At 67.5% G+C, this 55160-nt stretch carries 57 protein-coding genes and 1 pseudogene (1 of these 58 only partly in view); 36 read left to right on the forward strand and 22 right to left on the reverse strand.

From position 1 onward, the window contains the following. Positions 1-76: 76 nt before the first annotated feature. Positions 77-469 (reverse strand): ATPase, encoded by a 393-nt coding sequence (locus tag RCO38_RS02290; RefSeq protein ID WP_296337311.1) that lies wholly within the window; start codon positions 467-469, stop codon positions 77-79. A gap of 459 nt (positions 470-928) precedes the next feature. Here RCO38_RS02290 and RCO38_RS02295 point away from each other — a divergent pair, with 459 nt between their 5' ends. From RCO38_RS02295 to RCO38_RS02325, 7 genes are all read left to right on the forward strand, one after another. After that, positions 929-1132 (forward strand): excisionase, encoded by a 204-nt coding sequence (locus RCO38_RS02295; protein WP_291555203.1) that lies wholly within the window; start codon positions 929-931, stop codon positions 1130-1132. A 127-nt stretch (positions 1133-1259) separates the two neighbouring features. Next, entirely contained in the window at positions 1260-1490 is a 231-nt protein-coding gene (locus RCO38_RS02300; RefSeq protein ID WP_291555214.1) for an XRE family transcriptional regulator, read from the forward strand. Between the two features lie 3 nt (positions 1491-1493). Beyond that, on the forward strand, positions 1494-2759 hold the full coding sequence (locus RCO38_RS02305; RefSeq protein ID WP_291555201.1) for a tyrosine-type recombinase/integrase: 1266 nt from the start codon (positions 1494-1496) through the stop codon (positions 2757-2759). A gap of 38 nt (positions 2760-2797) precedes the next feature. Continuing rightward, positions 2798-5398, forward strand: a complete 2601-nt coding sequence (gene mutS / locus RCO38_RS02310; protein ID WP_308326678.1) for a DNA mismatch repair protein MutS — start codon at positions 2798-2800, stop codon at positions 5396-5398. Further along, positions 5395-6222 carry a proteasome-type protease gene (locus RCO38_RS02315; protein ID WP_308326679.1) on the forward strand — a complete coding sequence of 276 codons (828 nt, stop codon included), beginning with the start codon at positions 5395-5397 and terminating at the stop codon, positions 6220-6222. Before mutS ends, RCO38_RS02315 begins: the two co-directional genes overlap by 4 nt. Positions 6223-6330: 108 nt before the next feature. Further along, positions 6331-7185, forward strand: coding sequence for an alpha/beta hydrolase (locus tag RCO38_RS02320; protein ID WP_308326680.1), 855 nt, complete (start codon positions 6331-6333; stop codon positions 7183-7185). Positions 7186-7219: 34 nt separating this feature from the next. After that, positions 7220-9130, forward strand: a complete 1911-nt coding sequence (locus RCO38_RS02325) for a PAS domain S-box protein (protein ID WP_308326681.1) — start codon at positions 7220-7222, stop codon at positions 9128-9130. A gap of 21 nt (positions 9131-9151) precedes the next feature. On the opposite strand, the gene RCO38_RS02330 is transcribed toward RCO38_RS02325, so the two are convergent. After that, positions 9152-9976: an undecaprenyl-diphosphate phosphatase gene (locus tag RCO38_RS02330; RefSeq protein ID WP_308326682.1), complete on the reverse strand. Its 825-nt coding sequence runs from the start codon at positions 9974-9976 to the stop codon at positions 9152-9154. Between the two features lie 10 nt (positions 9977-9986). After that, positions 9987-10562, reverse strand: coding sequence for a hypothetical protein (locus RCO38_RS02335; RefSeq protein WP_308326683.1), 576 nt, complete (start codon positions 10560-10562; stop codon positions 9987-9989). Between the two features lie 183 nt (positions 10563-10745). On the opposite strand from RCO38_RS02335, the gene RCO38_RS02340 reads away from it, so the two are divergent. Genes RCO38_RS02340 through RCO38_RS02355 form a run of 4 tightly spaced genes read left to right on the forward strand, consistent with a single transcriptional unit; the run spans position 10746 to position 13267 of the window. Further along, on the forward strand, positions 10746-11000 hold the full coding sequence (locus tag RCO38_RS02340) for a DUF6622 family protein (protein ID WP_308326684.1): 255 nt from the start codon (positions 10746-10748) through the stop codon (positions 10998-11000). Between the two features lie 44 nt (positions 11001-11044). After that, positions 11045-11347: a 2TM domain-containing protein gene (locus tag RCO38_RS02345; RefSeq protein ID WP_308326685.1), complete on the forward strand. Its 303-nt coding sequence runs from the start codon at positions 11045-11047 to the stop codon at positions 11345-11347. Between the two features lie 37 nt (positions 11348-11384). After that, positions 11385-12482, forward strand: a complete 1098-nt coding sequence (locus tag RCO38_RS02350) for a sensor histidine kinase (RefSeq protein ID WP_308326686.1) — start codon at positions 11385-11387, stop codon at positions 12480-12482. Continuing rightward, positions 12479-13267 (forward strand): LytR/AlgR family response regulator transcription factor, encoded by a 789-nt coding sequence (locus RCO38_RS02355; protein WP_308326687.1) that lies wholly within the window; start codon positions 12479-12481, stop codon positions 13265-13267. Before RCO38_RS02350 ends, RCO38_RS02355 begins: the two co-directional genes overlap by 4 nt. Before the next feature lie 414 nt (positions 13268-13681). Here RCO38_RS02355 and hutC read toward each other — a convergent pair whose 3' ends face one another. Further along, complete coding sequence (hutC, locus tag RCO38_RS02360; protein WP_308326688.1) at positions 13682-14383, reverse strand: histidine utilization repressor; 702 nt, start codon at positions 14381-14383, stop codon at positions 13682-13684. Positions 14384-14510: 127 nt separating this feature from the next. Here hutC and RCO38_RS02365 point away from each other — a divergent pair, with 127 nt between their 5' ends. From RCO38_RS02365 to hutG, 6 genes are read left to right on the forward strand one after another with little or no spacing between them, the layout of a single operon-like run. Beyond that, complete coding sequence (locus tag RCO38_RS02365) at positions 14511-15836, forward strand: YjiH family protein (RefSeq protein WP_308326689.1); 1326 nt, start codon at positions 14511-14513, stop codon at positions 15834-15836. 25 nt (positions 15837-15861) lie between these two features. After that, on the forward strand, positions 15862-17559 hold the full coding sequence (gene hutU, locus RCO38_RS02370; protein ID WP_308326690.1) for a urocanate hydratase: 1698 nt from the start codon (positions 15862-15864) through the stop codon (positions 17557-17559). An 11-nt stretch (positions 17560-17570) separates the two neighbouring features. Further along, positions 17571-19112 (forward strand): histidine ammonia-lyase, encoded by a 1542-nt coding sequence (gene hutH, locus RCO38_RS02375; RefSeq protein WP_308326691.1) that lies wholly within the window; start codon positions 17571-17573, stop codon positions 19110-19112. A 5-nt stretch (positions 19113-19117) separates the two neighbouring features. Then, positions 19118-19690 (forward strand): HutD/Ves family protein, encoded by a 573-nt coding sequence (locus RCO38_RS02380; RefSeq protein ID WP_308326692.1) that lies wholly within the window; start codon positions 19118-19120, stop codon positions 19688-19690. After that, complete coding sequence (hutI, locus tag RCO38_RS02385; protein WP_308326693.1) at positions 19690-20895, forward strand: imidazolonepropionase; 1206 nt, start codon at positions 19690-19692, stop codon at positions 20893-20895. The genes RCO38_RS02380 and hutI overlap by 1 nt, the downstream gene beginning before the upstream one ends. After that, the gene (gene hutG, locus RCO38_RS02390) at positions 20892-21842 is read left to right on the forward strand and encodes a formimidoylglutamase (protein ID WP_308326694.1); all 951 of its coding nucleotides are present in this window, start codon (positions 20892-20894) and stop codon (positions 21840-21842) included. The genes hutI and hutG overlap by 4 nt, the downstream gene beginning before the upstream one ends. A 31-nt stretch (positions 21843-21873) precedes the next feature. Here the strand turns inward: hutG and RCO38_RS02395 are convergent, their stop codons facing one another. Further along, a complete protein-coding gene (locus RCO38_RS02395) occupies positions 21874-22335 on the reverse strand; it encodes a hypothetical protein (protein ID WP_308326695.1) in 462 nt (153 codons plus the stop codon). A gap of 132 nt (positions 22336-22467) precedes the next feature. On the opposite strand from RCO38_RS02395, the gene RCO38_RS02400 reads away from it, so the two are divergent. The 3 genes from RCO38_RS02400 to RCO38_RS02410 are packed head-to-tail and all read left to right on the forward strand — an operon-like array spanning position 22468 to position 25449. Next, a complete protein-coding gene (locus RCO38_RS02400) occupies positions 22468-23073 on the forward strand; it encodes a DUF924 family protein (protein WP_308326696.1) in 606 nt (201 codons plus the stop codon). Between the two features lie 16 nt (positions 23074-23089). Then, positions 23090-23644, forward strand: a complete 555-nt coding sequence (gene kefF, locus RCO38_RS02405) for a glutathione-regulated potassium-efflux system oxidoreductase KefF (protein WP_308326697.1) — start codon at positions 23090-23092, stop codon at positions 23642-23644. Continuing rightward, the gene (locus tag RCO38_RS02410; protein ID WP_308326698.1) at positions 23641-25449 is read left to right on the forward strand and encodes a monovalent cation:proton antiporter-2 (CPA2) family protein; all 1809 of its coding nucleotides are present in this window, start codon (positions 23641-23643) and stop codon (positions 25447-25449) included. The genes kefF and RCO38_RS02410 overlap by 4 nt, the downstream gene beginning before the upstream one ends. Positions 25450-25483: 34 nt before the next feature. On the opposite strand, the gene RCO38_RS02415 is transcribed toward RCO38_RS02410, so the two are convergent. Then, positions 25484-25870 (reverse strand): hypothetical protein, encoded by a 387-nt coding sequence (locus RCO38_RS02415; protein WP_308326699.1) that lies wholly within the window; start codon positions 25868-25870, stop codon positions 25484-25486. 141 nt (positions 25871-26011) lie between these two features. Here RCO38_RS02415 and RCO38_RS02420 point away from each other — a divergent pair, with 141 nt between their 5' ends. Both RCO38_RS02420 and yjjJ read left to right on the forward strand, forming a co-directional pair. Then, on the forward strand, positions 26012-26956 hold the full coding sequence (locus tag RCO38_RS02420; RefSeq protein ID WP_308326700.1) for a glutaminase: 945 nt from the start codon (positions 26012-26014) through the stop codon (positions 26954-26956). Positions 26957-27062: 106 nt separating this feature from the next. Next, entirely contained in the window at positions 27063-28412 is a 1350-nt protein-coding gene (yjjJ, locus tag RCO38_RS02425) for a type II toxin-antitoxin system HipA family toxin YjjJ (RefSeq protein WP_308326701.1), read from the forward strand. A gap of 9 nt (positions 28413-28421) precedes the next feature. Here the strand turns inward: yjjJ and RCO38_RS02430 are convergent, their stop codons facing one another. The 6 genes from RCO38_RS02430 to RCO38_RS02455 all read right to left on the reverse strand — a co-directional run bounded on the left by RCO38_RS02430 (position 28422) and on the right by RCO38_RS02455 (position 31328). Beyond that, the gene (locus tag RCO38_RS02430) at positions 28422-28901 is read right to left on the reverse strand and encodes a DUF2269 family protein (RefSeq protein ID WP_308326702.1); all 480 of its coding nucleotides are present in this window, start codon (positions 28899-28901) and stop codon (positions 28422-28424) included. Further along, entirely contained in the window at positions 28898-29266 is a 369-nt protein-coding gene (locus tag RCO38_RS02435) for a DoxX-like family protein (RefSeq protein WP_308326703.1), read from the reverse strand. The genes RCO38_RS02430 and RCO38_RS02435 overlap by 4 nt, the downstream gene beginning before the upstream one ends. After that, complete coding sequence (locus RCO38_RS02440; protein ID WP_308326704.1) at positions 29263-30132, reverse strand: NAD-dependent epimerase/dehydratase family protein; 870 nt, start codon at positions 30130-30132, stop codon at positions 29263-29265. Before RCO38_RS02440 ends, RCO38_RS02435 begins: the two co-directional genes overlap by 4 nt. Before the next feature lie 72 nt (positions 30133-30204). Further along, a complete protein-coding gene (locus RCO38_RS02445; RefSeq protein WP_308326705.1) occupies positions 30205-30732 on the reverse strand; it encodes a GbsR/MarR family transcriptional regulator in 528 nt (175 codons plus the stop codon). A gap of 45 nt (positions 30733-30777) precedes the next feature. Continuing rightward, positions 30778-31041 (reverse strand): hypothetical protein, encoded by a 264-nt coding sequence (locus RCO38_RS02450; RefSeq protein ID WP_308326706.1) that lies wholly within the window; start codon positions 31039-31041, stop codon positions 30778-30780. After that, positions 31038-31328 (reverse strand): nucleotidyltransferase family protein, encoded by a 291-nt coding sequence (locus tag RCO38_RS02455; protein WP_308326707.1) that lies wholly within the window; start codon positions 31326-31328, stop codon positions 31038-31040. Before RCO38_RS02455 ends, RCO38_RS02450 begins: the two co-directional genes overlap by 4 nt. Positions 31329-31394: 66 nt before the next feature. On the opposite strand from RCO38_RS02455, the gene RCO38_RS02460 reads away from it, so the two are divergent. Further along, on the forward strand, positions 31395-33263 hold the full coding sequence (locus RCO38_RS02460; protein ID WP_308326708.1) for a glutamine--tRNA ligase/YqeY domain fusion protein: 1869 nt from the start codon (positions 31395-31397) through the stop codon (positions 33261-33263). Positions 33264-33312: 49 nt separating this feature from the next. After that, entirely contained in the window at positions 33313-34914 is a 1602-nt protein-coding gene (locus tag RCO38_RS02465; RefSeq protein WP_308326709.1) for a P-loop ATPase, Sll1717 family, read from the forward strand. An 85-nt stretch (positions 34915-34999) separates the two neighbouring features. Here the strand turns inward: RCO38_RS02465 and RCO38_RS02470 are convergent. Further along, positions 35000-35245 (reverse strand): annotated as a pseudogene (locus tag RCO38_RS02470) (3'-5' exonuclease); the annotation flags it as partial. A gap of 59 nt (positions 35246-35304) precedes the next feature. Between RCO38_RS02470 and RCO38_RS02475 the strand changes: the two are divergent. Both RCO38_RS02475 and RCO38_RS24310 read left to right on the forward strand, forming a co-directional pair. Continuing rightward, positions 35305-35787, forward strand: coding sequence for a helix-turn-helix transcriptional regulator (locus RCO38_RS02475; RefSeq protein ID WP_308326710.1), 483 nt, complete (start codon positions 35305-35307; stop codon positions 35785-35787). A 183-nt stretch (positions 35788-35970) separates the two neighbouring features. Beyond that, entirely contained in the window at positions 35971-36606 is a 636-nt protein-coding gene (locus RCO38_RS24310; protein ID WP_445297926.1) for a nucleotidyl transferase AbiEii/AbiGii toxin family protein, read from the forward strand. Here the strand turns inward: RCO38_RS24310 and RCO38_RS02490 are convergent. Both RCO38_RS02490 and RCO38_RS02495 read right to left on the reverse strand, forming a co-directional pair. After that, the gene (locus tag RCO38_RS02490; protein ID WP_308326711.1) at positions 36504-36746 is read right to left on the reverse strand and encodes a cold-shock protein; all 243 of its coding nucleotides are present in this window, start codon (positions 36744-36746) and stop codon (positions 36504-36506) included. The genes RCO38_RS24310 and RCO38_RS02490 overlap by 103 nt on opposite strands. Continuing rightward, positions 36736-37656 (reverse strand): hypothetical protein, encoded by a 921-nt coding sequence (locus tag RCO38_RS02495; protein WP_308326712.1) that lies wholly within the window; start codon positions 37654-37656, stop codon positions 36736-36738. Before RCO38_RS02495 ends, RCO38_RS02490 begins: the two co-directional genes overlap by 11 nt. Positions 37657-37737: 81 nt before the next feature. On the opposite strand from RCO38_RS02495, the gene RCO38_RS02500 reads away from it, so the two are divergent. Together RCO38_RS02500 and RCO38_RS02505 are read left to right on the forward strand one after the other, a co-directional pair. Continuing rightward, positions 37738-37941, forward strand: a complete 204-nt coding sequence (locus RCO38_RS02500) for a hypothetical protein (RefSeq protein ID WP_308326713.1) — start codon at positions 37738-37740, stop codon at positions 37939-37941. A gap of 44 nt (positions 37942-37985) precedes the next feature. Next, positions 37986-38939: a hypothetical protein gene (locus RCO38_RS02505; RefSeq protein WP_308326714.1), complete on the forward strand. Its 954-nt coding sequence runs from the start codon at positions 37986-37988 to the stop codon at positions 38937-38939. A gap of 22 nt (positions 38940-38961) precedes the next feature. Here RCO38_RS02505 and RCO38_RS02510 read toward each other — a convergent pair whose 3' ends face one another. The 3 genes from RCO38_RS02510 to RCO38_RS02520 form a co-directional block, all read right to left on the reverse strand. Continuing rightward, the gene (locus RCO38_RS02510) at positions 38962-40338 is read right to left on the reverse strand and encodes an esterase-like activity of phytase family protein (RefSeq protein ID WP_308326715.1); all 1377 of its coding nucleotides are present in this window, start codon (positions 40336-40338) and stop codon (positions 38962-38964) included. A 145-nt stretch (positions 40339-40483) separates the two neighbouring features. Then, positions 40484-41392: a DUF3014 domain-containing protein gene (locus tag RCO38_RS02515; RefSeq protein WP_308326716.1), complete on the reverse strand. Its 909-nt coding sequence runs from the start codon at positions 41390-41392 to the stop codon at positions 40484-40486. 38 nt (positions 41393-41430) lie between these two features. Continuing rightward, entirely contained in the window at positions 41431-43197 is a 1767-nt protein-coding gene (locus RCO38_RS02520) for a T6SS phospholipase effector Tle1-like catalytic domain-containing protein (RefSeq protein ID WP_308326717.1), read from the reverse strand. A 286-nt stretch (positions 43198-43483) separates the two neighbouring features. Between RCO38_RS02520 and RCO38_RS02525 the strand changes: the two genes are divergently transcribed. Continuing rightward, entirely contained in the window at positions 43484-43888 is a 405-nt protein-coding gene (locus tag RCO38_RS02525; RefSeq protein ID WP_308326718.1) for a hypothetical protein, read from the forward strand. 27 nt (positions 43889-43915) lie between these two features. Here the strand turns inward: RCO38_RS02525 and yghU are convergent, their stop codons facing one another. Further along, positions 43916-44740, reverse strand: coding sequence for a glutathione-dependent disulfide-bond oxidoreductase (yghU, locus tag RCO38_RS02530; RefSeq protein WP_308326719.1), 825 nt, complete (start codon positions 44738-44740; stop codon positions 43916-43918). Between the two features lie 128 nt (positions 44741-44868). Between yghU and RCO38_RS02535 the strand changes: the two genes are divergently transcribed. Further along, entirely contained in the window at positions 44869-46416 is a 1548-nt protein-coding gene (locus RCO38_RS02535; protein ID WP_308326720.1) for a sensor histidine kinase, read from the forward strand. Between the two features lie 18 nt (positions 46417-46434). On the opposite strand, the gene RCO38_RS02540 is transcribed toward RCO38_RS02535, so the two are convergent. Then, positions 46435-47400 (reverse strand): chemotaxis protein, encoded by a 966-nt coding sequence (locus RCO38_RS02540; RefSeq protein ID WP_308326721.1) that lies wholly within the window; start codon positions 47398-47400, stop codon positions 46435-46437. A gap of 186 nt (positions 47401-47586) precedes the next feature. Here RCO38_RS02540 and RCO38_RS02545 point away from each other — a divergent pair, with 186 nt between their 5' ends. Continuing rightward, on the forward strand, positions 47587-48066 hold the full coding sequence (locus tag RCO38_RS02545) for a hypothetical protein (RefSeq protein ID WP_308326722.1): 480 nt from the start codon (positions 47587-47589) through the stop codon (positions 48064-48066). 253 nt (positions 48067-48319) lie between these two features. Here RCO38_RS02545 and RCO38_RS02550 read toward each other — a convergent pair whose 3' ends face one another. Continuing rightward, positions 48320-48607, reverse strand: coding sequence for a hypothetical protein (locus tag RCO38_RS02550; protein WP_308326723.1), 288 nt, complete (start codon positions 48605-48607; stop codon positions 48320-48322). Between the two features lie 115 nt (positions 48608-48722). On the opposite strand from RCO38_RS02550, the gene RCO38_RS02555 reads away from it, so the two are divergent. Further along, positions 48723-49352: a hypothetical protein gene (locus tag RCO38_RS02555; protein ID WP_308326724.1), complete on the forward strand. Its 630-nt coding sequence runs from the start codon at positions 48723-48725 to the stop codon at positions 49350-49352. Positions 49353-49389: 37 nt separating this feature from the next. Here the strand turns inward: RCO38_RS02555 and RCO38_RS02560 are convergent, their stop codons facing one another. Then, the gene (locus RCO38_RS02560) at positions 49390-50322 is read right to left on the reverse strand and encodes a M14 family metallopeptidase (protein ID WP_308326725.1); all 933 of its coding nucleotides are present in this window, start codon (positions 50320-50322) and stop codon (positions 49390-49392) included. Between the two features lie 44 nt (positions 50323-50366). On the opposite strand from RCO38_RS02560, the gene RCO38_RS02565 reads away from it, so the two are divergent. The 4 genes from RCO38_RS02565 to truA all read left to right on the forward strand — a co-directional run. Then, on the forward strand, positions 50367-50684 hold the full coding sequence (locus RCO38_RS02565; RefSeq protein WP_308326726.1) for a DUF2322 family protein: 318 nt from the start codon (positions 50367-50369) through the stop codon (positions 50682-50684). Between the two features lie 243 nt (positions 50685-50927). Beyond that, positions 50928-52058 (forward strand): aspartate-semialdehyde dehydrogenase, encoded by a 1131-nt coding sequence (gene asd, locus RCO38_RS02570; RefSeq protein WP_308326727.1) that lies wholly within the window; start codon positions 50928-50930, stop codon positions 52056-52058. Positions 52059-52340: 282 nt separating this feature from the next. Beyond that, entirely contained in the window at positions 52341-54995 is a 2655-nt protein-coding gene (locus tag RCO38_RS02575; protein ID WP_308326728.1) for a FimV/HubP family polar landmark protein, read from the forward strand. Between the two features lie 71 nt (positions 54996-55066). Beyond that, positions 55067-55160 carry the start of a tRNA pseudouridine(38-40) synthase TruA gene (gene truA, locus RCO38_RS02580; RefSeq protein WP_308326729.1) on the forward strand. Its footprint extends 680 nt past the window's final position, so only the first 94 of its 774 coding nucleotides appear in the window; its start codon is at positions 55067-55069; the stop codon falls past the right edge of the window.

The following is a 55160-nucleotide window of genomic DNA, read 5'->3' on the forward strand; positions in this document are numbered from 1 at the left end:
ACAGATACCGGGGCGCAGCAAAAAGAAAGGTGCGCCGCTCCCGAAGGAACGACGCACCGAAGGAAGCGCGGCGCGATCAGTTCGCCGCCGGCGCTGTCATCGACTGCAACTGCTCGATCACGCCAGGCTCAACGAAGACGCAAGCCTGCTCGTCCGCGATCGGCACGTTGAACACCTGCGCGAACACCGTGCGCCGCAGATGGGCCAGCCGGCCCGTCCGGTATGCCTGTTCGGGCTTCATGCGCCCGCCGGCCTGCGAGCCGCTGCGCTGCGGATCGCATTCGACCAGCGCGACAAAGCCATCGTCGGACAGCTTCTGATGCTCGGGGCACAGGCCCCAGCCGGTCGCCGTATGGCGCTCCATGCTCGCGCGCAGGCGCTTGTCCAGCAGAATGGCGCCGGTATCGAACGCCGTGCCGCAGACCAGGCAAACGTGCTGTTCGAGGGAAACGTGTGATTTGTCGTTCATGACGGTTCTCCGGTTGCAAGGGCGGAATTGCCCGGAACCGTCGCCCTCACGGCGCAGCGCAGCAGTCAGGGGTCGCAGACGGCCGCTAGGACGCAAGCGCGCATTGCGCGCGCAGCCCTTGCACGGCGAGAACGCCGTGATACGGTGAAGGGACACAGCAAGACCGCCCCCTCACACCACCCCACACACGCGGGGTTTTCGGCAAGCGGAGCGCAGGCCCGTCAGGGCCGAAGGCGTCAGGGATCAAAGCCGAATGGCCGCGATTCGGCACGAAGCGCGGGGCGCAGCCCGCGAGCCCGACGGCGGCACGCCGGGACGCCATGTCGATGCCTGCTGACGCCCGTCTACGCTCAGGTACGCCCACGCGGGTTTTCTGTTTGGCGTCCAACTCGCACACTTAGCCAGACACCCGGCCATGGAGCTTTCGCACGAATGGTCGCGTCGTGAGCGGAGGTCAACATGGGCAATCCGAGCCAGTGGGTACTCATCAAGCGCTTCGCCGAAATCACCGGCTATAGCGAGAACGCCGTGCGGCACAAGATCAAGGGCGGCATCTGGATCGAGGGCCGCATCTGGCGGAAGGCCCCTGACGGACGAATTTTCGTGAACCTGGGCGAGTTCGAGCGCTGGGTCGAGAGCGATGCACTTGCCCACTCCTTCTAGCCCCTTCGGCAAGACGACGGCCATGATGGCGATCCAAGAAAATGGTTATGCACTCATTGAGCGTATAATCTGCCCGCGTAGTTCCCTCCCGGCCGCACCTGCGGATCGGGCTTTCGCTACCGGCGCCATGAACGCCCCAAAACCTCACGACCCTACACCCGACGCCATCCGCAAAGCCCGCCTCGCCGTGGGGCTCACGCAGACAGAAGCCGCGCACACCGTGCGCGCTTCCCTGCGTGGGTGGCAGCAATGGGAGGCCGGCGATCGAGCCATGCCACCCGGCCTGTTTGAGCTGTTCATGCTCAAGACCGGCCAGTGGCCCCTCGATGGCATCACGGAAGGGCAACCTGTGAGGTAAACCATGGCAAAGGCAGCAGCAACCAGCACGGGGTTTCCCGGCGTCGAAGTGCGCGGCAACTCGATCCGCGTCTTTTTCATGTACAAGCGTGATAGGCATGCCCATACGCTTCCCCTAGAGCCGACCCGCAACAACATCAAGCATGCCGACCAGTTGCGCAGCGCGGCACTGTTCGCGTTGAGGAACGGCACCTACAACGAGGCCGACTTCTTCCCGCATTCACGCTCTGCCGCGAGCTTGCCCCTTGGCGGCAAGCGTGTGGGCGAACTGTGCGACCGCTACAAGCCGCTGAAGGCGGTGGACATCACACCGGAAACACAATCGCGCTACGAAGTCGCTCTCGACATCTGCGTGGACACGCTCGGCCGCACGCGCATGGTCGATGCCCTGCTCCCCGAGGACATCCAGAAGCTGCGCGTGGACCTGATCGCCACGCGGGCCGTGTCCACGGTAAACCACTATCTGGCGACGTTCTCCGGCTTCCTCTACTGGTGCGAGAACAACCACTACTGCGGCGAACTCGGCAAGCATTGCGTGCGCTTCACCAAGAGCATCAAAGATCCTGACCCGCTGACTTACGAAGAGTACCTGGCGCTCATCGAGAAGGGATGCTTGCATCCCATCGACAAGGCCGCCGTGACGGTGGCGGTCTATACCGGGCTTCGGCCGGGCGAGCTGTGCGCCTTGGCCGTGGAGGACGTGGCACCGGATTTCAGTCATATCAAGGTGCGCCGTTCGGTAACGCAGTCGGTGACGTTCAAAGTGCCCAAGACGAAGAAGGAGCGCACCGTGCTGCTGCAGCCGCCGGCGCGCGAGGCACTGAAGGTGCTGGTCGCCGATGCGGAGCAGCGCGAGACGGCCGACCTGACCGTATGGCTCAATCGGCATGAATCGCGCATCGACCACGTGCGTGTGCTCCTGTCGCCGAAGACGCAGGCACGCAAGGCGGTCGTGAACGACTACTTCGTGCCAAGCGCCTGGAACACTAAGTGGGGCAACCTCATCCGGCGCGCGGAGATTCGTGCACGGCCGGCCTATCAGACTCGCCACACCTTCGCCTGCTGGAACCTGACGGCCCGGGGCAACCTGGCCTTCATCGCCAACCAGATGGGGCACAAGGACTACTCGATGCTGGTGACGGTCTACGGACGATGGATAGACACGGAGTCCTCCAGGGAACTTGAGCGCATCTGGGAGGGCATGCAAAACATGGCTCGGATTACACCAAAATTACACCAAGAAGCGATTGAGGAGTCCGTAAGTTGTTGATTTCAAATGATAAATTAGACTTCTCTACGCACACGCCCATGATGCAGCAGTACCTGGCCCTCAAGGCCGGGCACCCGGACACGCTGCTGTTCTACCGCATGGGCGACTTCTACGAGATGTTCTACGCCGATGCGGAAAAGGCCGCGCGGCTGCTGGACATCACGCTCACGCAGCGCGGCCAGTCGGCCGGCGAGCCGGTGATCATGGCCGGCGTGCCCTTCCATTCGGTGGAGAGCTACCTGGCGCGCCTGATCAAGCTGGGCGAGTCGGTCGCCATCTGTGAGCAGGTGGGCGACGTCGCCACGGCCAAGGGGCCGGTCGAACGCAAGGTGGTGCGGGTGGTCACGCCGGGCACGCTGACCGATTCGGAACTGCTGTCGGACAAGACCGAGGCGCTCGTGATGGCGGTGCACCCCGGTGCGCGCACCGGCCTGGGTCTGGCCTGGCTGTCGGTGACCCAAGGCATTGTGTTTCTCGCCCAGTGCGCCAGCGACGAGCTGGCCGACTGGATCGCGCGCGTCGGGCCTGGCGAGGTCCTGTACAGCGCCGAGGTGACACCCACGTTCGAGAAGTCGCTGCAGCAGATCGGCGCCCAACCCCTGCCCAGCGGACAACGCTGCGTGGCGGTGGTGCGGCCGGCCTGGGCGTTTGACGCCGGCCTGGGCGAGCGCAAGCTGCTGGAGCAACTGCAGGCCGCCAGCCTGGGCGCCTGGGATGCGCAGGACCTCAAGGACGCGCACGCCGCGGCGGCGGCGCTGCTGTCCTACGCCGAACACACCCAGGGCCGCGCGCTCACCCACATCAGGAGCCTGCAGGTCGCCCGCAGCGGCGAGCTGATCGACCTGCCGGTCAATACGCGGCGCAACCTTGAACTCACCCACACCCTGCGCGGCGAGACCAGCCCGACGCTGTTCTCGCTGCTGGACACCTGCCACACCGGCATGGGCAGCCGCGCGCTGCGCCACTGGCTGCTGGAGCCGCGCCGCGAGCGCACCCAGGCCCGCGAACGGCTGGCCGCCATCGGCCTGCTGCGTGGTGGTCTGTGGCAGACGCTGCGCAGTGAACTCAAGGGATCGAGCGATGTCGAGCGCATAACCGCCCGCACCGCGCTGCGCCAGGTGCGTCCGCGCGAGCTGGTGGGTCTGACGGCCACACTGGCCCGCGCGCAGCAACTCGCGCGCGCACTGGCCGCAGGCCTGGGTGCCACGCCGCCCGCTCTGTTGCAGCGCATCGCCGCCGATCTGACGCCCCCCCCTGGCTGCGCCGAGCGGCTGGCCCAGGCCATCGCGTCCGAACCCGCCGCGCTGGTGCGCGACGGTGGCGTGATCGCCGACGGCTTCGACCCCGAACTCGACGAGTTGCGCGCCATACAGACCAACTGCGACGGTTTCCTGATCGACCTGGAAACCCGCGAGCGCGCGCGCACCGGCATCGCCAACCTGCGCGTGCAGTTCAACAAGGTGCACGGCTTCTACATCGAGGTGACCGCCAGTGGCCTCGACCGTGTGCCCGACGACTACCGCCGGCGCCAGACGCTCAAGAACGCCGAGCGCTTCATCACCCCCGAGCTCAAGGCCTTCGAGGACAAGGCGCTGTCGGCGCAGGACCGTGCGCTGGCGCGCGAGAAGTACCTGTACGAGTTGCTGCTCGACGACATGCAGGCCTGGGTCGACCCGCTCACCAGACTGGCCCGCGCCATGGCCGCGCTGGACGCGCTGTGCGCGCTGGCCGAACGCTCGCTCACGCTGAACTGGAACGAGCCGACGTTCGCGCCCGAGCCGTGCATCGAGATCCGTGGCGGCCGCCACCCGGTCGTTGAAGCACGACTGAACGAAACCACCGGTGGCGGTTTCATCGCCAACGACACCGTGCTGGGCAGCAAGCAGCGCATGCAGGTCATCACCGGCCCCAACATGGGCGGCAAGAGCACCTACATGCGCCAGGTCGCCGTCATCGTGCTGCTGGCGTCAATGGGCAGCTACGTACCCGCCGCGAGCTGCCGCCTGGGCCCGATCGACGCCATCCACACCCGCATCGGCGCCGCCGACGACCTGGCCAACGCACAGTCGACTTTCATGGTGGAGATGACCGAGGCGGCCCAGATCCTGCATGCCGCAACCCCGGAAAGCCTGGTGCTGATGGACGAGATCGGCCGCGGCACCTCGACCTTCGATGGCCTCGCACTGGCCGGGGGCATCGCCGCCCATTTGCATGACAAGGCACGCTGTTTTACCCTGTTCGCCACCCACTACTTCGAGCTGACCGAGTTCCCGGCCAGCCACCACGGTGCCATGAATGTGCATGTGAGCGCGGTCGAAGGCGGTGGCAAGGGCGGCATCGTGTTCCTGCACCAGATCGAACCCGGTCCGGCCAGCCGCAGCTACGGCATCCAGGTCGCACGTCTGGCCGGCGTGCCTGGTGCGGTGGTGCAGCACGCGAAACACGCGCTGGCCGCGCTGGAAGCCCACAGCGAGAGCAGCCGCGTGCAGGTCGACCTGTTCGCGCCACCGCCCGCGCCGCCCGAACCCGAAACACCTCCGGTGCTGGCCGCCCTGGCCGCCATCGACCCCGATGCGCTGAGTCCGCGCGAAGCGCTCGACCAGCTCTACGCCCTCAAGAAACTCGCCACGAAACCATGACTTACTGCGTCGCCGTCAAACTCAAGGCCGGCCTGGTCTTCCTCTCCGATTCGCGCACCAACGCGGGCCTGGACCAGATCAGCACCTTCCGGAAAATGATCGTCTACGAGAAGCCGGGCGACCGCTTCATGTGCCTGCTCTCGGCCGGCAACCTGAGCATCTCGCAGTCGGTGCGCGAGATCCTGCAGATCGAGCAGATCGGCGACCACCACGGCGGCGAACCGATCACGATCTGGAACGCCAGGAGCATGTTCGACGCGGCGCGCGTGCTGGGCTCGGCCGTGCGCCATGTGTTCCACCGCGACGGCGAGGCGCTCAAGCGCGCCGGCGTGGATTTCAACGTCTCCATGATCTTCGGTGGCCAGATCGGCGGCGAAGGCATGCGCCTGTTCCAGGTCTATTCGGCCGGCAACTTCATCGAGGCCACGCCCGAGACGCCGTTCTTCCAGATCGGCGAATCCAAATACGGCAAACCAGTGCTCGACCGGGTGATCACCCCCGACACCCCGCTGGACGAGGCCGCCAAGTGCGCGCTCGTATCCATGGACAGCACGCTCAAGTCCAACCTCTCGGTCGGGCTGCCGCTGGACATGGTGGTCTACGAGGCCGACACGCTGCAGACCGACAAGATCACCTGCATCGACGAGAACAACCCCTACTTCCGCATGGTGCGCAGCACCTGGGGCCAGAAGCTGCGGGAAGTGTTCGACGCCATCGAGCACCCGACGTGGGATGGTGCTCCGACCAGCGTGCCGCTGATGGGCTGCACCACGCGCAGCCAGCCACTCAAGAAGATCACGAACCCCGGGGAGAAACTCATCTAACCCTCGCGCCGCCTGCGGCGTCACCCCCTTTCAGGGGGCGGCACTGGTCGTCCGGCAAAGCCGGCCCGACGGTGCCCCTGGTCGGACCATCCCTTTTCTCATCCTCCCGTGTCTTTGATCGTCTTCTCCCACGCCAACAGCTTCCCGGCCAGCACCTACGGTGTCCTGTTCAAATCGCTGAGGGCCCGTGGGCATGCGGTGCGCGCGGTGGAGAAGTTCGGGCACGACCCGACATACCCGGTCACCAGCAACTGGCCGCACCTGGTGCAGCAGCTGGCCGATTTCGCCGGGCCGGAGATCGAAAAACACGGCCGGCCGGCCTGGCTGGTCGGGCACTCGCTGGGCGGCTTCCTGAGCATCATGTGCGCCGCGCGCCACCCCAGGCTGGGCGGCCACGGTGTGCAGGGTGTGCTGCTGATCGACTCCCCGGTGCTCGGCGGCTGGCGGGCGCGGGCGCTGGAACTGGCCAAGCGCACCCAGCTGGTGGGGTCGATCTCGCCCGGCAAGATCAGCCGCATCCGCCGCCACAGCTGGCCCGACGCGGCGGCCGCCTTTGACCACTTCGCTCGCAAAAAGGCCTTCGCCGCCTGGGAACCCCAGGTGCTGCGCGACTACATCGAGCACGGCACGCTGGACGCCTCGACGCCCCAGGGGCCGCGCCGGGTGCTGGCGTTCGACCGCGACATTGAAACCGCGATCTACAACACCCTGCCGCACAACCTCGACCGCCTGCTGCGGCGCCACCCGCTCAGCTGCCCCGTGGGCTTCCTCGGAGGACACGACTCGCAGGAGATGAAGCAGGTCGGCATGGCGATGACGCGCAAGCTGTTGGGGCCCCACCCCGACCGCCTGCGCATGCTGCCGGGCAGCCACCTCTTCCCCATGGAGCGCCCGCACGAAACCGCAGCGGCGATCGACGCCTGTCTGCAAGCACTGAAAAATCCGGGTATTTCCAGCGCTTGACCGCAGACGCCGGGGGTATGCTGCGGCCAGCACCATGAGCGCTGCGCACATCCCCCGCACGGCTGCCGCCGGCCGTGCCTCCCCCGACTGGACCGAGCGCCCGGCGTGGCGGCGCTATGGGGTGGCGGTTCTCCTGACCCTGCTCGCGGTCTGGGCGCGCATGGCGCTGGCGCCGGCCGACTCCGGCGGGCGCTTCATCACCCCCGCGCTGGCGGTGGCGTTCTCGGCCCTGTACGGCGGGCTGGGCCCGGGACTGCTCAGCACCGCGCTGGGCATGGTGCTGGTCAATTTCTTCATGGTCCGGCCCTATGGGTCCTTCGCCTTCGAGAACCCGACCGAAGCCTTCTGGCTCAACACCTGGCACCTGATCACCCAGCTGGTGGTGGTGGGCGCCATCGCGATGATGCAGTCGCGCAACCGGCAGCTTCAGGAGGCGGGCCGGCAGATCCGCGACGGCCAGCAGCGCCTGCTGGACACCTTCGAGCAGGCCGCCTCGGGCATCAGCCACGTGGACCCCGGGGGCCGGCTGCTGCGGGCCAACCAGACCTTCTGCCGCATGGTCGGCTACAGCCCGGAGGAACTGGCCCAACTGAGCTTCCAGGACATCACGGTCCCGGAAGACATCGGCCCCGACATGCGCCTGCTCGAAGAGGCGCTGGCCGGCAAACGGTCGAGCTACTCGCTGGAAAAGCGCTACCGGCACAAGGACGGCCACACCGTGTGGGTCCAGCTCACCGTGGCGCTGGTGCGCACCCCTGAGGGCGCGCCGGACTACTTCATCTCGGTGGTGCAGGACCTCAGCCCGCAGAAGGCGGCGGAGGAGGCCTTGCGAACCAGCCAGAATCTGATGAACCAGGCCCAGAAGCTGGCCAACATCGGCGCCTGGCAGGCCGACCTTTCGACCGGCCGGATCGGCAGCATCACGCGAAGCGAGTCGTTCCTCTCGTTTCCGTCCAACGAATACGGGATCCATGACATGCTGGCCATGATCCACCCGGACGACCGCCTGAGCGTGCAGACCCTGTGGCCACGGGCCATCAAGGGCGAAGCGTCCTACGAGATCGAATACCGCGTGGTGCTGGACGGCCGCGAGTACTGGCACTCGGTGAAAGCGGAGTTCGAGCGCGACGGGCAGGGCCGTGCCGTGCGCGCGCTGGGCGTGACGCAGGACATCACCGAACGCAAGCGCATCGAGCTTGAGTTCCAGCACCTGAACGCGACGCTGGAGCAGCGCATCCGCGACCGCACGCGTGCGCTGCGGGACGCCTACGACGAGCTGGAAAGCTACTCGTACGCGGTGGCGCACGATCTGCGCTCGCCGCTGCGCATCATCAACGGCTTCGCCCAGGCCCTGCGCGAGAACAACCCGGCCCTGGACGCCCCCAGCCAGGACCACCTGGGCCGCATCATGGGTGCGAGCAAGAAAATGGGCGAGCTGATCGACGGCCTGCTCAAGCTGTCGCAGTACGCCCGCGGCGAGGTGTTGCGCCAGAGCGTGAACCTGAGCGCCATCGCCACGCGCATCGTCGAGGAACTGTCGGTGGCCGAGCCGCAGCGCGTGGTCGCTTGGGAGATCGAGCCGGACCTGCTGGTCGAGGCCGATCCGGCGCTGATCGAGGCCCTGATGCAGAACCTGCTGAACAACGCCTGGAAGTACACCGCCGGCGTGGCGCAGGCCCGCATCCGTGTGTTCTCGCGCCAGCTGGACGGGGTGCGCGAGTACTGCGTGAGCGACAACGGTGCGGGCTTCGACATGGCGCGCGCCGGCAAGCTGTTCCAGCCCTTCCAGCGGCTGCACCAGCCGCACGAGTTCGCCGGACTGGGCATCGGCCTGGCCACGGCGCGCCGCATCGTGCAGCGCCACGGCGGTGTGCTGCGCGCCCAGAGCACTCCCGGGGAGGGCGCCGAGTTCAGCTTCACCCTGGCCTGCACGGGCAAGGACTGAGCGACCTGTCGCGGGGGCCTCTCAGGCGCTCCAGTCCACCCAGCCGAAGTGCGCGGTCAGCAGGATCAGCACGCCGAAGGCGATCCGGTACCAGGCGAAGGGCACGAAGCTGTGGCTGGCCACATAGCGCAGCAGCCAGCGGATGCAGACCCAGGCGCTCAGAAACGCGAACAGCAGCCCGACCGCAAACATCGGCACGTCGGCCACTGACAGCAGCGCGCGCTCCTTGTAGAGGCTGTAGGCACCGGCCCCCACCAGGATCGGGATGCCCAGGAAGAAGCTGAAGTCGGTGGCCACCTGGCGCGAGAGGCCGAACAGCATGCCGCCGATGATGGTCGAACCCGAGCGGCTGGTGCCCGGCACCAGGCCGAAGCACTGGGCCAGACCCACCTTGAGCGCGTCCAGCGGCGTCAGTTCGTCCAGCGACTGCACGCGCGCGGCCGAGGGCGGTCGGCGCTCGGCCCAGAGGATCACGAAGGCCCCGACGATGAAAGCCACCGCCACCACCGTGGGCGTGAACAGATGCTCCTTGATCGCCTTGCCCAGCAGCAGCCCCAGCACCACGGCGGGCATGCAGCCGATCACCACGTTGAGCGCGAAGCGCTGCGCCACCCGCTCCGACGGCAGGCCGACGATGGTGGCGCGGATGCGCTTCCAGAACACGATGATCACCGCGAAGATGGCACCGGTCTGGATCGCGATCTCGAACACCTTGGCGCGTTCGTCGTGAAAGTCCAGCAGGGTGCCGGCCAGGATCAGGTGGCCGGTGGATGAGATCGGAAGGAATTCGGTCAGCCCTTCCACCACGCCCATGAGGGCGGCCTTGATCAGCAGCATGAGGTCCATGGTGCGGCCCTCAGCGCGGCAAAGGGTCAAGGGTGAGCTGCAGGCCGCCGGGCACGACGCGCAGCGCGCCGGGCCGGTAGCCGCGGCCGGCCAGGGACTCCAGGTCTTCCTTCTTGAAGCGGTGCACCACCGCTTCGTTGAGCAGGTCCTCGGCCAGCAGGCCGCCCACCTTCTTCACCTGGGCGGCCTGAGCGGCGTTCAGGCCGTCCACGTCCAGCCGCTCGACCCGCGCCTGCGTCAGCCGCAGCGTGGTGTCCGAGGGTTCGAAGCGCAGGCCGTAGCTCAATTCCAGCTGGCCCTTGATGTCCGACTGGCCCGGCAGGGGCAGCGCGATCAGGTAGTTCACCAGGGTGCCGACCCGGTTCTCCTCTGGCCGCATGCGCAGCCGCGGCTGGTCCAGCGTGGTCTCCAGCAGGCCCAGGTAGCGCTGCTTGACCGGAAAACGGGTGGCGATGCGCTCGAGCAACTGGGCCTCGCTGATGTTCACCTGGCGCGGGCCGGTGGGCAGGGCGTTGCAGCCGGCCAGGGCCAGCAGCGTGAGCGAAGCGGCGGCCAGCCGGCGCCGGGAGATCTCGGGCAAAGACATGAAATCGGGATCCTCGAAGGCCGCCTCCCAGGGCGGAGGGCGATCGGGCGATTGTAGGAAGCCTGCATTTCGCTCCACCCCGGCGGCACTTCGCGAAGGTTTCCAGATGTTCCGTCCCGTGGCGGTGGCGGGCCACACGGGCGGCCGGCACAGTGTGTCCATTGCCACCCGACGGAGACCTCCATGCTGATCCAGTTGCTGATGAACCACCCCGAAGCAGGCGCCGAGATCCTGCGACCCCTGCTGACCATCACAGCCATCTTCCTGCTCAAGTACGGCGTGGGTGTCGAGCTGGCCATGCAGCCCGGCCTGCGCCTGGACCCGCTCTTTGCCCTCTCGATGGCCGCCGGCTACAGCGCCCTCACCGGCCTGTTCTCGGTACGGCCCGTGGCGCTCTGGCTCATGGCCGGTCGCCCGGACCGCGCGTTGAACGGCTGAGCCACCTTTCCCCAGCCCACTCTTTCATTCCACAGGAGCCTTTCATGAACACCACGCCGCACGCCCCCCTGACCGACGCCAACGACATCGATCGCCTCGCCCGCCGCCGCGTCGGCGCCCGCCTGGGCTGGTTCACCCACGCCACGGTCTACCTGCTGGTCATGGGCGGCCTGACCACACTGGCTCTTTGGCAGGGCCGCCAGCCGCCGGTGGCGGCTGCGCTGGGCTGGGGCCTGGGTCTGGCGATCCACGGGCTGCGGGTGTTCGTTGCTGGCAAAGGTTCTGCCTTGCGCGAACGTCTGGTGGACGCTGAACGCCAGCGCCTGACCGCCGGCCGCCGCGCATGACAGAATCGGCCCCGCTCTGCCAGCCACCGAATCAGCCATGAAATCCGCCGTCGCCCACCGCCTGTTCGGCTGGCTGCCTGCCGACGTGCGCGAACGCACGCTGCGGCGCTTGCTGGTGATCTGGGGATTCGCATTCGCCATCGGCCTCATCCTCTGGGGCATCGGGGCACGCAGCCACCCGCTGGACATCTCGCTGGTCTACAGCTACGCGATCAGCACCTCGATCTGGTTCTTCAGCGACCCGCTGCGCGTCGCGCTGCATGGCTGGCTGCGAACACCACCGCCGCACTACTGGGCGTCCAACCTGCGTGTGTTCGCCTACATGCTGGTCGCCGCGACACTGGGCTATGCCCTGGGCACCGCCATCGGCGACGCCTATGCCGGCCGCTCGACCTGGGACATGGTCAGCCAGTCGCCCAAACGGCTGTTCGGCATCTGGTTCTCGGGCATGGTGATCTCGGGCTTCTTCGTGATGGGCTTCTACCAGCGTGCCAAGGCCGAAGACTTGCGCCGCCAGGCCACCGAGGCGCGGCTGAAGCTGCTGGAAACCCAGCTCGAACCGCACATGCTGTTCAACACCCTGGCCAACCTGCGGGTGCTGATCCAGACCGACCCGCCGCGTGCCGTGGCCATGCTCGACCGCCTGGGCGACTACCTGCGCGCCACGCTGCGCGGCTCGCGCACCGACGCCGCCGCGGGCATCCACACCCTGGCCGACGAGTTCGCGCGGCTGGGCGACTACCTCGAACTGATGGCGGTGCGCATGGGACCGCGGCTGGCCTTCGGCTTCGATCTGCCGGCCGGGCTGCAGTCGCACCCGGTGCCGCCGCTGCTGCTGCAGCCGCTGGTGGAAAACGCCATCCGCCACGGGCTGGAGCCGCGCGTCGAAGGGGGCCGCATCGACGTGAGCGCCCGCCAGGAGGGCCAGACGCTGCGGCTGGAGATCACCGACACCGGCGTCGGCAAGCGGCCCTCCGCCGAACGCCCCGACACCGACGGTGGCTTCGGCCTGGCCCAGGTGCGCGAGCGCATGGCCAGCCTGCCCGGCGGCGCCGGTTCGGTGCAGGTGTCCAGCGAGCCGGGCCAGGGCACCACAGTCCGGCTCACCCTGCCACTGATTCGCAAAACCCCGTGACAACCGCCCTGATCGCCGAAGACGAACCGCTGCTGGCCGCGGCACTGCAGGCCGAGCTGGCGCGCGCCTGGCCGTCGCTGCGCATCGTGGCCCAGGTCGGCGATGGCGCGAGCGCGGTGCGCGAGGCACTCGCGCTGCGGCCGCAGGTGCTGTTTTTGGACATCCGCATGCCGGGCATGACCGGGCTGGAGGCCGCGGCCGAACTGGCCGAAGAGTGGCCGGACGACAGCCCCTTCCCCGCGCTGGTGTTCGTGACGGCCTACGACCAGTACGCGGTGCAGGCCTTCGAGGCGCAGGCGCTGGACTACGTGCTCAAGCCGGTGGTGCCCGAGCGGCTGGCCCGCACGGTGCAGCGGCTGCAGCAGCGGCTCGGTGAACCGGCCTCCGCGGCGCCGGTGGCGGCCGCGGACGACGCGGCGTTCGAGCGCCTGCGTGCCCTGCTTGCGGCGCCCGCCGCGCCCGCGCTGAAGGTGATCCAGGCCAGCGTCGGCACCACGATCCGCCTGGTGCCGGTGGACGAGGTGCTGGTGTTCGAGGCGGCCGACAAGTACGTGCGGGTGCTGACCGGCGAGGCCGAGCTGCTGATCCGCACGCCGCTGAAGGACCTGGTGCCGCAACTGGACCCCGAGGTGTTCTGGCAGGTGCACCGGGGCACCGTGGTGCGCGCCACCGCGATCCGCGCCGCGCACCGCGACGAGGCGGGCAAGCTGAGCCTGGAGGTGGCTGGCTTGAAGGAACGGGTGCCTGTCAGCCGGCTTTACGCGGGGCGTTTTCGGGCGATGTGACGTTTTCGCTCATCGACCTCGCGTCATGCGGGTGGTGAGGCCGGCGTTCTCCGGCTCACGCTCGCGGGCGACAGCCCTTGGTCCGCTCGCATGCTGTCGTCAACCAGATCGTTGGCACGCTTGCTCTGTGGTAACCGCGAATGGAGCCTGCGCCCGCCGACCTCACCGCCCGCATGCAAGGCGACCTGGACACTCGAAGAGAGAAATGGCCTTGTTTCTTCGCACGCCCACCCGTCAGCGGGGCTGGGACGTGGGGAGTCTGGGCGCAGGCTCCATTCGCGGTTGCCCACACGGCCGAGCACAGGCCCCGTGTCGACGAAGTAGAAGCGGCAAACAGGAACCGACGCCCGCGAGGTGAGCCGGAGAACGGGCACCCCACGTCCCAGCCCACCCAAAAACGCAGGCAAAAAAGATTCAGAAACTCCCAGTGAACTGGTACCGCGAAGCCGGATGCCACATGGCAGCCACAGATGCGACTTTGCCCATGGACCGCGTCTGCCGCCGCAGCACCAGGCACGGTTCACCGGGAGGCATCGCCAGCATGTCGGCCACAGCCTGCGGCGGATGCAGGGCCTCGATCACGAACGACACGCCCTGCAGCGGCGCCACCCGCATCAGATAGGCGTTGGGCGTCTGCGAGGTGAAGTCCTGCGTCAGGTAATCCGGCGCCACCTCCGGGTTCACATGCCGGTCCTCCACCTGGATCGGCTGGTCGTTCTCGAAGTGCACCACCACCGAATGGAACAGCGTGTGGCCGGGCGACACGCCGAACGCGCGCCCCAGCGCCTCGCCCGCCTTCACCCGCTCCAGCCGGTGCAGCTCGCTGCGGTGCCGGTGGCCACGCGCCGCGATCTCCTCGGCGATGTTGCGGATCTCCACCAGCGTGGCCTGGTACTTCTGCTGCGCCACATAGGTGCCCGAGCCCTGCACCCGCTCGACGATCTGCTCTTCGCTCAGCTCGCGGATGGCGCGGTTCACTGTCATGCGCGAGACGCCGAACTCGCGCGCCAGCGCCTCCTCGCCCGGGATCGCGTCGCCCTCTTTCCAGGTCCCGTCGTGGATGCGCGCCAGCACGTGGCGCTTGATGGTTTCGTAGGCGGGCAGCTTGTCGGACATAGGGTTATCCCGGGTTCGCCAGGCGATCAATGGTCTTGACAGGCCGGATTCTGGCCCATAAAGTTGTATATACATTTCAACCGGACAGACTTGAAAGTTGTCTGCCAGACCAGCCAGGAGACACCGCATGAACACCAGCGTCGCCGCCGCCAACGCCCCCAACCCCACCGCCGCCCTGCGCATGCTGGCCTACAGCAGCCTCGGGCTGGTGATGTTCTTCCTGCCAGTGGAGATCGCCGGCAAGTCCACCATCCTGTTCGACCACGCCGCCACCTGGCTGGCCACGCAGCAGCGGCCGCTGGCCATTGCCTTCGTGCTGGCGCTCATGGCCTGGGGCGCGGCCGCGCCCTTCGTCAAGGGCGGCTGGCGCTCCAGCACCACCGTCGCCGTGTTCAGCGTGCTCAAGGTGCTGGGCCTGGTGCTGGCGCTGATGTACCTCAGCGGCACCGGTCCGGCCGTGCTGTTCCAGAAGGACATGCTGCCCTTCCTGTTCGACAAGCTCGCGCTCACCGTGGGCCTGATCGTGCCGCTGGGCGCGGTCGCCCTGGCCTTTCTGGTCGGCTTCGGCCTGCTGGAGCTGGTGGGCGTGCTGATGCAGCCCGTCATGCGCCCCATCTGGCGCACGCCCGGCCACTCGGCCATCGACGCCGTGGCGTCTTTCGTAGGCAGCTACTCGGTGGGCCTGCTGATCACCAACCGCGTCTACCTCGAAGGCAAGTACACGGCCCGCGAGGCGGCCATCATCGCCACCGGCTTCTCCACCGTCTCGGCCGCCTTCATGATCATCGTGGCCAAGACGCTGAACCTGATGGACGCGTGGAACTTCTACTTCTGGTCCACCTTCGTCATCGCCTTCGCGGTCACCGCCGTCACCGCCTGGATTCCGCCGATCTCGCGCATGGACCACAGCGGCGGCATGAGCGATGCCCTGCCCGCCGGCCGCGGCCGCTGGCAGGCCGCCTGGGACGCCGGCATGCACCAGGCCCGCAGCGCACCGTCGATCGGGCGCGTGCTCGCCGAGAACCTGCGCGACGGCATCGCCATGGCCAGCGCCGTGGTGCCCACCATCCTGGCCGTGGGCCTGATCGGCCTGCTGCTGGCGCGCTACACGCCGGTGTTCGACCTGCTGGGCCTGCTGCTCGTGCCCTTCGTCTGGATCGCCGGTCTGGCCGAACCCATGCTGACCGCCAAGGCGCTGGCCTCGGGCCTGGCCGAGATGTTCCTGCCCGCCATCCAGCTCAAGGGCGCCGACCCGGTGGTGCGCTACGTCGCCGCCGTGGTTTCGGTCAGCTCGGTGCTGTTCTTCTCCGGCTCGATCCCCTGCGTGCTGGCCACGCGCATCCCGCTGTCGCTGCGCCAGATGGTCGCCATCTGGTTTGTGCGCACCGTGCTCAGCCTGCTGATGGCCGCCGCCATCGGCCACATTGCCCTCGCCCAAGGCTGGATCGCCTGATCCCGCCACCTTTCAGGAGTCCAACATGTCCACCAACACCGATCCCCGCCTCGACCCCACCCGCGTCATCCGCGCCCCCCGCGGCAACACGCTGACCTGCAAGAACTGGATCGCCGAAGCGGCCTACCGCATGATCCAGAACAACCTCGACCCCGAGGTGGCCGAGAACCCTCAGCACCTGGTGGTGTACGGCGGCATCGGCCGCGCGGCGCGCGACTGGGCCTGCTTCGACCAGATCCTCGCTTCGCTGAAAGACCTGAACGAGGACGAGACCCTGCTGGTGCAGTCGGGCAAGCCGGTCGGCGTGTTCAAGACCCACGCCAACGCCCCGCGCGTGCTGCTGGCCAACAGCAACCTGGTGCCCAAGTGGGCGAACTGGGAACACTTCAATGAACTCGACCGCAAGGGCCTGTTCATGTACGGCCAGATGACCGCCGGCAGCTGGATCTACATCGGCAGCCAGGGCATCGTGCAAGGCACGTTTGAAACCTTCGTCGAGGCCGGCAAGCAGCACTATGGCAACGACCTCTCGGGCAGGTGGATCCTCACCGCCGGCCTGGGCGGCATGGGCGGCGCACAGCCGCTGGCCGCCACGCTGGCCGGTGCCTGCTCGCTCAACATCGAGTGCCAGCAGAGCAGCATCGACTTCCGCCTGCGCACGCGTTATGTGGACAAACAGGCGCGCGACATCGACCACGCGCTTGAACTCATCAAGGAACACACCGCGAAGAAAGAAGCCGTGTCCATCGCCCTGCTGGGCAACGCGGCCGAGGTGCTGCCCGAACTGGTGAAACGCGCGAAGGCCGGTGGCATCAAGCCCGACCTGGTGACCGACCAGACCTCGGCGCACGACCTCATCAACGGCTACCTGCCTGCGGGCTGGTCGGTGGAGCAGTGGAAGGCCGCGCAGCGCGACCCTTCTCAACACCAGCGGCTCACCGCTGAGGCCGCCCAGGGCTGCGCGGTGCACGTGCAGGCCATGCTGGACTTCCAGGCCATGGGCATCCCCACGGTGGACTATGGCAACAACATCCGCCAGGTGGCGTTCGACCAGGGCGTGAAGAACGCCTTCGACTTCCCCGGCTTCGTGCCGGCCTACATCCGCCCCATGTTCTGCGAGGGCAAGGGCCCGTTCCGCTGGGTGGCGCTGTCCGGCGACCCGGAGGACATCTACAAGACCGACGCCAAGATCAAGGAACTGTTCCCGGACAACAAGCACACGCACCGTTGGCTCGACATGGCGCGCGAGCGCATCGCCTTCCAGGGCCTGCCCGCGCGCATCTGCTGGCTGGGCCTGGGCGAGCGCCACCTGGCCGGTCTGGCCTTCAACGAGATGGTTCGCAACGGTGAACTCAAGGCGCCCATCGTCATCGGCCGCGACCACCTGGACACCGGCTCGGTCGCCAGCCCCAACCGCGAAACCGAGGCCATGAAGGACGGCACCGACGCCGTGAGCGACTGGCCGTTGCTCAACGCCTTGCTCAACACCGCGGGCGGCGCCAGCTGGGTGTCGCTGCACCACGGTGGCGGCGTCGGCATGGGCTACTCGCAGCACTCGGGCATGGTGATCGTGGCCGACGGTACCAACGCCGCCGCCGAGCGCCTGGCGCGCGTGCTGGTGAACGACTGCGGCTCGGGCGTGATGCGCCATGCGGATGCGGGCTACGAGCTGGCGATTGCGACCGCCAAAAAGCAAGGCTTGAAACTCCCCATGATCGGATGACACTTCCTGCCATGACACACACCCTCACCCTGAACCCCGGCCAGATGACCCTGGCCGACCTGCGCGCCGTCTGGCAGCAGCCCGTCACCGTCGCGCTGAACGGAGACGCCCGAGCCGCCATCGACGCCTCGGCCGCCGCCATCCACGCCATCGTCGCCAAGGGCGATGCGGCCTACGGCATCAACACCGGCTTTGGCAAGCTGGCCAAGACCCGCATCCCCGACGAGCAGCTGGAGCAGTTGCAGCGCAACCTGATCCTGTCGCACTCGGTCGGCACTGGCGAGCCCATGAGCGACGCCACCGTGCGTCTGGTGATGCTGATGAAGGCGGCCAGCCTGGCGCGCGGTTATTCGGGCGTGCGCCCGGTGGTCATCGACACCCTGCTGGCATTGCTGAATGCGGGCGTGGTGCCGGTGATCCCGGTCAAGGGCTCGGTGGGTGCCTCGGGCGACCTCGCGCCGCTGTCGCACATGACGCTGGCGCTGATGGGCGAAGGCCCGGTGCGCGTGAACGGCGAGATCCGCCCCGCCGCCGAGGCGCTGAAAGCCGCCGGCATCGCGCCGCTGACGCTGGCCGCCAAGGAGGGCCTGGCGCTCATCAACGGCACCCAGGTCTCGACCGCGCTCGCGCTGCACGGCCTGTTCATGGCGGAGCGCCTGCTCGAAGCCGGCACCGCCATCGGCGCGCTCTGCGTCGACGCCGCCAAGGGCAGCGACGCGCCGTTCGACCCGCGCATCCACGCCGCGCGCGGCCAGCCCGGCCAGATCGCGCAGGCCGCCGTCACGCGCGCGCTGCTGCAGGGCAGCGCCATCCGCCGCTCGCACCGCGACAACGACGAGCGCGTTCAGGACCCCTACAGCCTGCGCTGCCAGCCCCAGGTCATGGGCGCCTGCCGCGACCTGATCACCAACGCCGCGCGCACCCTGCTGACCGAAGCCAATGCCGTGACCGACAACCCGCTGGTGTTCACCGACACGAACGAGGTGCTGTCCGGTGGCAACTTCCACGCCGAGCCGGTCGCCTTCGCGGCCGACACGCTGGCGCTGGCCATCAGCGAGATCGGCGCCATCTCCGAACGCCGCATCGCGCTGCTGATCGACAGCACGCTCTCGGGCCTGCCGCCCTTCCTGGTGGACAACCCGGGCCTCAACAGCGGCTTCATGATCGCCCACGTCACGGCCGCCGCGCTCGCTTCGGAGAACAAGTCGCACGCCCACCCCGCCAGCGTCGACAGCCTGCCCACCAGCGCCAACCAGGAAGACCACGTGAGCATGGCCACCTACGCCGGCCGCCGCCTGGCCGAGATGGCCGACAACACCGCCACCATCCTCGGCATCGAGTGGCTGGCCGCTGCGCAGGGTGTGGACTTCCACCGCCCACTGGCCACCTCGCCGCGCCTGCAGGCCACGCAGGCCACGCTGCGCGCCCGCGTGCCGTTCTACGACCAGGACCGCCTGTTCGCGCCCGACATCGAGGCCGCGCGCAGCCTGGTGCTGCAAGGCCATGCCACCGACGGCAATGCCGACGCGCTGGCCGGCCTCTGGACGCATTGAGTGCCATGCAGCAGCTCAGCACCTGCGACGTCGCCCCCGTGCCCTGGCGCAACGGCGGCGGCCTCACGCGCGAGCTGCTGGCCTGGCCCTCGCCGCAGGCCTGGTGCTGCCGCCTCAGCGTGGCGGACATTGGCAGCGACGGTCCGTTTTCGGCCTTCCCCGGCGTGGTCCGCCACTTCGTGGTGCTCGACGGCGATGGTGTGGTGCTGGACTTCGCCGGCCGCAAGGTCGAGCAACGCCCCGGTGACGCGCCACTGGTGTTCGACGGCGCCACCGCCCCCGGCTGCCGCCTGCTGGGTGGCCCGGTGCGCGACCTCAACCTGATGTGCCGCGGCGGGCACGGCGCGCTGCGGCCCGTCGAGGGCGCCTGGCGGCCACCGCATCGGGGGCTCGCCGGCCTGTTCACCCGCGTGAGTGGTACCTGGCGCGCCGGCGCCGATGTGCTTGCGTTGCCCGCGCAGACCCTGCTCACCGCCGACCCCGTCGACGGCACGCCCTGGACCTTCGAACCCGATGCCCCCACCGCCCTGTCCGGCTGGTGGTTCAGCCACGCGCTCAGCCCCGAGGACACCCACTGATGAACACCCCCCAACTCTGGCGCAACGCCCGCCTCGCCACGCTGACCGGTGATGGCTGGGGCCTGGTCGACGACGGTGCCCTGCTCACCGAAGGCGAGCGCATCGCCTGGGCCGGCCCCCTGTCCGAACTGCCCGCCGCGGTCCGTGCGGCGCAGGACCACGACCTCGGCGGCCTGCTCGTTACGCCCGGCCTGGTCGACTGCCACACCCACCTGGTCTACGGCGGCCACCGCGCGGCCGAGGCGGAGATGCGGCTGAACGGTGCGAGCTATGAAGCCATCGCCCGCGCAGGCGGCGGCATCCGGTCCACCGTCGCCGCCACGCGCGCCGCCAGCGACGACGAGTTGTTCGCCAGCGCCGCCCGGCGCCTGCGGGCGCTGATGGCCGAAGGCGTGACCACGCTGGAAATCAAGTCGGGTTACGGCCTGTCGCTGGAGGCCGAGGCGCGCTGCCTGCGCGTGGCGCGCCAGCTCGGCAGCGACCGCCGCGTCGACGTGCGCACCACCTTCCTCGGCGCCCACGCCCTGCCGCCGGAGTTCGAGGGCCGAGCGGACGACTACATCACGGCCGTCTGCGAGTGGCTGCCGGCGCTGCACGCCCAGGGCCTGGTCGACGCGGTCGACGCCTTCTGCGAGCACATCGGCTTCACCCCGGCCCAGACCCGGCGCGTGTTCGAGGCCGCACGGGCGCTGGGCCTACCGGTGAAGCTGCACGCCGAACAGCTCTCCGACCAGGGCGGCGCCGCGCTCGCCGCCTCGTTCGGCGCACTCTCCTGCGACCACCTGGAACACCTGAGCAACGAGGGCATCGCGGCCATGAAGGCCGCCGGCAGCGTCGCCGTGCTGCTGCCGGGCGCCTTCTACATGCTGCGCGAAACCAGGCTGCCACCGATTGCCGCGCTGCGCGAGGCCGGCGTGCCGATGGCGGTGTCCACCGACCACAACCCCGGCACCTCGCCCGGCCTCTCGCTGCTGCTGGCGGCCCACATGGCCTGCACGTTCTTCCGGCTCACGCCACTCGAAGCCGTGCGCGGCATCACCGTGCAGGCCGCGCGGGCGCTCGGCCTGCACGACCGCGGCGTGCTCGCCGCCGGACTGCGCGCCGACTTCGTGGCCTGGGACCTCGACCACCCGAACGAACTGGCCTACTGGTTCGGCCACAACCCCTGCCGCCGCGCCGTGGTGGCGGGCACGGAGCGCATATGAACACACCTGACCAACCACCCTTCGTCTGGCAAGGCCGGACCGACACCGAAGAAGTGGGCGACAGCCGCCGCTGGCACCACGTGGTGCGACCCTTCGATGGTTCCTCGCAGGACGGCGTGGCCCTGATCGGCTTTGCGGTCGACGAGGGTGTGCGCCGCAACGGCGGCCGGCCCGGCGCCGCCGAAGGACCACGGGCCCTGCGCGGTGCGCTGGCCAACCTGCCGCTGCTGGGCGAACCCTCGCTGTGGGACGCGGGCGACGTGGACGGCCACAGCCAGTCCCTCGAAGACGCGCAGCAGGCGCTGGCCGCCCGCATCGCCGACGTCGTGGGCCAGGGCTGCCGCCCGCTGGTGCTGGGCGGTGGGCATGAGGTGGCCTGGGGCACGTTCCAGGGCATCGCGCGCGCGCACCCGGATCGGCAACGCGTGCTGATCGTCAACCTCGACGCGCATTTCGACCTGCGCATGGCAGCGCAGGGCAACTCGGGCACGCCCTTCCGCCAGATCGCCGACTGGTGCCAGGCCCAGGGCCGTCCGTTCGACTACCACGTGCTGGGCATCAGCCGCTTCGCCAACACGCAGGCGCTGTTCGACCGCGCCGCCGCGCTGGGCGTGCGCCACCGGCTGGATGAGCAGCTGCAGTCGGCCGAACAGCTGGCGCAGGCGCAGGCCGCGCTCGCCGACGACCTCGCGCGCTGCGACGGGGTGTATCTGACGGTCTGTCTGGATGTGTTACCGGCACCGTGGGCGCCCGGCGTGTCGGCCCCGGCCCCGCTGGGCCTGCCGCTGGCCCATGTGGAAGCGCTGGTGGACCAGGTGCTGGCCAGTGGCCGCGTGCTGGCGGCCGATCTGGCGGAACTCAACCCCTCGCTCGACGAGGGAGGGCGCACCGCACGCGTGGCCGCCCGGCTGGCGGCGCGCATCGCGCGCGGCTTCGCGGCCCGCTAGCGCCTCAGGAGGCTGCGGGCCGCGGCGAAGCTCAGTCGCGGTCCTTGTAATGACCACGGCCGTGGCCGCGACCATGGTCGTGCCAGTGCCCATGACCACGACCGCGGTCGTCCCAGCGGCCCGGACGGTCGCGCCAGTGGCCGTAGCCGCCGATCACCACCGGGCGGGGAGGCGCGTAGACCACCGGCGGGCCGTACACCACGGCCGGCGGGCGCTGGTAGTACACGGGGGCCGGCTGCACCACCACCGGCGGCGGCGCGTAGTAATAGGCGGGTGGCTGGTAGTAGGCGGGCGGCTGGTGCACCACGACCGGCGCGTTCGAGGCACCGATGCTGACGCCAGGGCTGTTCACGCCCACCGACCAGTACACGTCGCGCGCGTGCGCCTGGCTGGCGACGGTGGACAGCGCCCAGGCGCCGGCCACCAGGCTCACGGCGGCCAGGCCACGGGCCCAGGCCGAAGTGCGCTGCAGGCTGGGTGAAAGGGTGTTCATCGTGAGGTTCTCCATGTGGCGGGGCCTGGATTCGGACCCGGAGCCTGAATTACAGGCGGAATCCCGGTAACCTGCACCTCACGGTCGGTCAATCTCGTAGCCATTCGTAACAGCACCCTTGATTTTTCCCTCATGACTGCACGCCCTGAAGACATTCTCGATTTCTGGTTCGGCGACGGTCTTTCCGCGGGCTGGCCCGGCGACGACCGCAGCGCGCTGTGGTTCGGTGGCGGTCCCGCGCTGGACCAGCAGATCAGCGAGCGCTTCGGCAGCCTCGTCGAGCAGGCGCTGGACGGCCAGCTCCTGGAGTGGGAGAGCCGCCTCCTGGACCGGCTGGCGCTGGTCATCCTGCTGGACCAGTTCACCCGCAATGTGCACCGGGGCCAGGCACGCGCCTTCGCCGGCGACGGCCGGGCCCAGCGGCTGGTGCTGCAGAGCCTGGCGCTGGACCAGGACGCCGATCTGCCGCCCATCGGCCGGGTGTTCCTCTACATGCCGCTGATGCACGCGGAAAGCCCGGCGCTGCAGGACGAGTGCGTGCTCAAGTTCGAGGCCCTGGTGCGCCAGAGCCCGCCCGCGCTGCAGCAGAAGCTGCAGGGCAATCTCAAAGCCGCACGCGAACACGCCGACATCGTCCTGCGGTTCGGCCGCTTCCCCCACCGCAATGCGGTGCTGGGACGCAGCAGCACCCCCGAAGAAACCGAATTCCTCACCCACGGTCCACGCTTCGGCCAGTGACCCCACCCGCACCGCCATGCCACGGACCCTGGTCATCCATGCCCATCCGCGCGCGAGCGCTTCGCTCGTCACCGAGGCCCTGCGCCGCACGCTCGCATCCCAGCCGGACACGGCCGAGCGCCCGCTCTACCACCTCTACCCGGACTTCGACATCGACGTCGCGGCCGAGCGCGCCGCACTGAGTGAGGCCGATCTGGTGGTCTGGCTCTCGCCGGTCTACTGGTACAGCGTGCCGGCGCTGCTCAAGCACTGGTTCGACCAGGTGCTGGCCTACGGCTGGGCCTACGGGCCGGGCGGCGACGCGCTGCGTGGCAAGACCGCCTGGTGGGTCGCCAGCGCGGGCGGGCAGCTGGGTGACTACACCCCCGGCGGCGCACACGGCCGGCCGTTCGCCGACTACGTGCCCCCGGTCGAACACACCGCGCGCTTCTGCGGCATGCACTGGCTGCCGCCGCACGTGGTGCACGGCGGCCACAGCAACTCGCAGGCAGCCGTCAGCGCCGACTGCGGCGGCCTGCTGCAGCAGCTGGCCCAGCACCTGGCCGCCATCGAACACAGGGGAACCCCATGACCCAGGCCATCCTGTTCCTGCTGGCCGCGCTCATCTTCGTGCCGCTGGCGGTGCGCGCCGGGCTGGGCTCGGTGCTGGGCTACCTGGTGGCCGGCATGGCCATCGGCCCGGTCGGCCTGGCCCTGGTCAGCGACCCGACCGCCATCCTGCATGTCTCCGAACTCGGCGTGGTGCTGATGCTGTTCGTGATCGGGCTCGAGCTGGAGCCGCAGCGCCTCTGGGCCATGCGGCGCATCGTCTTTGGCGGCGGCGCGCTGCAGATGGCGGTGTGCGCCGCGCTGCTCATGCCGGTCGGCCTGCTGCTGGGCTGGACCTGGCAGGCCGCGCTGGTGGCCGCGCTGGCGATGGCGCTGTCGTCCACGGCGATCGCGGTGGCCATCCTGCAGGAGCGCAACCTGATGCCGCGCCCCGTGGGCCAGACCGGCTTTGCGATGCTGCTGTTCCAGGACATCGCGGCCATTCCGCTGCTGGCGCTGGCCGCCGTGCTGGGCAGCGCAGCCCCTGACGCCGGCGCGGGCCATGGCGCTGCGCACGGTGGGCCGCTGCTGCAGGTCGCCGCGGTGGTCGGCGTGGTGGTGCTCGGCCGTTATGTGGCCTACCCCGCCATGCGCTTCATCGCGCGGCTGCAGGTGCGCGAGCTGTTCACCGGCTTCGCGCTGCTGCTGGTGCTCGGCGTGGCCGCGCTGATGGAATACGTCGGACTCTCGATGGGCCTGGGCGCCTTCCTGGCCGGCGTGCTGCTGGCCAGTTCGGAATACCGCCATGCGCTGGAGAACGACATCCTGCCGTTCAAGGGCCTGCTGCTGGGCCTGTTCTTCATCGCGGTGGGCATGAGCATGCAGCTGGGCCTGCTGGTGAGCGCGCCGCTGCAGGTCATCGTGGGCCTGCTGCTGGTGGTGGCGCTCAAGGCGCTGGGACTGTGGCTGCTCGGTCCGGTGGTCAAGCTCACCGGTTCGCAGCGCTCCCTGCTGGCCATCGTGCTTTCGCAGGTGGGCGAGTTCGCCTTCGTGGTGCTGGCTGCGGCCAAGGCCTCGGCCGTACTGCCGCCCGACACCGCCGACCTGCTGACCCTGATCGCCGCGCTGTCGATGGTGACCACGCCGCTGCTGCTGATCGCCTTCGACCGGCTCGCGCGCCACGAGACCAGCGAGCGCCCGGCGGACACCATCGAAGACGCCGAGTCGCCGGTGCTGCTGGCGGGCTTCGGCCGCTATGGACAGATCGTCGCGCGCACGCTGCTGAGCGCCGGCATCAAGCCCACCGTGATCGACCACGACGCGGACACCGTCGACTCCGCGCGCCGCTTCGGCTTCAAGGTGCACTTCGGCGACGCCAGCCAGCCCGACCTGCTGCACGCGGCCGGCGTGGGCAAGGCCCGCGCCTTCGTGATCGCCATCGACGACGCCACGCAGGCCACGCGACTGGCGCACGAGCTGCACGCGTCGCACCCGGACCTGCCCATCATCGCCCGCGCCTACGACGCGGTGCACGAGATGGATCTGGAGGACGCCCACGTGCACCACGCGCAGCGCGAGATGCTGGAGAGTTCGCTGCGCAGCGCCCGTGTGACGCTGGAGCTGCTGGGCTTCGACCGCTTCCACGCGCGCCAGCTGGCCGACGATTTCCGCCGCCACACCGAGGGCGCGATCCGGCAGGCCCGGCTGGCACGTCAGCAGGACAACCGCGACGACCTCATCAAGCGCATGCGCGAGGCGCGCGAAGAGTTCGAACGGCAGATGCAGGACGACCTGGCGCGCCAGCGCCGGCACGCCCCCGCGCAGGGCTGGCACGCGCCGTCCGACTGATGGAAGAGGTGCGGAAGAGAAAAAGAAGAACCGCTCAGCGGCCCAGCACGAACATCAGCGCCGCCCCGGCCACTGCGCCGATCAGCAGCATCACCACCTGCTTCATCCCGCCGGCCGGGGGCGGTGGGGGCAGTTCGTCGGGCAGATCGTCCGCCACGGTGTCTTCCACCGGGGGCGTCTTGTAGGCCTGGTCCACCGACACACCGATGCGCCGCAGCGGGCTGCCCGGCGCCGCCCAGGCGGCCCACAGGCCGTGGGCCTCGGAAGGCACCACCGCACCCCGCTCCACCGCCGCTTCCACATCGCTCCAGCGGATCAGCACCTGGACCGAAGGCAGGAACACGTCGTCCATCTGAGTGGATTCCCACTCGGACTGCTCATCCATCACGAAGGTGTCCGGGTTGTCCAGGTCCTTGTTCATCGTCGGGTCCCTCGGCCGGCGCGGCGCGTCGGCCTGTTTTGAAAGTGGCACCAACGATATCGGAAACCGCCTGCCGCTGGCACCCTGCAGCCATCCCCTTGTCGGCTTGAAGGCCGAACCCTCCTAGAATCCGCGCCCACCATGACAAAGCGCACCGACCTGCCCGCCCTGCTGGCCGAGATCCACCGCGACGCCCAGGTCCTGTACGGCCAGGGCCGGGTGGCCGACTACATCCCGGCCCTGGCCGAGGTGTCGCCCCGGCACTTCGGCATGGCCATTGCCACCGTCGACGGCCAGACCCACCGTGTGGGCGACGCCGACACGCCCTTCTCGCTGCAGAGCATCACCAAGCTGTTCACCTTCGTGCTGGCGCTCAAGCTCGAAGGCGACGCGGTGTGGCAGCGCGTGGGACGCGAGCCCTCGGGCGCGGCCTTCAACTCCATCGTCCAGCTGGAAACCGAGAACGGCATCCCGCGCAACCCCTTCATCAACGCGGGCGCGCTGGTCATCACCGACATCCTCACCACCCGCTATGCCCACCTCGACTACGCGCTGCTGGGTGCGCTGCGCCGTCTGGCCGACGAGCCCAACCTGCACTGGAATCCGCGCGTGGCGCGCAGCGAGCGCGAGACCGCGCATCGCAACATGGCCATGGCGTATTTCATGAAGAGTCACGGCAACTTCCGCAACGAACCCGAGACGGTGCTCGACAACTACTGCCGCCAGTGCGCCACGGAGATGAGCTGCGCCCAGCTGGCCCAGGCCACGCTGTTCCTGGCCAACGGCGGGCGCGACCTGGGCCGCCAGGGCGAACCGGACGAACAGTTCCTCAGCGCCGACGACACGCGCCGCGTCAATGCCCTGCTGCTGACCTGCGGCGCCTACGACGCGGCGGGCGATTTCGCCTACCGCATCGGTCTGCCGGTGAAGACCGGCGTGGGCGGCGGCATCGTCGCCGTCGTGCCCGGCGTGGCCACCGTTGCGGTCTGGGCGCCCGAGCTGGACGCCAAGGGCAACTCGGTGCTGGGCGCCTTCGCGCTGGAACGGCTGGTGCAGGCCACCGGCTGGGGCCACACCAGCCTCTGAATCCATTCAGACCCGACCCTGAAAGATACTCAGGACCCAGAAGTTCTTTGATTTGCAATGGAATTGTGGGAATATCTGACTGGGATATTCATTCACAAAACCATTCATGTCCACACCTCATCCCGCCGAAACCCAGCTGCTGCAAGCCCTGCGCAGCCTGGGTGGCCACGCCGGTGGCGCCCAGTTGCAGCAGCGGCTGGGCATGAGCCAGCCCACGCTCTCGCGCCTGCTTGCGCCGCTGGTGGCCAGCGGCCAGGTGGTGGCGGTGGGCGCGGCGCGGGCGCGGCGCTACCTGCTGCCGCGCGAGGTGGACGGCGTGGGGCGCCAGGTGCCCATTCACGCCGTGGGGGCGGACGGCGCGCTGCAGCCCTTCGGCACCCTGCACCCGCTGGCCGGGGGCGGCTTCTGGATGGACGAGGCCGACAAGGTGCACGGCGCCAGTGCTTTCCACGACAGCCTGCCCTGGTTCCTCTACGACATGCGGCCGCAGGGCTTTCTCGGCCGGGGCTTTGTCGATGCCCACCCTGCCCTGCGCCTGCCCGCCAACCTGCAGCACTGGAACGACGATCACATATTGAAAGCGCTCGTGAACGCGGGCGAAGACCTGCCGGGCAACCTCGTGGTGGGTGCCGCGGCCTTCGACCGCTTCCTGGATCTGCCCACCCCGTTGCACAGCCGCGCGCCCGTGGTGGACGACCCCGCCACCCAGTACCCCGCCCTCGCCGCCCAGGCGCTGGGCCAGACCCTGGCCGGTTCCAGCGCGGGCGGCGAGCAGCCCAAATTCAGCGCCGTGCGCGACGGCCACCCGGTGCTGGTGAAGTTCTCGCCCGCCGACGACAGCGCCGCCGCTCAGCGCTGGCGCGACCTGCTGACCTGCGAGGCGCTGGCGCTGCAAACCCTGGCCGACGCCGGCATCGGCGCCGCCCCCACCGAACTGGTCGAGGCCGGCGGCCGCGTCTTCCTGCAAAGCCGCCGCTTCGACCGCACGCCGCAGGGCGGCCGGGTGGGCATGGTCTCGCTGGAGGTCTACGACCGCCAGTACATCGGCCAGGGCACCAACTGGGTCGACACCGCGCGCCGCGCCGACCAGGCCGGTCCCGAACGCCTGAGCGCCACCGACGTGACCACCCTCTGCCTGCTCGACGCCTTCGGCGCGCTGATCGCCAACACCGACCGCCACCACGGCAACATCTCGCTGCTGCTGCACGAGCACCGCTGGCAGCTCGCCCCCGCCTACGACATGCTGCCCATGCTGTACGCGCCGGTGGCGGGCGAGGTGGTGCCGCGCGACTTCGCGGCCCAGCCGCCGCGCCCCACAGTGCACACCCTGCCCGTGTGGCCCCGCGCCCGAGAACTGGCCACCCGCTTCTGGAAGCGCGTGGCGGACGAAGGGCGCATCAGCGCCGGGTTCCGGGCGATGGCGATGGCCAACGCGCGGTTCGTGCCCGGGCTCTGAGCGGCTGGCTCAGCCCCATAGCGGCGGCTTGGTCACCATCAGCGCGAACACCACCAGCATGGCCCCGAACGCCGGGTAGCCCAGCCCCTCCCACCAGCGTGCCATGCGCCAATAGGCCGCAGGCAGCACCGCATCGCCCCGGGCCGACGAAGCCGCCGCCAGCTGCGCCATGCGGATCTGCAGCCCCACGACCGGCAGCCAGCACGCCCCGGCGAACGCGTAGAGCCCCAGCGAGAGCGCGATCCAAGGCGTGGTCAGCGGCCAGCCGGCCATGTGGGCCAACGCGAAACCGCTGAGCGGTTGCACGATCACGGCCGGCGTGGTCATCCACCAGTCGGCCCGGACCACCAGCCGCGAGACCACGGCCTGCGCCGGTACCGAGCCGCTGCGGTGCGCCATGAACAGGTAGAAGGCCGAGCCGAAGCCAGTGCCCACCAGCACCACGCTGGAAACGATGTGCAGGGTCTTGATCCAGAGGTAGAGGTTCATCGTCTTGCTCCGACAAAGGTCCATTCGCTCCCCCGCCACAGCAGGGCGGCGATCGGCAGGTTTTTGAGCAGCGGTGCGAACGGGTGCAACCATTCGCCCGGCACCATGGCGCTGGCCAGCAGCGTGAACAGCACCACCACCGCCAGCCCTGCGCGGCAGGCCAGCGGCCCCGGTCGCCACACCAGCCAGGCGCCCATCAGCACGTCCACCACAATGCCGCCAGCCACCAGCGGGGACACCAGCGCCTCGGGCACCCAGCCCGGCGCGCGCACGAGTTCGTGGCTGATGCCGCCCCAGCCCAGCGCCGACGCCGCAGCCGTGCCCCACCACAGCGCCACCAGGCTCCATCGTTCGGGCGCGTTCATGCGACCTCCGCCCGCGCAGCGGTCGAGTCCACCCGCGGCCAGCAGCGCACCGACACCGGCGCCCGACCCAGCAAGGCTTGCAGCCCCGACGCATCCGCCGTGTTCGGCTGCGCGAGCAGGGCCAGCGACTCGCTGCACCAGGGCGACAGCGGCACGGCATCGCCCAGCCGCGCGCTCCAGCGGCTTGGCGCTTCGGGCAGCAGGGCCACCCGTGCCGGCGCGTGGCCCAAGGCGGCGCGCCAGTGCGCAATCAGCGCCTGCAGCGTGAACACCTCGGGCCCGGCAAGCTCCACAATGCCCCGCCGGTCGCCGCCCAGACCGGCCACCACCGCCGCCGCCAGATCGTCCACATGCAGCGGCTGCGCCAGCCCGCGCGCCACCGGCGCCGGCAGCAGCAACCAAGGCAGCCGCGCCAGCGCGCGGAACAGCCCGGTCGACGCACCGCCCTCGCCCACCACGATGCTCGGCCGCAGCACCACCGCGTCCAGCGCGCCGCGATCCGCCAGCGCCAGCAGGTGCTCGTCGGCCGCGCGCTTGCTGCGCGCATAGGCCGTCGAGCTGCCCTCGATGCCCAGGGCCGAGACCTGCACCACCCGCCGCACACCGGCTTGCGCACAGGCGTCGAACAGCGCCTGCGGCCCGCTCGCGTGCGTGGGCCAGATCGGGCGGCGCCGCGAATCGCGCAACACACCCACCGTGTTCACCACCGCGTCCACCCCCGAGAGGTAGGGCAACCAGTCGGCCGGGCCGGTCGCCCGCGCCATGTCCACCCGCGGGCGGTTCACCAGCGTGTGCCCCGCCGACAGCAGCGCCTGCACCACGTGCCGCCCTACAAAACCCGAAGCCCCCAGCAGCCAGACATTCATGATCCGCTCCTCCATCTTTCTGTAATTTCTGTCAACACAGAAACATTGATTCAAAAAAAAGCCCGGGCAGCCTCAGCCGTCCGAGCGCACGAACTTCTGCACCGACGCGCCCAGGCGCATCACCTTCTCCAGCGTGGCGGGCGACAGCCGCAGCATCTCGTCCGTCCACACGCCCAGCGTCTGCATGAAGCGCAGCGTCTCGCGCACACGGTCCTGCGCGTCGGGCGATTCGCTCTCGAACTCGGGCGACGCCACCAGCGTCTGCAGCATCTGCACCGTGGGCAGGAACTCGCGCTCCTTGCGCTGGCGCACGATGGTGCGGAACAGCTCCCACACATCGGAAGAAGTCTCGAAATAGTCGCGCCGGTCGCCCAGCACCTGCGTCTGCCGCACCAGGCCCCAGTTGCGCAGCTCGCTCAGGCTGGTGCTCACATTCGAGCGGGCCACCACCAGCGTGGTCGCGATCTCTTCGGCGTGCAGCGGGCGGCCGTGGAAAAACAGCAGGGCGTGGATCTGGGCGACGGTGCGGTTCACGCCCCAGGCGGTCCCCATTTCACCCCAGTGCACCACGAAACGGCGGGCAGATTCGGTCAGTTCCATGGGCGCGATCGTGCGCGCGTCTGAAATTTCTGTCAAGACAGAAAATCAAAACTGAATCGAAGCGACTTTTTGCCGTAGCGACGGCAGGTCCCGCTCAACCACCTCAGGATGAGCGGCCGTGAACGCCGGATCGACCCGCTGGATGTTGTTGGCCGCCTCACCGATGACTTCCAGGTTCCGATGACGGCGTCTTGGATCAGTTCGCTGGCTGCGAAACCGGTCGCGTCCACTCCAAACGGTGTCGCTCGATGCGCGCCATCGCCTGCACGATGTGGCCACGTAATCGGCCACCCGCCCGGCTTTGTTCATACCGGCACGGCCTGCTGCAGCACGGTCTGCCGGAAGCTGGCGGGCAGCGCATTGGGCGTGAGCACGTCCACTGGCACGCCCAGCAACTGCTCCAGTTCCACCTGGATCGCCGCCACGTCCATCAGGCTGGTCTCAGGCGTCGGGTCGATCAGCAGGTCCAGGTCGCTGCCTTCCACATCATCCCCCGCCACCACCGAGCCGAACACCCGCGCATTGCACGCGCGGTGCGCCTCGACGACGCGGCGGACGGCGGAACGGTGGGCTTGCAGGGCGGTGGACGGCTTCATGGAAGGGAGGCGCCAGAATGGGCGAAGGCCATGATAGCGCCGGAGGCGCCGCCCTAGAATGGCCGGATGAGCTCCAACACCCCTTCTTCCCCCTCTAAAAACAACGCTCCCGCCGCCGAAGGCGAGGAGCACAAGGTCAGCAACTTCCTGCGCCAGATCATCGAAAAAGACCTGGAACAAGGCACCTACGCCAGCCGACAGTGGGGCGGCGGCCCGGGTGATGCCGCCTTCCACGACGCGGGCATTCCCGACCCGGCCAAGATCCGCACCCGCTTCCCGCCCGAACCCAACGGCTACCTGCACGTGGGACACGCCAAGAGCATCTGCCTGAACTTCGGCCTGGCGCGCGACTACGGCGGCGTCTGCCACATGCGCTTTGACGACACCAACCCCGAGAAGGAAGAAAAGGAGTACGTGGACTCCATCCTCGACGCGGTGCAGTGGCTGGGCTTCAACTGGCAAAGCAGCTTCAACGGCCCAAACGGACCAGTCATCGAAGACCACCTGTACTACGCGTCGAACTACTTCGACTTCATGTACCGCGCGGCCGAACACCTCATCACCGCCGGCCACGCCTATGTGGACGAACAGACCGCCGAAGAAATGCGCGTGAACCGCGGCGACTTTGGCAAGCCCGGCGTGGACAGCCCCTTCCGCACCCGCACGCCGGACGAAAACCTGGCCCGCTTTCGCGAAATGCGCGACGGCAAGCTGGCCGACGGCGCCGCCGTGCTGCGCGCCAAGATCGACATGGCCTCGCCCAACATCAACATGCGCGACCCGGCCATCTACCGCATCCGCCGCGCTACGCACCACAACACGGGCGACGCCTGGTGCATCTACCCCATGTACACCTTCGCGCACCCCATCGAGGACGCGCTGGAGCAGATCACCCACTCCATCTGCACGCTGGAGTTTGAAGATCAGCGCCCCTTCTACGACTGGCTGCTGGAGCGTCTGTGCGAAGGCGGCCTGCTCAAGGCCCCGCCGCCGCGGCAGTACGAATTTGCGCGCCTGAACCTCACCTACGTGATCACCAGCAAGCGCAAGCTGGCGCAGCTGGTGAACGAGAAGAAGGTCAGCGGCTGGGACGACCCGCGCATGCCCACCATCGTCGGCCTGCGCCGCCGCGGCTACACGCCCGAAGCCATCCAGCTGTTTGCCGAACGCATCGGCGTGACCAAGAGCGACTCCTGGATCGACTACAGCACGCTCGACGGCTGCTTGCGCGAAGACCTGGAAAACAAGGCCCACCGCGGCATGGCCGTGCTCGACCCCGTCAAGCTGGTGCTCACCAACTGGGCCGAGGTGTTCGGCTCTGACGGCTACACCGAAGACTGCACCCAGCCCGCCCTGCCCCACAGCGCCATTGCAGAAGGGCAAACACCCCCGCCCGACCGCGTGTTCAAGATCGGCAAGGACGTGTGGATCGAGCGCGAGGACTTTGAAGAAGTGCCGCCCAAGGGCTACAAGCGGCTGTTCCCCGGCAACGTGGTGCGCCTCAAAGGCGGCTACGTCATCGAATGCACCGGCGTGGGCGCCAAAGACGCCGACGGCAAAGTGACCGAAGTGCACGCCAAAGTGATCGCCGGCACCAAGAGCGGCACCCCCGGCGCCGACAGCGTCAAGGCCAAAGCTGCCATCACCTGGGTGGGCGCCGCCGACGGCGTGAGCGCCGAAGTGCGCCTGTACGACCGCCTGTTCACCGACCCGCAACCCGATGCGGGCGGCAAGAACTTCCTGGACGCGCTGAACCCCGACAGCCTGAAGGTGGTGACCGCCTACGTGGAGCCGTCACTGGCCGCCGCCAAGCCGGACCAGAAATTCCAGTTTGAACGCCACGGCTACTTTGTGGCCGACCGGGCGGATCACGGCGTGGGCGGGAAAGTGGTGTTCAACCGGGTGACGGGGTTGAAGGATGGATGGGGAAAATAAACCGCACAAGAACGATTTTGTTCAACAACTTTCACAGGGAATATCAAAAATGAAACCAATCAAAGATCTTGAGACAGGATTCTCCGACGCAGAAAATTACAAGCGCCGAGAAAATAAAGATCTTCTAAATAGAATTTTCATTAAAAACGACTACTTAGACAGTCTGTGCGAACCCAACGTGAGCTTCCTAATCGGCGAAAAGGGCACAGGCAAAACCGCATACTCGGTATTTCTCTCAAACAATAACTATAAAAACATTCTAGCAACAACCAAATACATCAGAGAAACCGAATACCAAAAGTTTGTTGCTCTAAAGAAAGAGAAGCACCTCACTCTATCCGAATTTTCCAGCATCTGGAAAATAATCATTTATCTCCTAATCGCCAAACAAATAATTGAAAAGGAACCTGCCACCAGTCAGATATTCAATTTCATAAATTTCAGACGACTAAACGACGCGATTGATGAATATTACGCAAACGCATTTTCACCCGAAATAATTCAAGCACTCAGCTTCATTCAGGAATCAAAAACATCAGCCGAAATAATCGCAAAACATCTTCGCGCAGGCGGGGAGGACAAAAGCACAGTCACCTTCGTTGAAAGCAAATTTCAAATAAATCTTTTCTACATACAAAGACAGTTTGAACAAGCCCTCAGCCAACTAAAACTCGCACAAAGCCACCTAATTTTCATTGACGGCATTGACATTAGACCGAGTTCAATTGCATACGAGGACTACCTTGAATGCATCAAGGGGCTGGCAAACGCAGTCTGGGAAATTAACAATGATTTCTTCCCTACAATAAGAGATTCAAAAGGCCGTCTGAGAGCCGTCTTGTTGATCAGACCGGATATCTTTGAAAAACTGGGACTCCAGAATCAAAATACAAAAATTCGAGACAACTCAGTTTTTCTTGATTGGAGAACAGACTACATCAATCACAGGCAGTCGGGCATTTTTGCGGTAGTTGACAACCTTCTCAAAAGCCAGCAAAGCGACGCAAACATTAAACACGGCGACGCATGGGATGCATATTTCCCATGGAATTCACCTAACGTATTTGAGACCTACGATAAGCCCACATCGTTTCTTAGTTTTATTCGCTGGTCATATTACAGACCGCGTGACTTTGTTACAATGCTGGACCTTTTGAAGGAAAATGCGAAATCCAATCCCCAAAAGGTCAACTTCACATCCGAGGATTTTGAAGACCCACATTTCAAGCGGCAGTACTCGAATTATCTACTTGGCGAAGTAAAGGACCACCTCTCCTTTTACTATGGGCCAGAGAACTACGAGGCATTCTTGAAGTTCTTCGAGTTTTTGTCAGGACATGACAAGTTCGACTACCAACAATACTCCACCGCCTTTAAGAAACTTGAAAATCACGTAAAGTCCTTGGCATCCGGCACACCTAGGTTTATGGCAACCGCAAATGATTTTCTGCAGTTTCTGTATGACCTGAATGTAATTTGCTACATTGAGCGAACAGAACAGCACAAGCCATTCATACATTGGTGCTTCAAGGATAGGAACTATGCCAACATCTCACCCAAGGTGAAAACCGGTGTTGAATATGAAATCTTCTACGGGCTCGCAAAAGCCTTGAACGTTGGAAAAACGTTCAAGGGACAAGACGGCAGTTAGGGCGGCAACTGACAGCTTGCTTTCCTTCTATTCGTTGAACCGGCGCACGTACATAACCATTGAGTCGCGCGACGATTCAACGGGGTCAGGATCGGGGACAGGTCTCGCTTTTTGCCTCTAGGCGCGTAGCGAAGTTCCCGCCCCCACTCGCCCCAATCACCAACCGCTGCGTCGCCCGCGTAGCCCCCACATAGAACAGCCGCGCTTCCTCGCGTTCGTCTTCGCCCTCGGCGGGCATGCGCCCGGCGCCGACCAGCGCCACCCCCGGGAACTCCAGCCCTTTGCTGACGTGCAGCGTCATCACCTTGATGCTGTCGTGCGCGGGGTCGTAGAGCCTGAAAACGTCGAGCATGTTTGACATTTTTCAGATCCAGTGCTCCACTCCAGCCCATGAACCTCGCAGACATCGGTCAACTCGTGCAAGCCCGTCGGGAGGCGCTGGGCCTTTCGCAGGCGCGGCTGGCGCGGCTGGCCGGCTTGTCGCGCGCCACCATCAACCAGCTGGAAAACGGCTCTCTGGTGGACCTGGGCGCGGCCAAGCTGTTGGCGCTGCTGAACCTGCTGGGCCTGGATCTGGCCGCACAGCCACGGGCATCCCAAGCGCACGCGCTGGCCTTGCTGAGCCAGACGGCCAGCGTGAGCTACAGGCAGGCGCTGCAACCGGGCGCTCTGGCCGACGCGTTGGTGGCCGGCACCCTGCCCCCCGCGCTGGTGCCGCAGGTGTCCACGCTGCTGGACGAGGCGCCGTTGCCGCTGATTGTGGCCGGTGTGGCGGAAGTGGCCGAACGCACGCACACGCCGCCCAAGAGGCTGTGGAAGCACCTGACGGCTTGGGCACAGGCACTGCAGTCGCCACGCACGGCCTGGGCCTGAGTGGCATCTGAGAGATCATCGACATGAACCCGTCCACCCAACCGAGCGCCCTGCCCGAAGGCGTGTGGCAAACCTTGCTGGCCCACGCCTTCACGCTGGTGGACGAGATCGGCCGGCGCGGCATCAGCGATCCGTTCTGGACGTTTGGGTGTGTCGGTGGACTATGTGGAGGGGCCGGGCTACGTGAAGCTGCTGCGGCCGGAAGGCGAGATCGACTTCGTGGCCTCGCCCAACCTCACGGCGCAACCGTACGACGAATGGACGCTGCTGGGACGCAAGGTGAAGGTGGAGACCGCCGCCGAGATCGTGGCCAAGAAGCTCTGGCACCGGGGCGGCCGGGCCACGGCGCGAGACTTGTTCGACCTGTCGCTGGTGATCGAGCGGGAGCCGGAAGCGCTGGCGACGGCTGCGCTCTACCTCGTCCGCCATCGGGACGCGTTTCTGACGCAGATTCAGCAACGGCGCGCGGTGCTGGGTGTGCAGTTTGAGGTGATCGACGCGCTGGCTTATCGGCCGACGTACGACGAACGCTCGACTTCGCCCTCAGAAGGTGAGGCAGCTCACGCATGCGCAGGAAGTCGGCGCACAGGCGAACGTGTCATCCTCCGCCGAAAGGGCCAGAGCACAACTGCTGCTCGCACGGAATGCCGTCGTTGTCCCCGTCCATCTCCATGCCAGGGCAGTTCCGCAGAAACTGCTTGGCCTCGCTGCAGAACTCATCTGAGAGCAGTGCTTGCGGCCGTCGCACTGAAAAGCTGGGGATGCAGCCTCATGAGGCTTTGGGGCGCGAAGGGCATCGCCTCGACGCGTTCGGTGTAGCGGGAGTAGCCGAGCCATCCCACTTCCTTGTCCAGCTCCAGCTCAAACGACAGCGACTCGCCGATCACCGGCGCCCGCCCGTCGCGCGGATACGCGGACACGTGTACGAAGAGTTCCTGCCCACCCTGGTCAGCCGCCACGAAGCCAAAGCCCCGGTCGGTATTTCATTTGGTGAGCTTGCCGTGGAATCTGGATGCGACGGTGTTCATGGTCAGGTGCTAGCTGCGGGAACAGGTCACCGTGTCCCCGAAGAAATGGTGCACCCCAAAGCACTGCCGGTAACAGAAACGGCACAACCATCGCGACAGCCCAGAGTGGCACTTCTTTGGGCAGATATCCGAGCGCAACAACGAACCCCAGCCAAACCGCAAGCCAAAGCAGATAGTCCCAAACAGAGGTCGTGCCAGTGGGCATCAGCAAATCGCTGAGCACCAGCAACGGCAGCGAAGACAGCAGCAGCAACTGCAGGAAGCTCAGGGTCGTCGCCCATCGCCACACAGCACGCCGCCACCCCGCATGGGCCACGGTGGCCCCGCCTGTACCCAACAGGATGCCTGCCGGGATCAGGACATAGGCAAGTCCAGGCACGCAGTCGCGCCACACCCCCCATGCTACATACAGGTGCAACAGCCCCACGCTCAGCAGTTGAGCGCCAATGAGCAGGTTGTTGGTGTCCTTCAGCGACCCCGACCACCGGCGCCAGGGAGCGTTCCTGAGGGAGTCCATCAGTGTGAAGGCGCCATGCGGGGCGATCAGGGCCAACATGACTGCCAGCATGTAGACAAACGCCGCGCCGGCAATGCCCACGCCAGCCCCCAGCACGGTGACGATGTCTGCAGGCACATGACCCATGCCACGGAAGTAGGCGTACATGATCAGCACGCCAATGCAGGTGCTGAGCACCCCCAGCCCCACCCAAGGGAAGTCCCGCACCAGAGCCAAAGCCCGGCTGCCCGAACTCGTCAACCTGTCGGGGGTCAGTTGATCTGTCGGTTGATCGGGCGAAATGCTTTCGCCGGTGGCCCCTTGGGTGGAGGCTTTGGTGTTCATCTGGCTCCCTGGTCCCTAAAGCTGGTGACCTTTTCATTGTAGGAATGCCTATCGTTGGAACGGATGACAGGTAGGTAGCTGATGCCGATGTTCCTTATTGCCTCTTCGAATGCTCGCCTGCGCAAGCACGGCAGGGTGGCCGGGACGTGCTCCAGCGAATACGGCAAGGTGACGAAGGCCACGGTGCACACGGCACACGGTTCATCTGCCCCAGGCGTGGCCTTCGCGATGGGCGGTGTCCAGCAGATCGGCCACCTGGGCCACTTCTTCGCGCAGCGCGTTTGACCCGCTCGCGCTCAGCTGGCGTGTGACTTGCTAATGGCTGGCCCATGAACACCTTGATCCGCATTGCCGAAGTCTGGGTACCCACCGAAGACGGTGCGTCGCTGGAGTTGTCGAGTGGCTGGTTCCCGGGGGCTTCGGCCTTTGAGGCGATCACGCGGCAGATGCTGTTTGCGCGGGGCGAGGGCTTGCCAGGCCGTGCCTGGGAGGTGGGCCACCCGCTCATGATGCGCGAGCTTTCGGGCAGCTATTTCAAGCGCGCGGCGGCCGCCAAGGCGATCGACCTGACCTGTGCCGTGGCGTGGCCGGTGTTTCAAGGCGATGCGCTGCTGTGCGTGGTGGTGCTGCTGATGGGGGGTGCGGCGACTTCGGTGGGCACGGTGGAGCTGTGGCGCAACGATGCGCGCATTTCCCCCGACATGACGCTGATGGACGGCTACTTTGGCAGCGGCGCCCAGGCCGCCGAGCTGGAGGCACTGACGCGCGATGGCTGGTTGCCCAGGGGCACAGGAGCGCCCGGTCTGGCCTGGCAGACGGGCCAGACCGTGTGCATTGCCGACATCGCCAGTTCCAGCCGCTTCCTGCGCAAAGAGGCGGCGCTGGCACTGGGCATTGGCCGGGCGATGGCCCTGCCTTGCAGCGTGCGCGACACATCGTCATGGGTGCTGGCGCTGCTGTCGGCCCCCAGCAAGCCGATTGCGCTGCGGGTGGAGGTCTGGTCGCAGCAGCCCGGCCGGCCCGACGACCTGGTGCGCATCTCCGGCTTCTGTGAATCGGCCGGCGAACTGCCCACCGGCGCGGGCACCGTGCACAAGCTTGAGGCATTGGGGGCGGTCGGCACCGCCTGGCGCACCGGTGTGGCACAGGCCAGCACGCAGTGGCCCACGCCGGACACCCCGGAAGATCGGCAGGCCCTTCAGGCCCTGGGTGCGCAGTCGGTGCTGGCCCTGCCGGTGCTGATGGACGATGCGGTGAACGAGGTGGTGGCGCTGTACTTCTGAGCGCGTCCGGCGCACGCGCCGATCACTTCGCTTCGACCAGCGCCTGGATGTTGAGCAGGGTCAGTTCGTTGTCGTCGGGCTGGCCCAGGGTGCGGCCGCTGGAGTACGGGAAGTTGTTGTCGTTCACCACCACGATGTGATTGGCGTCGACCACGCTCAGGCCTTCGGGGCCCAGGTGCGGCAGCACGAAGCTGTCTTCGTTCGGGCCGCGCTTGGCCAGGCGCTGGGGGTTGGCGATTTTGGTCAGGTCGATGTAGGCCACCTTCTTCACGAAGCCGTCGGCGTCGGTCTGTGCGAAGTCGATCTTGTAGATGCGCTTGAAACGGGCCGGGCGGGTGAAGCAGTCGTTGCGGGGTTCGTCTTTGCAGACCTGGCCCGCGCCTTCGGTGGCGTCGTCGCGTTCGATGACGAGGCCGGTGGTGGCGCTGAGCATCTGGAAGTCGGCGGCGACGTTGCCGGCTTCTTCAAAGGCGTATTTCCACTGGCGGGCGCTGTAGGTCTTGCTGGCGGCGTCCAGTTCCAGGATGCGGGTGAAGGGCTTGCCTTTGTGCATTTCCTGGCTCTTGGCGGCGGCGTCCCACAGGGGCCACTCGAACATGGGGTACAGGGTCTTGCCGTCGATGGATTTGGCCATGGGCTCGAAGCCGCCGCTGCGGCGCACTTCGAAGCCGGCGTCGCCGGGGTAGTTGGGCAGGCGGCCGTTCATGTAGTGGTCGGGGCCGCGGTAGGCCTTGCCGTCCACCACGGCTTCGATCACGCCCAGCACCTTGCCCTGGGGGGTGACGCGCAGCACGTAGGGGCCGAACTCTTCGCCGATCCACCACTCGTCGCCCACCACCTGGATGGATTCGGGGTCGAAGTCCACGCCGGTGAGGAAGCGTTCGGCGGTGGCTTCGTTCTGGATGGCGAAGGGAACCTTGCGGTCGGGGTCGTGCAGGAAGGTGGTCTTGAGGCGGGTGACGCCGCCCGTGGCCCAGTCGACCTTGAGACGGTGCACCATCAGCAGCGCGTCTTGCGAGTTGAGTTTGCTGCCGAAGCCGTTGTCGGTGAGCGCCAGAAACCCGGACTTGCCCAGCGACACGATGCCGGAGAAGCCTTGCACCGACTGGCCCTTGATGGGCAGCTTGCCGCCGGACTTGCGGGGGTACTTGGCGTCGCCCACGAAGGTGTTGGCCTCAAAGGTGCCCAGCGCTTCGTTGCGCTGGCGATTGGCGGCGTTGAATCGACCGGCGATCTTGAAGAACGGGCCGGCGGCCTTGGGCGCCGGGACGGTGGCGTAGGTGGACAGGGCGGCGTGGCCAGCCAGCACGGCGGTGACTTCGGTCTGTGCGTGGGCGCTGAAGGCGGTGGCGCTCAGGGCCAGCATGGCGGCCAGGCGGGTTTGTGCAAGGAAAGACATGACGCAAGCGGTTCTTGTTGAAGAAGCCGACGAGGCTATGCACGCCTGATGAAGGCCCTGTGACGCAACAATGACGGTTGTCATGCCCCCCACCGCGCGGCGGGGTTCGGGGTGTGGCGGCCTGAGCGTGGTCCGGCCCGCCCGCCTATTTCTTCACCAGATGCTGGCGGAGTTCGGCCAGCTTGGCCAGCTTGGCCTGCAGGCGCCGCTGGTTGTCGGGGCCGACGCGGATGAGGATCTTGCGTCCGGCCGACAGCTTCTGCAGCTCGGGGTCGGCAAACTCGTAGCGCACCCAGGGCCGCTGCGACGGCACGGTGCCTTTCACTTCCACGAGGTGCACCGCCGGTGCCTGCGCGGGCACGGGGGTGGCGATCAGGTGGTCGATCACCTGCACCAGCCGGTCGTTGAAGTAGCGCCCCGGGAAGCCCAGCTCTTCGTAGGCCCGCTGGAACAGCGGGTAGAGGCCGCGGTAGGCGGCCACCGCCTGCGCGCTGTCCACCGATTCGATGAGGCGCACCATCGCCTGGTAGCGCCGGCTGTTGTCGGGGTGGATGGTTTCGCCGTGGCCGCTCTGGCGCAGGGTGGTGAAGCGCTGGGGCGTTGGGTTGACGGGCCAGACGGCAACAGGCGCCTGCTCCCGCGCGAGGTTGTCCACGGTGGCCACGGCGTGCGGGACGAAGCGGTCGGCTTGCAGGAAGCTCAGCACGTTCTGGCGGCCGATCAGGCGCTCCAGCACCCGGTTCACGTGGGGGCCGGCGTCGGCCAGCGCGGGCAGCGGCTCTTTGTCGCCCTGGCCTTCGGCGGTGTCGACAGGGTGTTCGATCGCGGGCGAAGCCGGCGCTGCGGCGGTGGCGGCTGGCGGCTCCGGGTCCGCGGCTGCAGGCGGGGCGGCGGCCACCGGCGCCGCCTCGAGATCGGGCGCGGGCCGGTAGTGCCTCCAGCTGTAGTACGCGGCGGCGACCACCAGGGCCAGCACGATGACCGCCACCAGCAGGGAGGGAGTTCGGGAGGGTTCGGGGGGACGGTACTCGTCCGGGTCCAGTTCGGGTTGCATGGCCTCGTCTTCACCGGTTGCAGCGGAGACTGCCCATGCTACGCCCCGCCCCTCCCCGGGTCCACCCGCCGTGCGGGAGGCCACAAGATCAGCCAGACCACACCCGCCAGCCCCAGCCATTTCAGCAGGGCCAGCAGAGACATCAGCGCGCCGGTGAGGGCCGCGACGAAAAAGTACTCGCTGTGGGTGAGCGTGATGGTGAGCCAGGTGAACAGGTTTTCGCCCACGTCGGCAAACACCATCAGCGGCAGCGCCCAGCCCAGGCGGTTGAGCCAGCGCGGCACCGGCTGCCCGACGCGCCGCAGCCCGGCGCCGCGCGCGAAGCCGGCCACGCAGAAGCGCGACAGCACCTGGGCGTAGGCCACGATGAGACCCAGGTCCCACAGCAGCGACCAGCGCGGCGAGCCGAACTGGTTCATCTGGTACAGGCCGTTGATCAGGCCCTCCCAGATCTGGCCGCGCTCGACAGCGGCCAGACCGTCGTGGAACCAGAGCATCTGCCAGCGCACGAAGTCCAGGTTCTTGGCCAGGAACTGCGGGTAGCTGGAAAGCGCCTGCCAGAGGTCGGCCCAGAAGCTCTGCTGTGCGTAGTGCTCGGTCTTCAGCAGCATCTGCCCGATGCCGCCGTAGAGCACCACAAAGGCCTGGCACCACCCGAGGGTGGGCAGCCAGGACAGCGGCCGGGCCCAGACAGTGTCTTTCGGGTACGTGACGGACAGGGCCTGCACGCTGGGATGTTCTTCCGCCGGAATGGTCTGCCAGCCCCCGGCGCCGTCGTCCACCAGCCCCGGCGTGCGCACCGCCATGCCGGTGACGGCCCACAGGGGTGTGCGGTGCAGTTCGCTGTGGGCCACAGGGGTCAGCGGCGCCTGGCCTGGCGGCTGGGCGTGCAGCGCCTCGAGCACCTGCCGGTCGGTCAGGCGCTGGCCGTCGGCGCCGTTCAGGCGAAGACCGCACTGCACGGCCTCGCCCACCAGCCACGCCATGGCCTGGTGGGCGAGCGCAAGCCGGTCGGGTGCGTAGCCGCCGCCCACGTCGCAGTGGGCGCCCGAGAACCAGAGCTGTTTCAGCGTCACGGGCAGGCCGCGGTCGGAGCGGTACAGGCCGTTGGGCTCGACATACTGCCGGGGTGCGAACTGGGCGCGGTACTCATCCAGCGCCAGCGCCTGCCGGACATTGAGGAAGCGCTTGCCGCCCACGTCGGCGCGTGCGGTGAACTGCTTGGAGAACGGCGGCATGCCCACCGACGCCACCGTGTCCCAGACACCGACGAAGTGGATGTCGACGTGCCGCTCCTGCGCGTCGGCGAACAGCTGCGTGGCCTGCCGTGCGATGCGGCGGGCGCTGTCGCCGGCGCTGCCACGGTCGGTGAAGTAGATGTGCAGCAGCGACGGCACCATCGAGACCATGTGCGGCTGCAGGATGCCGAACATGTTCACCAGCCCCGCCACGCTGCGCGCCGTGAAGGCGCCGCGGGAAAAGCCGACGATGTAGATCTCGTCGCCGGGCTGGTAGCTCGACATGAGGAACTGGTAACACTCGGCCATGTTCTCGTAGACCCCGCGGCCGAAAGCCAGGCCGGCCAGCCGCTCGCCGTAGCGGTTGATGCTGTCCCAGACGGTGGCGCCCGGCAACTCGCCAGGGTTGCCGACGCCGGGGTCGTAGAACACCAGCTGGCGCGCGTCGCCGTGTTGCCGAAGCAGCTCGCACAGCCGCACCACGTTGGTGTCGCTGTCCCCACCGGTGAGGTTGTTGTTGGTCCCGTCGCAGCAGAGGACGATCTGGCGTGGCAGCGTGTCGCTCATGGGTCTGCTCCTTCAAGCCGTGGGGCCCTGCGGTGTGGAGGCCCCCGGGTGCGAAGCATGCGCCGCCGCCACCACGCTGTCTACGTGACCAAGCCGCGTCCGGCGGGTGCGCTTCCATCATTCGATGAGGCAATGTCCTACACGCGCTGCCGGCGTCGTCGGACGCACGCACCTCAGCGCGGCGAGGATGATTGCACCATGGGATGGCTCAACGGCAGGGCCTGGAAGGCCAGGACAGACCGGCCCGACCGGCAGCCTTTGACCTGACCTTCAAAGGAGACCCATCATGAATGCACTGGCCTGCAGCGTTTTCTCCATCGCCCTCTGCGCCTCCGCCGTTCCGGCGGCGGCTGCGGGTGACCACGTGGCCGCCGATGCGCAATACAAGACCGACCGCCAGGCCTGCCTGCTGCTCACAGAGCCCGTGGCCCGGCAGGATTGTCTGCGTGAAGCCGGCGCGGTGCGCCAGGAAGCGCGGCAGGGCCGGCGCGCGCCGCTGCCAGATGCAGACACCCTGACCCGCAACGCCCTGATGCGCTGCCAGGTTCACCAGGCCGGTAGCGAACGCGACATGTGTGAACGCATGGTGCGCGGCGAAGGCCGGGTGCAGGGCGATGTGCCCAGCGGTGGTGTGCTGCGAGAGCTCACGGTGACCGTGCCGGCTCCCGTTCCGGCCGACGCGCCGCGATGACGCCAGGAGAAACGGGACAGGGCCGCCTCAGTGCCGCTCCGGCACCTGCCCTGCCTCGTCGCCCCACACACGGTTGATGCGGCGGCCGCGCTGCACCGCCGGGCGCTCGCCGATGGTCTGTGCCCACCGCTGCACGTGGGTGTATTCGTGCACCGAGAGGAATTCGGCCGCGTTGTAGATCTTGCCTTCCACCAGCGCGCCGTACCACGGGTAGATGGCGATGTCGGCGATGCTGTACTCGTCACCGGCCATGAAGGTGTGAGTGGCCAGGTGGCGGTCGAGCACGTCCAACTGGCGCTTGGTCTCCATCGCGAAGCGGTTGATGGGGTACTCGAACTTCTCGGGTGCGTAGGCGTAGAAGTGGCCGAAGCCGCCGCCCAGGTAGGGCGCCGAACCCATCTGCCAGAACAGCCAGTTGAGGGCTTCGGTGCGCGGGCCGTGCGCCTTGGGCAGCAAGGCGCCGAACTTCTCGGCCAGGTACAGCAGGATGGACCCGGATTCGAACACGCGTGTCGGCGGCTGCGTGCTGTGGTCCAGCAGGGCCGGGATCTTGGAGTTGGGGTTGACCTCGACGAAGCCGCTGGAGAACTGCTCGCCCTCGCTGATCCTGATCAGCCAGGCGTCGTATTCGGCACCGCTGTGACCCAGGGCCAGCAGCTCTTCGAGCATCACCGTCACCTTCACGCCATTGGGCGTGGCCATCGAATAGAGCTGCAGCGGGTGCTGGCCGACAGGCAGCGCCTTGTCGTGCGTGGGTCCGGCGACGGGACGGTTGATGTTGGCGAACTGACCGCCATTGGCCTGGTCCCAGGTCCAGACGGCGGGCGGGGTGTAGGGGGTGTGGGTGCTCATGGGCGCATGCTAGTGCAGCGCCAGAAACCCTGCCCGGGCAGCCCACAAAGAGATGTGGCAGGGCCTCACCCGCTGTGATAGCCTGCTCCGGCAAGAACCACCACCGGCCTGACCGGTCGCCCGGGTCCATGCTGTCCACCCCGCACCACGCCCTCCTGCAGAGCATCATCGACCACCTGCCCAGCGGGGTCACGATGTTCGACGCAGACCAGCGGCTGGTGGCCTACAACCAGCAGGCGCGCATCCTGCTGGATTTCCCGGACGAGCTGTTCAGCCGGGGCATGCCCACGCTCTACGACCTGGCCCTGTTCAACGCCCGGCGCGGCGAGTATGGGCCGGGCGACCCACAGCAGCAGGCCCGTGCCGTGAGCGAGCGCGCCCACCAGCAGCAGGCCCACGTGTTCGAGCGCCAGCGGCCCGATGGCACGGTGATCGAGATCCGCGGGACGCCCCTGCCCACCGGCGGATTCGTCTCGATCTACACCGACGTCACCGAACGCAAGCGCACCGAACAGGAGACCCGCCGGCTGGCGGTGTACCTGGACGCCGTGATCAACGCGCTGCCGCAGGGCGTGACGGTGATCGACGAGCACCTGGTGATCCGGCTGTGGAACCGCAGCTTCGAACAGTTGCTCGATCTGCCGCAGGGGTTGATGAAACCCGGGGTGACGTTCGAAGAGGTGGCGCGCAGCAACGCGCTGCGTGGCGAGTACGGCGAAGTGGACGTGGAGACCAAGGTGGCCGAGGCGGCCGCGCTGGCGCGGCAGTTCCTGCCGCACCGCCTGATCCGCCAGCGCCCGAACGGCCGCACACTGGAGATTGTGGGCAGCGCCCTGAGCGTGGACGGTCGGATCCGCGGTTTCGTCACCACCTACACCGACATCACCGAACTGCGCGAGGCCCAGCAAGCCCTGGAGCGGCTGAACGCGGAGCTGGACCAGCGCGTGACCGAGCGCACGCGGGCGCTGCAGGACCTCAACAGGGAACTGGAGTCGTTCACCTACTCGGTGTCGCATGACCTGCGCACACCGCTTCGCAGCATCCAGGGTTTCTCCACGCTGCTGCTGGAGACCGAAGCCGGGCAGCTCAGTGAGCAGGGCCGCAGCTCGCTGCAGCGCATCCAGTCCAACGCGGGCCGCATGGGTTCGCTGATCACCGACCTGCTGTCCATGGCCCAGCACAGCCGGGGCGAACTTCACCTGCAGCGCGTCGACCTCAGCGCGTTGGCGAAGGCGGTGGCCAGCGAGCTCCAGCGCAGCGACCCGGCCCGGCGCGCCGACTGGCGCATCGCGCCAGGGCTGTGGGCGCAGGCCGATCCAGGGCCGGTGCGGCTGGTGCTGCAGAACCTGCTGGGCAACGCCTGGAAATACACCGCGCAGCGCGACCTTGCCGAGATCGAGCTGCGCGGGTGCGGCGAGACCGACGGCCTCTGCTGGTTCGAGCTGCGGGACAACGGCGCCGGTTTCGACATGCAGTACGCCGACCAGCTGTTCCAGCCCTTCAAGCGGCTGCACCGCCCGCACGAGTTCGAGGGCACGGGCATCGGCCTGGCGATCGTGCAGCGCGTGCTGCAACGGCACGGCGGATCCATCACCGGGCAGGCCGAGGTCGGCCGGGGCGCGGCGTTCCGCTTCAGTCTGCCCTGCGCGCAGACCGAGGCGCCGCAGGGGCTCTGAACCGCCTGGCCCGCGTGCTCAGTGCACCAGCACCTGCCGCAGGGCCGACGCCAGCTCCGAAGCCACGAACTTGGCCACGTAGGCGTCCGCGCCCACGGACTGCACATGGGCCTCGTTGGTGGATCCGGTGAGCGAAGAGTGGATGACCACCGGGATCGACTTGAAGCGCGGGTCCTGCTTGATGTTGCGCGTGAGCGTGAAACCGTCCATCACCGGCATCTCCAGATCGGTCAGCACCACCGCCACCTTGTCGGTGGCCGAGCGACCTTCGGCACGTGCCTGCTCTTCGATCGACTGCAGACGCTCCCACGCCTCCTGCCCGGTCTTGGTCATGACGAAGCGCACGCCCATGGCGCCCAGCCCCTGCTCGATCAGCATGCGGGCGACCGGCGAGTCGTCGGCGGCCAGCACGATGGAGTCGGGAGGCAGAACCACCTGGTCACCCACCGGGTCGAGAGCGGTCTCCTCGCCCGTGGTGGGCATCACGCTGCGAAGGATCTGTTCCACATCAAGCACCTGCACCAGGCGGGTGCTGCCGTTCTCGCCCGCGAGCTTGGCGATGCTGGTCACCAGGCTGCCGCCGTTGCCCTCGGCGGCCAGCACGTCGCTCCACTCCAGCCTGACGATTTCGTCCACCTCCTCCACGGCAAAGGCCTGGGTGGTGCGCGCGTACTCGGTGACCATCAGGATGCTGTGCCCGCGCCTGGGCGTGCAGCCGACCATGGCGGGCAAGTCGATCACCGGAATGATCTGGCCCCGGATGTTGGCCACGCCCAGCACCTGCGGCGGAGCGTTGGCGATGCCCGTGATCTTGGGCATGACCAGTATCTCGCGCACCTTGAAGACGTTGATGCCGAACAGCTCGCGGCGGTCGCTGCCGGGCGCCTCACCCAGGCGGAACAGCATCAGCTCGAACTGGTTGTTGCTGGTGAGCTGCGTGCGTTCATTGACATCGTGCAGCGTGGTGCTCAGGCTCGTGGTCATGGGGAAAAGCTCCGGTGGGTGGCTACCGGCAGGATACGGGCGAGGTTCGGTCCTGAAACGTCGAAGAGGGCGAAGAATCCCGGCCTGTTCGGGTGCTTCGCCGACACATCCGGTTGCGCCGCGTTCCCTCGGCAGGGGAGCGCATCCCTCCTCGGGGGATGGGAGCACGAAGGGCACAGGTGACCCATGGCTTTCACCGACAGTTGCGACGTCTTCGCGTCGTTCCACGAAGACGGCTTCAACCGCATCATCGACCACGTGCGACGGCAGCGGCCGTCGCTCTTCATCGTCGCGCTGCCGACGCGCAAGCTGCACTGCTTCTGCCTGGAAGCCTGCGTGACCGGCGGGGTCCGCATCGCGCACCAGGGCGGCCGCGCCTACCTGGAACCCTTTCTCGACGGTTTCGAGATCGTGGACATCAAGCCGGAGGGGCTCGAAAACAGTCTGGAGTGCTACGTCGGTCTGCTGCTGCGGCTGGTGGTGCTGCCCGGCCTGCAGGTGCTGCTGGAGCGTGCGCCGCTGAACCTCACGCAAGGCGCCACGGACCTGTTCCCGCAGCCGACCAACGTCACCCTGTCGCCGACCCCGGTCTCGGCCGCCGTGCCGAACAACCCGGCGATCGAGGACGACCAGCTCAAGGTCTTCATCCAGGCGGAGGTGAACTGACATGGCACACCTGACCATTGCGGCGTCGGAACAGACCTTTCAGGCCCTGTTCGCGGCCCTGCGCGACAACTTCAAGCTCAGTCTCGCCGACAGCGGCGACTTCGGACCGTTCAGTGCTTCCTACGCCGTCAAGGCGCACCTGGAAGGCGGCAACGTCGACCTGCGCGCCGACAACACGGTGCAGATCAAGGAGCTGGACATCAAATGGGACCAGCTGGACCTCTCGCTCGGCCTGGACGGGCTGCCAGCCGGCTCAGTTGTCCCACTGCACCACCGGCCCCAGCTTGCGCTGCGCCAGGAACACCGCCTCGCGCAGCGACAGGGCCACGCCTCCGTCGTGCCAGGATTCGTGCGGTCCGGGCGGGTGATAGCGGATGTAGAAACACTCGGCGAACTGATCAGCGGCGAGTTCCGGCGGGTCTTCGGGGTCGTGCGTGCCGTACAGCGTGTAGTGGTGCACGATGCGCACCGGACAGGCGGTGAGCCCGCCGTAGAACCATCGGCCTTGTTTGACGGCTGGCAGCCGGTCGACTTCGCTCATGTGGTGGCCCCTGCAAAGACTGCACTGAGATGGCGAAATGCTACGGCGTGCAAGGGCAAAACATCAAGGCGGGCAACCCTTGCAGGACAATGTCCGAATCCCCATTGCTTCCGCCATGACGACCCGCTCCCGCACGACCCGCCCCCTCCCGACGGACGCCGCGCCGGACCCCTCCCTGATCGGCCAGGCCATCCTCTCGCTGATCGGCAAGGTACCCGCCTCCCAGGCAGCACCGAGTCGAACGCCCGCCGTCGACGCACGCGCCAAGGCCAATGCCGCAGCGGCCAAGGCGGCCATGGCCGCCGGGACTCTCGCCTTGCCCCCCGGAGTGCTGGGCTGGCTGACCATCCTGCCGGAGATGGTGGGGGTCTGGAAGATCCAGCGGCAGCTGGTGGCCGACATCGCGGCAATCTACGGCAAGCACGCCTCCCTCACCCCCGAGCAGGTGGTGTACTGCCTGTTCCAGCACACGGCCGCGCAAGGCGTGCGCGACCTGGTGGTCCGCGCGGGCCAGCGCACGCTGGTGCGGCGCGCCTCGCCGGTGCTGATCCGCACCATCACGCGGCGGATCGGCGCCAAGCTGGCCCAGAAGGCGGCAGGCAAGGGCGTGGCGCGCTGGATCCCGGTTGTCGGCGCCGTGGGCATGGGGGCCTATGCGTACTACGACACGGCGCAGGTTGCCACCACGGCCATCGACCTGTTCGAAGGCGTGGTCGAGGTCGAAGCGGTCGAGGTCGGCCGGTAGTCCCGCACCAGGCGCCAGGTCCTTGGTGGCCGGCGCCTCACGGCTGCGCCAGCACGAACCGGATTGCGGCACACACCGCCGTGGCCTGCGCGAGGTTGCACCGCGACGGCGTTGCCCGGGGACTGTCCGGGTAGACCTCGGTGGTCGTGGTGTAGGGAGCCCCCGTGATGCCCGCACAGAGGCCGAGTTCGCGCAGCGGGTAGCGGATCACCCCGGGCGCCACGAGGGGCGAGCCGATGATCCCGCCAGCGGCGTCGGCCGGCGCGATGTGTGTGACCTTCGCGACCTCGTCGAGGATGGCCTGCTGGAACGTGGGCTGCGGGTTCTCGGTGTCGTCCACCAGATAGAAGCCGTCCGGAATCGTGCAGGGCTCGAAGGCCTCACCATCGCGGGCTGCCTTGGCTCGCCGGAACTCGGACTCGTCGCTGTCGGTGGTCTCGTGCAGGTCGATGTGGGCGACGACACGCCCCTTGAGCGGCGCTACCAGGCGCATCAGCGCGGCCGATTCCGGCGCAGGGCTGGGTTCGCGGAACGAACGGTTGGGATCGACCGCGCCGTGGTTCCAGCGCTGCACATGCTCATAGGCCCAAGGGCTGACGCAAGGCACCACCAGCAGATTGACCCGGTCACTGAACGCGCCGGCCTCCTGGGCCAGGAACTGCAGGGCGCCATGAACACCGCTGGTCTCGTAGCCGTGCACGCCGCCGGTGACCAGCACCACCGGAAGGTCGCTGCGCCACCCCCGGCTGCGAACGGCCAGCAGCCGAAGGGGCCCATCGCCGCCCGACACCTCGCCGTAGGTCTGGATGTCGAAACGATCACTCAACCGGTCCACCGCGGCCACCACATCGTCCCCGTGGGAGCGCTGGCGCCGCTGCCGCGAGCGCCAGTGGTCGATCTCTTGTGTGCCCCAGGGTTGTCCAGGCACGCCAATGGGGTAGAAGGGTGCGGGGGGCGCTGAGAAGGTCATGGATGGGCTGTTGGAAGTGCCGCTGGCACGGCGACAATGCGGCCATGAATTTTGCCGAACGCCTCCAATCCCTTCCGTCCGTCGCCCATCTCGCGTCTGTGGACCTGCTCGACGCCTCCGGCGCCCTCGTGGCCAGCATCCACAACCAACCCGGTCAGGCCGGCTCGCTGGCGGTCTACTGGGCGCTTGCGAAGCAGCATGGCGGGACCATCACACCCGAAGCCGCCGCGCTGGGCCTGCAGTGGTACGCCGAACACACGGCAGACGCCCTGGCCCACCCGGGCAAACACCCGAACATCGACCGCCTTGTCGAGTGGTCCCGAGGCACGGCCAGCTTCCTGGTGCGGCCGCACAACGCCTGACCGGCGGTCAGTTTCGCGTCAAAGGCCTTGCACTACAATCGCGGGCTATGTTTGCCGCCAGCCCGTTCCCTCTGAACACAGCACCCGCCGCCCTGGCCGGTGTGGCTGCGCGCGCGATCTCCATCAAAACCACGACCATTAAGGGCTGATCCAGCCTGGTTCGTCGTGCGCCCTCCCCGGCCAGACGAGCCGGGCAAGTCGGTCTGGTCTGGACCTGTTTATTCACTTGAAAGGGCATTCTCAATGAGCAAGTTGGTTGGTCTGGTCGGCTGGCGTGGCATGGTCGGCTCCGTGTTGATGGATCGCATGGTCGAAGAAAAAGATTTCGACCTGATCGAGCCGCTGTTCTTCTCCACCTCCAACGCCGGCGGCAAGGCCCCCGCGATGGCCAAGAACGAGACCACGCTGCAGGACGCGAACAACATCGACGCCCTCAAGCGCTGCGAGATCATCATCACCGCACAGGGCGGTGACTACACCAACGAGGTCTACCCCAAGCTGCGCGCCGCCGGCTGGAACGGCCACTGGATCGACGCAGCCTCCGCCCTGCGCATGGAAAAAGACGCGGTCATCATCCTTGACCCGGTCAACATGCCGGTGATCAAGAACGCCCTGACCAAGGGCGGCAAGGAATGGATCGGTGGCAACTGCACGGTCAGCTGCATGCTGATGGGCGTGGGCGCGCTGTACAAGGCCGGCCTGGTCGAGTGGATGAGCACCCAGACCTACCAGGCCGCTTCGGGCGGCGGTGCCCAGCACATGCGCGAACTGCTGACCCAGTACGGCACGCTGAACAGCGAGGTGAAGGCCTTGCTGGACGACCCGAAGAGCGCCATCCTGGAAATCGACCGCAAGGTGATCGCCAAGCAACGCGCCCTGACCGGCGCCGAGACCGCCAACTTCGGCGTGCCACTGGGCGGCTCGCTCATCCCCTGGATCGACAAGGACCTGGGCACCGGCATGTCCAAGGAAGAGTGGAAGGGCATGGCCGAGACCAACAAGATCCTGGGTCTGGGCGAGGGCTTCGGCTCGGCGCCAATCCCGGTGGACGGCTTCTGCGTGCGCGTGGGCGCCATGCGCTGCCACAGCCAGGCCCTGACCTTCAAACTCAAGAAGGACGTGCCGGTGGCCGACATCGAGGCCATGATCGCCGCCGACAACCCCTGGGCCAAGGTCGTACCGAACACCCGAGAAGCCACCATCAAGGACCTGACGCCGGTGGCCGTGACCGGCACCATGACCATCCCTGTCGGCCGCATCCGCAAGCTGGCCATGGGCCCTGAGTACGTTGGCGCGTTCACCATCGGCGACCAATTGCTTTGGGGGGCGGCCGAGCCGCTGCGCCGCATGCTGCGCATCCTGCTCGACGCCTGATCTGTCACTACTTCTTACCTACATTCACAAAAAAGCCGGCCCCTGCGCCGGCTTTGTCGTTGTGAGGCCGCAACGCGAACAACGCCCCTGTGCCGACCAAAGGTCACCCCGGAAACTCAAGCGGATTCTCAGCTTGTCACCGTAATGCGTTGATGTTATGGTCAATTCTCGGTTTTTTACGTCGAGGTTCAAGTGCCCAAATCCATCCGCCATACCCCCTTGTTCGGGACCATGACCGCCTCCGGTGTCATCGGTCGCAGAGGAACTTCGCGGTTACATGCCGTGGCAGCAGCAGCCCTGCTGTCTGCCGGCCTGATGCAGCACAACGACGCGCTTGCGCTTGCGTTGGGCCGCGTGGCGGTGCAGTCCTCGCTGGGCGAGCCTTTGCGGGCCGAGGTGGATGTGCTGGAAATCACACCCGAAGAGGCTGCCAGCCTGCGGGTCGGGCTGGCAGCACCGGAAGCTTTCAGGTCCTCGGGCATGGAGCTGAGTTCGGCCATTGCCGGTCTTCAGATCACCCTACAGCGCCGCGCAGACGGTCGCGCCTACCTGAGCGTGGTGGGATCACGCCCTGTCAATGAACCTTTCGTCGACATGGTGCTGGAAGCCAACTGGGCGTCCGGTCGCATGGTCCGTGAATACACCCTGTTGCTGGACCCACCCAAGAACACGGCCGCGGCGCCAGCACCGCTCAACGCCGCAGCGTCGGCCCCTGCGCCGGCCGCTCGCAACAACGGCACTGCGGCACCCGGCGCCCAGGCCCGCCCAACCACACCGCCGGCCGCTTCAGCCCCGAAGCAAGACAAGCCCGCAGCAGCGCCTGCGGCGGCCAGACCGCCGGCCAACCCTGCAGCGGAAGGCCCGTCCCGGCAGGTGACCACCAAGGCTGGAGATACCGCCGGCCGCATCGCAGCGGCCAACCTGCCCGCGAACGCATCGCTGGACCAGATGCTGGTGGCCATGCTGCGGGCGAATCCGCAGGCCTTCATCGGCAGCAACGTCAACCGCATGAAGGCAGGCGCGATCCTGAACCTGCCGACCGATGCAGCGTCCATCGACGTGTCCGACGGTGAGGCCAAGCGCATCGTGGCGGCCCAGAGCCGCGACTTCAACGAGTTTCGCCGGCGTCTGGCGGGCGCGGCTCCAGATGCCGCGGTGGCCGCATCCGACCGCCAGGCTTCTGGCAAGGTGCAGACCGAGGTGGAAGACAAAAAGCCTGCGCAGTCGGCCCAGGACAAGCTGACGCTGTCCAAGGGCGCGGTGGCGGGCCAGGGCGCCAAGGAAGCCAAGATTGCCCAGGAGCGCCAGGCCAAAGAAGCGTCGACCCGTGTGGCGGAGTTGTCCCGCAACATCGACGAACTGTCCAAGCTCGGGCCCGCCGCGGCATCGGGCGCGCCAGCGGCCCCCGCCGCCAAGCCGGCCGCCGGCAGCGCGGCGCCATCCCTGCCTGTGGGCGGACCGGCCGCCGCTCCCGCTCCGGCAACAGCACCTGCACCTGCACCTGCACCTGCACCTGCACCTGCACCTGCACCTGCACCTGCACCTGCGCCAGCCGCCGCAGCGACCGCCTCAGCCCCGGTGGCCACGCCTGCAACACCAACCCCTGCGCCGAAGCCCGCACCTGCCGCTGCAGCACCGGCAGCCGCCGAGCCCACTGCTCCTGCCCCTGCCCCTGCCCCCGCGCCCAAGCCGCGCCCGGCACCCGCGCCTGCACCCGTCGAAGAACCTTCGTTTGTCGACCAGCTGATGGAGAACCCTCTGGTGCTGCCAGGCGCTGGCGCCCTGCTGGCCTTGCTGGGTGGCTTTGCGTTCTATCGCATGCGCCAGAAGAAGAAGGGCAATGGCGTGGACAGCTCTTTCCTGGAAAGCCGTTTGCAGCCCGACTCGTTCTTCGGTTCCAGCGGCGGTCAGCGCATCGACACCAACGAAGCCACCGCGTCCGGTTCGTCGATGGTGTATTCGCCCAGCCAGCTCGATGCCGCTGGTGACGTCGACCCCGTGGCGGAGGCCGACGTCTATCTCGCGTACGGCCGGGACCTGCAGGCAGAGGAGATCCTCAAGGAGGCGATGCGCAGCGCGCCGACCAGGGTCGCCATTCACAACAAGCTGCTTGAGATCTATGCCAAGCGCCGCGACTCCAAGGCCTTCGAAGTGGTCGCCACGGAAGCCTATGCACTCACCCAGGGCCAAGGGCCGGAGTGGGAGCATGCATGCGAGCTGGGCAAGGAGCTGGATCCGTCCAACCCGCTCTACCAGCCTGGCGGGAGCCCGGTCGCCAAGCCCGGCGCCGCGGTGCCGGTGGCAGCAGCCAGCGTCACCATCCCGTTCGGCAGCAGCACGCTGGGGGACAACGCCAAATCGGGCGAGCCAGGCGATCTGGATCTCGATCTGGACTTCATGGAAGTGTCCTCGCGTGCACCACTGGCCGCCGCCAACGGAGCGAACGACGCCCCGGTCTCGGCGATGGACGATCTGTCCCAGACCGACGCGCTGACCTCGGAGCCGGCCAAACTGGCCGACCCGGCCTCCAGGCCCATGGACTTCGACCTCGACTTCCCGTCCGACCCCATGCCACTCACCTCGGCGCCCGCTGCTGCGGTTCAGCAGCCGACCTTCGAAGATGGCGAGGTCCTGCCCGACTTCGACATCGCGGCACCGGCCGGTGCGCCCGCAGCCGCACCCGCTTCGCCCGAACTGATGTCCTTTGACCTCGGCGACCTGAGTCTCGATCTGAACGGCAAACCCGAGTCCGGCGATCCGCTGGCTGGCGCTGAGCTCGGAGCGGAGAGCCCTCTGGAAACCAAGCTTTCGCTGGCAGAAGAATTCCGTGCCATCGGTGACTTGGAAGGCGCGCGTTCCCTGGCCGAAGAGGTTCTGGCCGAAGCCTCGGGCTCTCTCAAGACCAAGGCCAACGCCTTCCTGGCAGACCTGTCCTGATCCCCGCGCCTTTCTCATCCTCCTCCGATGCGCCCACACCGGCCCTTCCGCCGGCCGGTGGGCGCATCGCATTGGGCGTGTCCTACAACGGCCGTGCCTACGATGGCTGGCAGAGCCAGCCCAGCGGCCACACGGTGCAGGACAAGCTCGAAAAGGCCCTGGCAC

It is taken from the genome of Hydrogenophaga pseudoflava (assembly GCF_031020795.1).
Taxonomy (GTDB): Bacteria; Pseudomonadota; Gammaproteobacteria; order Burkholderiales; family Burkholderiaceae_C; genus Hydrogenophaga; species Hydrogenophaga pseudoflava_A.

Bases quoted from the DNA above. Each gene is read 5' to 3' on its own strand.
- RCO38_RS02400 (WP_308326696.1), top strand. From the start codon at position 22,468: ATGACTGCACGCCCTGAAGACATTCTCGATTTCTGGTTCGGCGACGGT.
- RCO38_RS02520 (WP_308326717.1), bottom strand. From the start codon at position 43,197: ATGAGCGACACGCTGCCACGCCAGATCGTCCTCTGCTGCGACGGGACC.
- RCO38_RS02395 (WP_308326695.1), bottom strand. From the start codon at position 22,335: ATGAACACCCTTTCACCCAGCCTGCAGCGCACTTCGGCCTGGGCCCGT.
- RCO38_RS02330 (WP_308326682.1), bottom strand. From the start codon at position 9,976: ATGGACCTCATGCTGCTGATCAAGGCCGCCCTCATGGGCGTGGTGGAA.
- RCO38_RS02455 (WP_308326707.1), bottom strand. From the start codon at position 31,328: ATGAAGCCGTCCACCGCCCTGCAAGCCCACCGTTCCGCCGTCCGCCGC.
- RCO38_RS02420 (WP_308326700.1), top strand. From the start codon at position 26,012: ATGACAAAGCGCACCGACCTGCCCGCCCTGCTGGCCGAGATCCACCGC.
- asd (WP_308326727.1), top strand. From the start codon at position 50,928: ATGAGCAAGTTGGTTGGTCTGGTCGGCTGGCGTGGCATGGTCGGCTCC.
- RCO38_RS02340 (WP_308326684.1), top strand. From the start codon at position 10,746: ATGCTGATCCAGTTGCTGATGAACCACCCCGAAGCAGGCGCCGAGATC.
- hutU (WP_308326690.1), top strand. From the start codon at position 15,862: ATGTCCACCAACACCGATCCCCGCCTCGACCCCACCCGCGTCATCCGC.
- RCO38_RS02465 (WP_308326709.1), top strand. From the start codon at position 33,313: ATGAAACCAATCAAAGATCTTGAGACAGGATTCTCCGACGCAGAAAAT.
- kefF (WP_308326697.1), top strand. From the start codon at position 23,090: ATGCCACGGACCCTGGTCATCCATGCCCATCCGCGCGCGAGCGCTTCG.
- RCO38_RS02560 (WP_308326725.1), bottom strand. From the start codon at position 50,322: ATGACCTTCTCAGCGCCCCCCGCACCCTTCTACCCCATTGGCGTGCCT.
- RCO38_RS02445 (WP_308326705.1), bottom strand. From the start codon at position 30,732: ATGGAACTGACCGAATCTGCCCGCCGTTTCGTGGTGCACTGGGGTGAA.
- hutG (WP_308326694.1), top strand. From the start codon at position 20,892: ATGAACACACCTGACCAACCACCCTTCGTCTGGCAAGGCCGGACCGAC.
- RCO38_RS02300 (WP_291555214.1), top strand. From the start codon at position 1,260: ATGAACGCCCCAAAACCTCACGACCCTACACCCGACGCCATCCGCAAA.
- RCO38_RS02460 (WP_308326708.1), top strand. From the start codon at position 31,395: ATGAGCTCCAACACCCCTTCTTCCCCCTCTAAAAACAACGCTCCCGCC.
- RCO38_RS02335 (WP_308326683.1), bottom strand. From the start codon at position 10,562: ATGTCTTTGCCCGAGATCTCCCGGCGCCGGCTGGCCGCCGCTTCGCTC.
- RCO38_RS02500 (WP_308326713.1), top strand. From the start codon at position 37,738: ATGCCGATGTTCCTTATTGCCTCTTCGAATGCTCGCCTGCGCAAGCAC.
- RCO38_RS02345 (WP_308326685.1), top strand. From the start codon at position 11,045: ATGAACACCACGCCGCACGCCCCCCTGACCGACGCCAACGACATCGAT.
- RCO38_RS02315 (WP_308326679.1), top strand. From the start codon at position 5,395: ATGACTTACTGCGTCGCCGTCAAACTCAAGGCCGGCCTGGTCTTCCTC.
- hutH (WP_308326691.1), top strand. From the start codon at position 17,571: ATGACACACACCCTCACCCTGAACCCCGGCCAGATGACCCTGGCCGAC.
- RCO38_RS02350 (WP_308326686.1), top strand. From the start codon at position 11,385: ATGAAATCCGCCGTCGCCCACCGCCTGTTCGGCTGGCTGCCTGCCGAC.
- RCO38_RS02505 (WP_308326714.1), top strand. From the start codon at position 37,986: ATGAACACCTTGATCCGCATTGCCGAAGTCTGGGTACCCACCGAAGAC.
- RCO38_RS02535 (WP_308326720.1), top strand. From the start codon at position 44,869: ATGCTGTCCACCCCGCACCACGCCCTCCTGCAGAGCATCATCGACCAC.
- RCO38_RS02540 (WP_308326721.1), bottom strand. From the start codon at position 47,400: ATGACCACGAGCCTGAGCACCACGCTGCACGATGTCAATGAACGCACG.
- hutI (WP_308326693.1), top strand. From the start codon at position 19,690: ATGAACACCCCCCAACTCTGGCGCAACGCCCGCCTCGCCACGCTGACC.
- RCO38_RS02510 (WP_308326715.1), bottom strand. From the start codon at position 40,338: ATGTCTTTCCTTGCACAAACCCGCCTGGCCGCCATGCTGGCCCTGAGC.
- mutS (WP_308326678.1), top strand. From the start codon at position 2,798: ATGATGCAGCAGTACCTGGCCCTCAAGGCCGGGCACCCGGACACGCTG.
- RCO38_RS02515 (WP_308326716.1), bottom strand. From the start codon at position 41,392: ATGCAACCCGAACTGGACCCGGACGAGTACCGTCCCCCCGAACCCTCC.
- yjjJ (WP_308326701.1), top strand. From the start codon at position 27,063: ATGTCCACACCTCATCCCGCCGAAACCCAGCTGCTGCAAGCCCTGCGC.
- RCO38_RS02525 (WP_308326718.1), top strand. From the start codon at position 43,484: ATGAATGCACTGGCCTGCAGCGTTTTCTCCATCGCCCTCTGCGCCTCC.
- hutC (WP_308326688.1), bottom strand. From the start codon at position 14,383: ATGTCCGACAAGCTGCCCGCCTACGAAACCATCAAGCGCCACGTGCTG.
- RCO38_RS02295 (WP_291555203.1), top strand. From the start codon at position 929: ATGGGCAATCCGAGCCAGTGGGTACTCATCAAGCGCTTCGCCGAAATC.
- RCO38_RS02450 (WP_308326706.1), bottom strand. From the start codon at position 31,041: ATGAACAAAGCCGGGCGGGTGGCCGATTACGTGGCCACATCGTGCAGG.
- RCO38_RS02475 (WP_308326710.1), top strand. From the start codon at position 35,305: ATGAACCTCGCAGACATCGGTCAACTCGTGCAAGCCCGTCGGGAGGCG.
- RCO38_RS02415 (WP_308326699.1), bottom strand. From the start codon at position 25,870: ATGAACAAGGACCTGGACAACCCGGACACCTTCGTGATGGATGAGCAG.
- RCO38_RS02555 (WP_308326724.1), top strand. From the start codon at position 48,723: ATGACGACCCGCTCCCGCACGACCCGCCCCCTCCCGACGGACGCCGCG.
- RCO38_RS02545 (WP_308326722.1), top strand. From the start codon at position 47,587: ATGGCTTTCACCGACAGTTGCGACGTCTTCGCGTCGTTCCACGAAGAC.
- RCO38_RS02305 (WP_291555201.1), top strand. From the start codon at position 1,494: ATGGCAAAGGCAGCAGCAACCAGCACGGGGTTTCCCGGCGTCGAAGTG.
- RCO38_RS02495 (WP_308326712.1), bottom strand. From the start codon at position 37,656: ATGAACACCAAAGCCTCCACCCAAGGGGCCACCGGCGAAAGCATTTCG.
- RCO38_RS02325 (WP_308326681.1), top strand. From the start codon at position 7,220: ATGAGCGCTGCGCACATCCCCCGCACGGCTGCCGCCGGCCGTGCCTCC.
- yghU (WP_308326719.1), bottom strand. From the start codon at position 44,740: ATGAGCACCCACACCCCCTACACCCCGCCCGCCGTCTGGACCTGGGAC.
- RCO38_RS02430 (WP_308326702.1), bottom strand. From the start codon at position 28,901: ATGAACCTCTACCTCTGGATCAAGACCCTGCACATCGTTTCCAGCGTG.
- RCO38_RS02565 (WP_308326726.1), top strand. From the start codon at position 50,367: ATGAATTTTGCCGAACGCCTCCAATCCCTTCCGTCCGTCGCCCATCTC.
- RCO38_RS02550 (WP_308326723.1), bottom strand. From the start codon at position 48,607: ATGAGCGAAGTCGACCGGCTGCCAGCCGTCAAACAAGGCCGATGGTTC.
- RCO38_RS02365 (WP_308326689.1), top strand. From the start codon at position 14,511: ATGAACACCAGCGTCGCCGCCGCCAACGCCCCCAACCCCACCGCCGCC.
- RCO38_RS02440 (WP_308326704.1), bottom strand. From the start codon at position 30,132: ATGAATGTCTGGCTGCTGGGGGCTTCGGGTTTTGTAGGGCGGCACGTG.
- RCO38_RS02435 (WP_308326703.1), bottom strand. From the start codon at position 29,266: ATGAACGCGCCCGAACGATGGAGCCTGGTGGCGCTGTGGTGGGGCACG.
- RCO38_RS02380 (WP_308326692.1), top strand. From the start codon at position 19,118: ATGCAGCAGCTCAGCACCTGCGACGTCGCCCCCGTGCCCTGGCGCAAC.
- RCO38_RS02290 (WP_296337311.1), bottom strand. From the start codon at position 469: ATGAACGACAAATCACACGTTTCCCTCGAACAGCACGTTTGCCTGGTC.
- RCO38_RS02410 (WP_308326698.1), top strand. From the start codon at position 23,641: ATGACCCAGGCCATCCTGTTCCTGCTGGCCGCGCTCATCTTCGTGCCG.